Genomic DNA, 55,928 nt, shown 5'->3' with positions numbered 1-55,928 from the left:
CGCTGGAGGTCGTCGTCTCGCTGCTCAACGACATGGGCGTGGCCGTCTATGAACAGACACCCGATGCAGAAACCCTGCTGCTGAACAACACCGGCCCGACCGCCGCCACCGAAGAGGAAGCCGAGGAAGAAGCCGAAGCCGCCCTGTCCACGGTGGACAGCGAATTCGGCCGCACCACCGACCCCGTGCGCATGTACATGCGCGAAATGGGCACGGTGGAGCTGCTCACCCGCGAAGGCGAAATCGAGATTGCCAAGCGCATCGAGGGCGGCCTCAACGACATGATGGCCGCCATCAGCGAAAGCCCGGCCACCATCGCCGAGATCCTGGTCATGGCCAACGAGATCCAGGAAGGCAAGATCGTCATCTCCACCGTGGTGGACGGCTTTGCCGACGCCGATGAGGCCGATGACTATGTGGCCGAAGAAGACTTCGACGACTACGATGAAGCCGACGACGACGATGGCAAGGGCGGCTCCAAGGCGCTGACCCGCAAGCTCGAAGAACTCAAGCGCGAGGCCCTCACCCGCTTCGACAACATGCGCACGCTGTTCGAGAAGCTGCACAAGACCTACGACAAGGAAGGCTACGGCACGCCGGCCTACCTGAAGACGCAGCACGCCATCACCGAAACGCTGATGTCCATCCGCTTCACCGCCAAGGCGATCGAGAAGCTGTGCGGCACCATGCGCAGCCAGGTCGATGACGTGCGGAAGAAGGAACGCGAACTGCGCCGCATCATCGTGGACAAGTGCGGCATGCCGCAGGAGACCTTCATCAAGGAATTCCCGCCCAACCTGCTGAACCTCAAGTGGGTCGAGAAGCAGGCCGCCGCGGGCAAGCCCTGGAGTGTCGTGCTCGAGCGCAACATCCCGCCGGTGCAGGAGCTGCAGCAAGGCCTGATCAACATCCAGAGCAGCGTGGTCGTGCCGCTGGCCCACCTCAAGGACATCCACAAGCGGATGAACCAGGGAGAGTCCACCTCGCGCGACGCGAAGAAGGAAATGATCGAGGCCAACCTGCGCCTGGTGATCTCCATCGCGAAGAAGTACACCAACCGCGGCCTGCAGTTCCTGGACCTGATCCAGGAAGGCAACATCGGTCTGATGAAGGCGGTGGACAAGTTCGAATACCGCCGTGGCTACAAGTTCTCCACGTACGCCACCTGGTGGATCCGCCAGGCCATCACGCGCTCGATCGCCGATCAGGCGCGCACGATCCGCATCCCGGTGCACATGATCGAGACCATCAACAAGATGAACCGCATCAGCCGCCAGCATCTGCAGGAGTTCGGCTTCGAGCCCGATGCGTCCATCCTGGCCGAGAAGATGGAGATGCCCGAGGACAAGATCCGCAAGATCATGAAGATCGCGAAAGAGCCGATCTCGATGGAAACCCCCATCGGCGACGACGACGACTCGCACCTGGGCGACTTCATCGAGGACCAGGCCAACACCGCGCCGATCGAGGCCGCGATGCAGGCCGGCCTGCGCGAAGTGGTCAAGGAAATCCTCGACAGCCTCACGCCGCGCGAAGCCAAGGTGCTGCGCATGCGTTTCGGCATCGAGATGTCCACCGACCACACGCTGGAAGAAGTGGGCAAGCAGTTCGACGTGACGCGCGAACGCATCCGCCAGATCGAAAGCAAGGCGGTGCGCAAGCTCAAGCACCCGAGCCGCTCGGACAAGCTGCGCAGCTTCATCGACACGCTGTAAACCGCTGTCGGCCACAAAGAAAAAGGGAGCCTGAGGCTCCCTTTTTCATGGGCGCGGCGCGTCAGCCATCCGTGCGCCGTACCACCAGTTCCGGGAAGCCGGTGGCTGCGTCACGCTCGCGCGAGAAGCCCCATTCAGGCAACAGCGCCAGCAGCACCTCGGCCGTGGTGCGCACATGGCAGCCCGGCGCCACATGGCCGCCGAACACGGCGCCGGTGGCGGTGGACAGCGACATGTGCAAGTGCGAATGGCTACGTCCGCTGCCATCCACCCCGACCGTGCCCGACAGGCTCAGGATTTCGGTATCGCCCGCGAGCGTCTCGACCGCGTCCACACCCGCGAATCGGATGCGCGCGTCGATCAGACTGCCGATGCCAGCGATCACGAAAGCCGCGCTGCAGCCTTCGGCGCGCACGGCCGCTTCCAGGGCGGCACGGAGATCCTCACCAGGAGAGAGGCGGACGGGCAGCGTTTTCATCGCAATGTGCCTCCGGGCAGCGCCGCAACGACCGACAGCCCTGGTTTCGCGTTGCGCACCTGAAGCGCACCCCCATGCGCCTGCGCCACCAGCCGGCACAGGTACAGGCCCAGCCCCACCCCACCGGCACTGCGGGTGCGTGCGGTGTCGGGGCGGAAGAAGGGTTGCGCCATCTGCGGCAACTGATCGTCGGGTACACCGGGGCCATGGTCACGCACTTCGATCTCGATTCCCGGCCCGTCCGTCAGCGGTCGCACATACAGCGTGACAGGTACCGCTGCGCCCGCGCTGTGGCGCAACGCGTTGTCCAGCAGGTTGCGAAGGAGCAGGCGCACGCGGATGCGATCGAGCGGCAGCGTTGCGGGCACGCCCTTGTCCAGGTGCAAGGCGATGCCGCGCGCAGCGGACTGCGTCACGGCAAGCTCGTCGATCACTTCGCGCGCGAGCGCCGCCGGGTCGGTGGCCTCGCGGTGCAGCACCGTGTGGCGGCCGGCGAGGCGTTCGCTTTCCAGCAGGTCGCTGATGAGGCGCGCCATCTCGCCCAGGTCGCGCAGCAAGGCCTCGCGCTGCGGCGCGACCTCGGCGCCCTCGGGCAGCAATTCGGTGTTGAGGCGGGCCCGGGTGAGCGGGCTGCGCAGTTCGTGGCTGATGGCCAGCAGCAGCGCGCGCTGGGCCTCCAGCATCTGGTGGATGTCCTGCCCCATCGTGTTGATGGTGGCGGCGAGTTCGCCCAGCTCGTCGGGCCGTTCGGGGTGGCGGACCGGAATGGCCTGCTGGAACTCCCCGGCGCCGAAGCGCAACGCCCCTTGCCGGATGTCGTCGAGCGGTCGCAGCAGGCGTCGCACGTACAGAAAGGTCAGCAGCGTGAGGATGAGCAAGGCCGCCAGCGTGTAGCCCACCAGCTTGGGGCGCCGGTCGAACACGGCCTCGTTGACGCCGAACTCGATGCGATGACCATCCGCGGTCTTGCGCACCAGCAGTTCCAGCCATTCCGCGTCGCCGCCCCAGCCCGCATCGTCTGGATCGGCCATCTGCTCGCGCGTGCGGTCGCGCCGCCAGTGCGCGCGTTCCTGGTCAGGGTGCGAGCGCCACTGGATCTTCGGGCCCGCGATGTCGATGGTCACCGGGAGGCGCTGCACGAGGGCCCGTGCGCGTTCGATGTCGGGAGAGCCATCGGGCGCCACTTCGGCGGCGAGCCGGGTCACGTAGTCCAGCAGCAGCGGCCGAGCGGCCTCGCGCCAGCCCACCGAAAACGCGTTCTTCGCGCCGCTGATGAAGGTGAACGACATGGTCATGGCCAGCAGCAGGAAGACCATTACCAGGCGCAGCTTGAGCGAGCAGCGCAGCTTCTGGACAGCCCTGCGGTACCAGGGCAGCGGACGGCTCATGGCGCGATCCGGGGCAGCGCCAGCGAGTAGCCCGCGTTGCGCAGGGTCTTGATGCAGTCCAGCGGTTCGAGCTTCTTGCGCAGCCGGCTGATCACGATGTCGACCGCGCGGGTGTACAGGTCGGCCTCGTGCCCGCGCAGCTGGTTGAGGATGTCGTCGCGGCTGAACACGCGCCCCGCATCGCGGGCGAGCAGGTGCAGCAGGTCGAATTCGGTGCTGGTGAGATCCACGGTCTCGCCCCCGCGCAGCACGCTGCGGCGCGTGGGATCGATGGTGAGGCCATCGAACATCAGCGTGCCAGGCTCCGCCACTGGCGCGGCGCTGGCCGGTCCGTTGCCGCCGTTGCGGCGACGCAGCACCGTCTGGATGTGCGCGACGAGTTCGCGCGGTTCGAACGGCTTGGGCAGATAGGCATCGGCGCCCAGCTCGAGACCGACCACACGGTCCATGACGTCGCCACGCGCCGTGAGCATGACGATGGGAATGTCGCTCTCCTTGCGGATGGTGCGGCACAGCTCGAAGCCATCCATCTCCGGCAGCATCACATCGAGGATCGCCGCATCGAACGCTTCGGCACGCAGCCGCGCCAGACCCTCGCTGGGCCGCAGCGCGTGCGTGAGCGCCAGCTCGAAGCGCTGGAAATACGTGGTCAGCGGCGGGCCGAGCTGTTCGTCGTCGTCAATGAGCAGAACGCGGTGCATGCGGCATTGTCACATTGCGCGAAGCGCGCGGTGGCGAATGATCAGACGGCGCAGCCGCTGCTGTTCCCCGTGGGCCAGGTCGTCGAAACGGTCGGCCGCCGAGAGGATGGCCGGCAGCGCCGGCACCGCCTCGTTCGGCTGACGGCGCGACAGCGTGGCCCACAGGCCCAGCGCGTGTTCGCGGTCGAAGCGCGGGCCCCACACCAGGGCCAGCAGCTCGTCGTGCGGGTCGTCCACACCGGCCAGCAGCGCCGGTCCGTGGTCGCGCAGGCGCTGGGCGATCGGTTGCAGCACGGGTGACATGGTGTTCACCCGCTTCAGCCGCGCGAGAACCAGCCCTTGCGCTTCTGCATGCGCTCGCGCACCTCGGCCTGCTGCGTCGGGTTCAGGCTGTCGTAGAAATCGGCCAGGGCGTTGATCACCTCGGGGCTGCTCACCTGCACCACGCGGGTCTTCTCGTCCAGCAGGTTCAGGGCGCGGGCGCGATCGAACTTCTCGCCGGCCACCAGGGCACTCATCTCACCACGCGGGTCGGTGGTCTGCCCGATCAGGGCCGTGCGCTGGGCCTGCACCTTGTCGGCCAGCACGTTGAGTTTCTGCTGCTGCTCGGCGTTCAGGTCGAGCTTGCTGGTGATGCGGTCGACCACCTTGCCCCGCACCTCGGCGATCTTCTCGGGGCTCATGGGCGCGCGCTCGCGGTGACCGCAGGCCGCCAGGCTGCCGACGGCGATGGCCACGCCGGTGAAGGCCATGAGCGAACGTTGGATCCAGGGTTTCATGACGGTGTCCTTTCAAAGGGACTGTTGAACATGACCGTCATGGTGCCTGCGGGGGCCCGGCCCGTGGTCTCACCGCAGTTTCGGTTTTTTTCGGTTTGTATCGGTGCCCACCTCGCGCACACGGGCCAGATAGTCGTCGACGTGGGCCCCCAGGCGTTCGGCCACCATGCGCGCGATGTGCGGCAGTGGACGGCCCGCACTGATCGCCACCCCCACGGTCTGAGGCTGTGCGCTCTTGTCCTTGAGCGGCACGAAGCACAGGGTTCCCGCCAGGATCTCCGGGCCGGCATCCAGTTCGGACGTGAGGGCGACGTGGCTGCCGCTGCGCACCAGGCTTTTGACCAGCTGGAGCGAGTTCGTCACCAAGGGCGGGCGGGCATCTTCCAGCAGCCAGTTGTGGCGCTTTTCCAGATAGCGCCGGATGGCGAGCACCCGGCTCTGCGCGGCCAATGGCCAGGCGGCGACATCCTTGAACGTCACGTGGGTCTGCGCAGCCAGCGGATGCGAGCGCGCCACCACACAGCCCAGAGGCAACTCGGCGCTCGCCACGATGTGCAGCTCCCGGCTGGGCCGCAGGTTGAAGGCCACCGCGAGGTCGACTTCCCCCGCGCGCAGGCGCTGCACCGCATCGTCCGTGCTGACGATGTCCACCTCCAGCACGATGCCTGGATGTTCCTTCGCCACGGCCAGCACGAACTCAGGCAGGAACCCGTTGGTGTGGCTGTCCATCGCGGCCAGTCGCAGCTGGCCCTGGCTCACACCCTGCAGTTGCTGGATGTCGGAGAGCGTGCGGTTGAGATCGGCCTTCCAGCGCTGCGACAGGGCCAGCAACAGCTCGCCCGCCGCCGTGAGCCGCATGCCACGCGGCTGGCGCTCGAAGAGCGGCAACCCGAGGTCCTCCTCCAGCAAGAGGATGTGGCGGTCAATGGCGGAGGCCGAAATCGACACCTCCCGGGCCGCCGCCTGCACCGAACCCAACTGGGCAACCGCCGCCACATAGCGCAGGGCTTTGGGGTGGAGGAGTTGATTGAGCGAGCTCATGCGTTCTTAAAAATGGAATGCAATGTCGCCAATTATGCGATGGACAGCAATGCAAGCGAAACGCAAACTGCGCGCCATGGACACACCACGACCCGCACCGCTGGACTGGACCACCCTGGCGGCCCTCGATGAAACCGCCTTCTGTGCGCTGCTGGGGCCGGTCGTCGAGCACTCGCCCTGGGTGGCACGACGGGCATGGCATGAACGTCCCTTCCCGCATTGGCAAGCGCTGTACGACGCCATGTCGGGCGTGATTCATGGCGCCGAAGACACGCACCAACTGGCTTTGCTGCGCAGCCATCCGGAACTGGCCGGGCAGGAAGCCCGGGCCGGCACCATGACGCCCGATTCGCAGAGCGAGCAGGGTCGCCTGGGCCTGCTCAGGCTGGACGCGGCCACGGTGCTCCGCATCGAGACGTTGAACCGCCGTTATCGGGAGCGCTTTGGCTTTCCCTTCATCGCCGCGCTGCGCCTGCACGACTCCCTGGCCTCCGTGCTGCAGGCCGCGGAGGCGCGGCTGGCGAACGATGAGCAGACCGAACGCCGCCAGGCCCTGCAGCAGGTCTGTGAGGTCATGCGCGGCCGCCTGTTGCAAGCCGTCTCACCCGAACCCTCCACCCCGTCCCCCACCCTCGCAGGAACCGTCCCATGAAACCCACCCGTTGCCTACTTCTGGCCGCCAGCTCCCTGTCGATGCTGGCAGCACCTCTGGCCCATGCACAGGCATGGCCGCAGAAACCCATCCGCATCGTCGTGACCTTCTCACCCGGTGGGTCGTCGGACATCGTCGCGCGCCTCTTGCAGCCCGCCCTGCAGGAGAAACTAGGCCAGACGGTGATCGTGGACAACAAGCCCGGGGCGGGCAGCACCATCGGCGCGAACGAAGTGGCCCGCGCCGCGCCCGACGGCTACACCCTGCTGCTGTCCAACACCGCGCCGATGAGCATTTCTCCCTTCATGATGGAGAAGGCGCCGTACGACCCGGTGAAGAGCTTCTCGCACATCGCCTACATCGGCTCGGTGCCCAATGTCTTCGTGGTCCATCCTTCGGTCCCCGCGAGGACCATGCCCGACCTCGTGAAATGGATCAACGCGCAAGCCACGCCGGTGAACTACGGCTCCGGCGGCGTGGGCTCCATCGGCCACATCGTCGGAGAAATGTTCAAGCAGCAGTACAAGCTCAGGATGGAGCACGTGCCGTACAAAGGATCCTCTCCCATGCACAACGACCTGCTGGGCGGCACGCTGCAGTTCGCGGTGGACACGCTGACGCAGAACGTGCCCTACATGAAGGAAGGCAAGCTGGCCGGCATCGCCGTCACCTCGCGTGCCCGCGCACCCATGGCGCCATCGGTGCCGAGCGTCGTCGAGGTCGGGTACCCGCGCCTGGTGGCCGACAACTTCCTCGGCATTTCCGCTCCGGCAGGCACGCCGGCGGAGGTGGTGGACAAGGTGAACAAGGCCGTGGCGGAGGTGGTCGCCAGGCCGGACGTGGCACGCCGCCTGAGCGACATGGGCGTCGAGTCCGAAGCGATGAGCGCCGCCGAATTCACCCGGTTCGTCACCACCCAGGTCAACGAATGGGCACCGGCGGTCAAAGCCTCTGGCGCCAGGCTGAACTGACGCCATGAACGGCGGCATCTCCATCCATTGCGTCGACGTGGCCACCGGGCGCGTCGCCGTCGGCCTGCAAGTGCGCGTGCTGCGTCTGGGGCCCGACGGCCATCCCCTTCACCCTGCGCTGGCGGAAGGCCGCGTGGGGCCCAAGGGGGTGCTGGATCACCCTGTGCTGATGAGCGACGCCATCACCACCGGCGGTTATGAAGTGCAATTCGCGGTCGGCGACTTCTACCGCGACCGTGGAACCGGCGGGCCGGACCCCGCGTTTCTGGAGGTCGTGCCGTACCGCTTCCACATCTCGGACAGCGCACAGCACTACCACCTGCCGTTCAAGTTCACGGCGTGGGGGTTTTCGCTGTTTCGCGGGGGCGCCTGACGCACGGCCCGCGCCGCACGGACGTCAGTAGGTTTCGGTGTCGACCTCGCGGTTCGACTGTTCGTTGTAGCGGTTGCCGCTCACCGTGCGCGGGTTGATGACCTCGTCCAGCCGGGCCAGGATCGCCGGGTCGAGCTGCACGTCGACCGCACGGAGGTCGTCGCGCAGGTGATCCTCGCGGGCGGTGCCGGGAATGGGCAGGATGTCAGGCCCCTGGTGCAACAGCCAGGCCAGCGCAAGCTGGGCCGGGGTGCAACCCACCTCCTGGGCGATCGCGCGGTATGCCGGCAGCCACTTGAGGTTGGCCGCGAAGTGCTCGGGTGCGAAACGCGGCATCGCACGGCGGATGTCCTTGGGGTCGAAGGCGTTCACATCCAGATCGGCACTGCCCAGGAAACCACGGGCCAGCGGGCTGAAGGCAACGAAGGCGATGCCGAACTCGCGGCAGGCTTCGAGCACAGCGATCTCGGGGTTGCGCGTCCACAGCGAGTACTCGGTCTGCAGCGCGGTGATCGGGTGCACCGCCTGCGCCTTGCGCAGCGTGACGGCCGACACCTCGGACAACCCGAGCGTGCGCACCTTGCCCGCGCGCACCAGGTCGCTCATGGCGCCCACGCTGTCCTCGATGGGCACCTGCTTGTCCCAGCGGTGCAGGTAGTAAAGGTCGATCACATCGGTCTTGAGCCGGCGCAGGCTGTCCTCGCAGTTGCGGCGCAAGGTCTCGGGCCGGCCGTCGATGACGCGCTTGATGCCATCCTCGAACTGCACGCCGGCCATGCCGCCCTTGCTGGCCAGCGTGAACTTGCTGCGGTGCTTCGCCAGCACGTTGCCGATGTGGGTCTCGCTGGCGCCGAAACCGTACAGAGCAGCCGTGTCGAAGTGCGTCACGCCCTCATCGAGCGCGGTGAGCAGCAAGCGCTCGGCCTGCTCCCGGGGCACGGGAGCACCATAGGCATGGGCAATGTTCATGCAACCCAGCCCGATGGCTGAGACCTGGAAGGGACCAAGTTGACGTTGTGGCATCCGTGAAGCTCCCTGCGAGTGAGGTGGACCGATCCAGAGACACCGCGGAACCGGCTTTGCCGTGCCGCTGGTATCGCCCCCGGGAGGGGGGTCGCGCGAAGCGCGGCGGGAGTATGGCTTATGCCAGTTGCTGTTCCAGTTTGTGCAGCACTTCGTAGCAGGCGAACACACGGCCCACGCTGGAATTCGGTTCGCGGCCTTCGCGGATGGCGGCGAAGAACTCGCGGTCCTGCAGCTCGATGCCGTTCATGCTCACGTCCACCCTGGAGACGTCGATCTTCTCTTCCTTGCCGTTGAACAGGTCGTCGTAACGCGCAATGTAGGTCGCGGTATCGCCGATGTAGCGGAAGTAGGTGCCGAGCGGGCCGTCGTTGTTGAACGAGAGCGAAAGCGTGCAGATCGCGCCGTTGGCGGCCTTGAGCTGGATGCTCATGTCCATGGCGATGCCCAGCGTCGGGTGGATCGGACCCTGCACGGCATTGGCCTGCACGATGGGGCTGTTGGCCTGGTAGGCGAACAGGTCCACGGTGTGCGCGGCGTGGTGCCACAGCAGGTGGTCGGTCCAGCTGCGGGCCTGACCCAGCGCGTTGGTGTTGGTGCGGCGGAAGAAGTACGTCTGTACATCCATCTGCTGGATGTTGAATTCGCCAGCGGCGATCTTCTTGTGCACGTACTGGTGGCTGGGGTTGAAGCGGCGCGTGTGGCCGCACATGGCCACCAGGCCGGTCTGCTTCTGCAGGTCGACCACAGCCTTCGCACCCGCCAGGCTGTCGGCCAGGGGAATCTCCACCTGCACGTGCTTGCCGGCCTTCAGGCAGGCCAGGGTCTGCTCGGCGTGCATCTGCGTGGGCGTGCACAGGATGACCGCGTCCAGTTCCTTGATCGCCAGCGATTCGTTGAGGTCGGTGGTGACGTGACCGATGCCGTACCGGGTGGCCACTTCCTGCGTCTTGTCGAGCTCGCGGCCGATCAGCGAGATCACTTCCACGCCGTCGATGTTCTTGATGCCGTCCAGGTGCTTGATGCCGAAGGCGCCAGCGCCCGCGAGGGCGACTTTGATGGTTTTGCTCATGTCAGTTGTTCTCCAGAATCAGGTGGCCCACCGCCGTGTTCGATGCGGGCACATGGTAGAAGCGGTTCACGGCCTTCGGGCGGGGTCCGCCGGCCGCATCGGCCATCGCGCCACGCGCGATCAGCCACATCACCAGCTCGATGCCTTCGCTGCCCGCCTCGCGCACGTAGTCGATGTGCGGGATGTCCGCCGCGGCTTCGGGATCGCTGATGAGTTTATCGAGGAAGGCGTTGTCGAATTCCTTGTTGATCAGGCCGGCACGCGGACCCTGCAACTGGTGGCTCATGCCGCCCGTGCCCCAGATGTGCACGTTGATGTCCTCGTCGTAACTGGCCACGGCCTTCGCAATGGCCTTGCCAAGGTTGTAGCAGCGACGGCCGCTGGGCACCGGGTACTGCACCACGTTGACGGCAAACGGAATCACCGGGCAGGGCCAGGCCTGGGGCTGGCCGCACATCAGCGACAGCGGCACCGTGAGACCGTGATCCACGTCCATCTTGTTGACGATGGTGAGGTCGAAGTCCTGCTGGATCACCGACTGCGCGATGTGCGAGGCCAGCGCAGGGTGGCCCATCACCCTGGGCACGGGGCGCGGGCCCCAGCCCTCGTCGGCGGGCTGGTACTCGGCCGCAGTGCCGATGGCGAAGGTGGGAATGATGTCCAGGCTGAACGCGGTCGCGTGGTCGTTGTAGACCAGGAAGATCACGTCGGGCTTGTTGTCCTTCATCCACTGCTTGCCGAACTCGTAACCCTGGAACACGGGCTGCCAGTATGGCTCCTGCGTCTTGCCCAGATCGAGCGCGGCGCCGATGGCCGGCACGTGCGAGGTGTAGACGGATGCGGTGATGCGTGCCATGTCAGTTCCCTTTCTTGCCGGCCGAGCCTTGCGGCTGGCGGTGGGCCTGCGCATCGCCATCTTCGCCGACCACGCGGTTGCCCTTGGCCGAGCGGCCGCCGCCGACCATCATGTTGCGGTACTCGTCTTCGGTCATGCCGGTCATGGAGCCCGCCATCTGCTGGAAGCTCTTGCCGTCGGTGGCACCGATCTTGGCGAGGAAGTAGATGTTGCCGCCCAGGCGGATGCACCAGTTGAGGTCGCGCGCGAGCACGGCCTGCTTCTGCTCTTCCGTCATCGCCCATTCGTCGAGGTAGGCGCGCTCGTCCTTCTTGAAGCGCTCGCGGTTCTCGGCCTTCATGAGGCTCATGCAGAACTGGTTGAGCCAGTAGCCCTTGCGGCTCTGCTCGGCGTCGAAGATGGTCGTGCCGGGCACGTCCAGGTAAGGTTTGTCGAGTGCCATGGTTATGCCTCCCGCGGAGCCGCCTCAAGGGCGGCATGCGCCCCCTCGGGGGGCAGCGAATACACGAAATGATGAGCGTGGGGGTTCATGCCTGCTCTTCCGGCCAGTAAAGGCGCATGGGGTTGGTGACGAGCAGTTTCTTCTGCAGCGCGGGCGTGGTCGCGATCTGCGGGATGAAGTCCACCAGCAAGCCATCGTCGGGCATGTGGTCCTTCAGGTTGGGGTGCGGCCAGTCGGTGCCCCACAGCACGCGGTCGGGGAACTCCTCGACCACCTTGCGCGCGAACGGCACCACGTCCTGGTAGGCCGCCTGCTCGCCGTCCAGGGCCTTGGGGCCGGTCACGGACAAACGCTCGGGGCAGCTCACCTTGCTCCACACATTGGGGTGCTCGCGCATGAACTTGAGGAACAGCTCGAACTCGGGGCCGTCCACCGGCTTGCTCACATCGGGGCGGCCCATGTGGTCCACCACGACGGTGGTCGGCAGCGCGGTGAAGAAGTCCCACAGCTCGGGCAGGTCCACCGCCTCGAAGTAGATGACCACGTGCCAGCCCAGCTTCTGGATGCGCGCGGCGATCTCCATCAGCTCGTCCTTGGGCGTGAAGTCCACCAGGCGCTTGACGAAGTTGAAGCGCACACCGCGCACGCCCGCTGCGTGCAGCTGCTGCAGCTCCTCGTCGGTGACACTGCGCTTGACGGTGGCCACGCCCCGCGCCTTGCCGCCGCTGGAGAGGCAGGCGTCGACCATGGCGCGGTTGTCCGCGCCGTGGCAGGTGGCCTGCACCACCACGTTGCGCGAGAAGCCGAGGTGGTCGCGCAGTGCGTACAACTGCTGCTTGCTCGCATCGCACGGCGTGTACTTGCGCTCGGGCGCGTAAGGGAATTCGGCACCCGGTCCGAACACGTGGCAGTGCGCGTCCACGGCGCCGGCGGGCAACTGGAAGCGTGGCTTGCTGGGGCCGGTGTACCAGTCCAGCCAGCCCGCGGTCTTGGTGAAGTCTCCGGAAGTCGGTTTGCTCATGTCTTGCTTTCAGTCGATGTACTTGAGACCAGCGGCGGCCAGCGGCTCGCGCATCTTGTACATGTCCAGCCCCAGCACGCCGCTGGCGAGCTTGGCGCGTTTTTCGCCCTCGAAGCTCTCGCGCTTCTGCGCGGCTTCGAGCGTGGCGGCGGCTCGCGCGGCAGGCACGCAGACTACGCCGTCGTCGTCGGCCACGATCACGTCGCCCGGCGTCACCAGCATGCCGGCGCAGACGATGGGGATGTTCACCGAGCCCAGCGTGGCCTTGATCGTGCCCTTGCTGGAAATCGCCTTGCTCCACACGGGGAAGTTCATCTCCTGCAGTGTCTTCACGTCGCGCACACCGGCGTCGATGATGAGGGCGCGCGCACCGCGTGCCTGGAACGAGGTGGCGAGCAGGTCGCCGAAGTAGCCGTCGGTGCACTCGGCGGTGACGGCCGCCACCACGATGTCGCCCGGCTGGATCTGCTCGGCCGCGACGTGCATCATCCAGTTGTCACCCGGTTGCAGCAGCACGGTGACCGCCGTGCCACTCACCTGCTGGCCCGAGTAGATCGGGCGCATGTAAGGCTTGAGCAGGCCCACGCGGCCCATGGCCTCGTGCACGGTGGCCGAGCCCAGCGCGGCCAGACCGTCGGCGGCCGCGCGGTCGGCGCGGTTGATGTTGCGGTAGACAACGCCCAGTTCGTACATATATGCCTTTCAACCCCCAGGCCGCTTCGCGGCTTCCCCCTTCCGCTGCGCGAAGGGGACGCACCCAGCGGCCAGGCAAAGCCAGTTCCGCGGGTGCCCTGTGAGTTCTTCAGTGAGTTTTGTGGAGGTGGAGGGAGGTTACTTGTTCCGGGCCTTCAGGCGCGCATCAAGGCGCGGGAACACGCGGCGCACGTTGCCTTCGTAGATCTGGTGCTTGTCTTCCGCACTCAGGATCTTCGACGCCTCGATGTAGCGCTTGGTGTCGTCGTAGTAGTTGCCCGTGGTCGGGTCGATGCCCCGCACTGCGCCGATCATCTCGCTGGCGAACAGCACGTTCTTCACCGGGATCACGGTGTTGAGCAGGTCGATGCCAGGCTGGTGGTACACGCAGGTGTCGAAGAACACGTTGTTCATCACGTGCGTGTCCAGCAACGGCTTCTTCATCTCCTGCGCCAGGCCACGGAAACGACCCCAGTGGTAAGGCACCGCGCCACCGCCGTGCGGGATCAGGAATTTCAGCGTCGGGAAGTCCTTGAACAGGTCGCCCTGGATGAGCTGCATGAAAGCGGTGGTGTCGGCGTTGAGGTAGTGCGCGCCGGTGGTGTGGAAGCAGGCGTTGCAGCTCGTGCTCACGTGGATCATGGCCGGCAGGTCGTACTCGGCCATCTTTTCGTAGATGGGGTACCAGTGCCTGTCGGTCAGCGGCGGGCTGGTCCAGTGGCCGCCCGAGGGATCGGGGTTGAGGTTGATGCCGACCGCGCCGTATTCCTTGACGCACTTCTCCAGCTCGGGAATGCAGGTCTTCGGATCGACACCGGGCGACTGCGGCAACATGGCCACGGGCACGAAGTTGTCCGGGAACAGCGTGGACACGCGGTAGCAGAGCTCGTTGCAGATGGCCGCCCAGGTGCTCGACACGTTGAAGTCGCCGATGTGGTGGGCCATGAAGCTGGCGCGCGGACTGAACAGCGTGATGTCGCTGCCGCGCTCCTTCATCAGCCTGAGCTGGTTCGTCTCGATGGACTCGCGCAGCTCGTCGTCGCTGATCTTCAGGTCCGCGGCCCTGGGCATGGCGGCCGGGTCCTTGATGCCGGCGATCTGCTGGTTGCGCCAGGCCTCCAGCGCCTTGGGGGCAGTGGTGTAGTGGCCGTGGCAATCGATGATGAGACTCATGCGGTGCGCTCCTCGGTGGTTCGCGTGTGTTGGCGGGAAATCAGGCGGGCTCCATGCCCTGGCGGCGCTTGGCCGCCTCGGCATCGGGCGATGCCATGAATTCGATCAGGGCTCGCACGCGCGCACCCTGCGGTGAATCGCTGTCCAGCCCCACGGGCAGGCCGGCGGAAAAGTAGGTGGTGATCTCCACGCCGCGAGGCAGCCCTCCCACCAGGGTGATGCCGTCCACATGGATCAGCTCGCTGAGCTGCTGGAAACCCAGTTCCACCTCGCCCCGCGCCACCAGCGTGCCCACCGGCACCCCTGGCGGCGCCTGCACGGTGCGGCCACGCACCTCGTCGGCAATGCCCCAGCGCTCGAACAGCGCGGCCAATGCCACGCCGCTGGGGCCCGTGGAGTAACTGATGTTGCGCGCGGCGAGCACGGCGCGCTTGAGCGCGTCCTCGCTGCCCACGTCGGGCACGGCGGCCCCCGCACGCACCGCGATGGCGACTTCAGAGCGAACCAGGTCGACACGGCTGCCGGCCTTCAGGTGGCCGCCAGCGATCAGCCGGTCGATCGCATCCGAGGCGAGGATGACCACATCGAACGCCTCGCCGGCCGCAACGCGCCTGGCGGCATCCACGCCGCCGACCGCCTCGATGGCCACGGCGCAGCCCGTGCGTTGCGTGAACGCGGCACCCAGTTCGGCCAGCACCTGGCGGGTGGCCATGGACGAAATGCCTCGGAGGCTGGGGGTTGTCTCTGCTGTCATGGGTATGCGTGATGGACTTGGCATTGTGGACCGCCCCACTCCACAAGAAAAGTCACTGACTCCGCTATCAGCTAGAACAAAATCACATAACTATGATGGGGGCTGACCCCCTTTCTGACATGGACCTGAAACAACTCGAATATTTCGTTCGCGTGGCCGAGCTGGGCAGCTTCACGCGCGCCGCCATGGCGCTCAACGTGGCGCAACCTGCCCTCTCGCGCCAGGTGCGCCTGCTGGAAGTGGAACTGCGGCAGAACCTGCTGGTGCGCAACGGCCGGGGCGCCACGCCCACCGAGGCGGGCAAGCTGCTGCTGGCGCACGGGCGCGGCATCCTGCACCAGGTGGAGCGTGCGCGCGAAGAACTGGGCCGGGTGCGCGGTGCACTGGCCGGGCGCGTGGCCATCGGCCTGCCGCCCAGCCTGGCACGCGTGCTCACCGTGCCGCTCACGCGCGCCTTCCGCCAGCAACTGCCGCAGGCCAGCCTGTCGATCAGCGAAGGCCTGTCCATGTCCATGCAGGAATCGCTGGTGAACGGCCGGCTGGATATCGCCGTGCTCTACAACGCCCAGCCGTCGCCCGACCTGGAGATCCATCCCCTGCAGGACGAGGAGCTGGTGCTCGTGCAACCGCGCCCGCCCGGCCTGCCGGAAGACCCGCCACCCTCGCCCATTTCCCTGCACGAGGTGGCCGGGCTGCCGCTCGTGATCCCGAGCCGGCCGAATGCCATCCGCATGCATGTGGAAACCGAGATGGCCAACATCGGCTGCCGGCCCAACGTGGCACTGGAGATCGACGGCGTTTCGGCCATTCTCGATCTGGTGGCCGACGGCGCTGGCGCCGCCCTGCTCTCGCGCAACGCGGTATGGAGTTCGATCCGGCCTTCGTCCTACCGCATGCGCGCGATCAGCGACCCGCCCCTGCGCACCCGGCTTTGCCTGGCCGTGAGTTCGCAGCGCCCGGCCACCCTCACCCAGCAGACAGCGCTGGATTTGATCCGGCAGACCCTGGACGGCCTGCAGCGGCCCTGAGTCAGGCCAGCCAGCCCGCGGTGTGGCGCATCACCCAGAGGATGGCGCTCAGCGTGAAGAACGAGGCCACCGTGGCCGCCAGCAAGGCCGCCGCCGTGAAGCCTTCATGCCCATGGCGCTGCGCCAGCAGCGGGTAGATGCCCAGCATGGGCATGGCGGCCGAGAGCACGACAGCCGCGCGCAACTCACCGGTGAGTGCGGGCAGGCCGATCAGGGGCAGCAGCATCACGGCGGCCCACACCGCCGCCGGATGCAGCAGCAGCTTGCCAATGGCGATCTGCGCCACCTGCCGGCGCAGGCCGCGCACCTGCAGCCCCACCAGCGTGCCACCGATGATGAAGAGCGCCAGGCCACCGCTGGCCGCGCCGAACAGATTCACGGTGCGCGCGATGACCGAAGGCATCTGCCAGCCCAGCAATGACACCACGAAACCCAGCACGATGGCCACGATCATCGGATTGCGCACCAGCCGGTGGAACGTCTCGCCCAGGGCGTGCCTCCAGGACGCGCGCGCCCTGTCGGAAGCCCCCACATCGGCCAGCGTCATCAGCAACGGCAGCTTGATGAGGTTTTCCACGAGCAGGTTCATGGCCAGCGCCACACCCGCCAACGGCCCGATCGCCAGCAGCACCACCGGGTAACCGATGAAGGTGCTGTTGCCACAGGTCATGCCCATCGTCGTGTAGGCACTCTCGGTCAGGTCACGCCGCTGCAGGCGGCGCACACTCCACAGGCTGATGCACAGCCACAGCACCGAGCCCACGCCAAAGGCCAGCAGGTAGGCCGGTTGCAGCAAGTCAGCGATGGGGCGCGACGCGAGCGCGTTGAACAACAGCGCCGGCAGGGCGAACTGGATGACGAACCTGCCCATCACCCGCATGTCCCCCGGCGAGAACACCCGCCAGCGCACGGCCGCGAAACCCAGCGCAATGCAGAGGTAGATCGGCCCGGTGATGGCCAGGATGTCGAGCACGGGGGGAAAGAAAAGGAAAAGAAGATGAAGCGGCCGGAGCGCGGCACCCCGTCCAGGGCCCTCTCGGATCCGGCTTCGCCGGTCCCAGAGTGCGCCCCCTTCCCGCCGAAGACGAGAGAGGGGGGAGCCGCGCAGCGGCGCGGGGGGGTGCTTACTGTTTCGGAATCTTCGCCTTCTCGATCACGCCGCTCCAGCGGCGGATGTCGGAAGCCAACAAAGTGGCGGTCTGTTCGGGCGTGCTGGAACGCGCATCGATGTTCAGGCCGCGCAGCTTCTCGCGCACACCGGCATCGGCCACGGCGGCGGCGATCTCCTTGTGCAGACGCTCCACCACGGCGCGCGGCGTCTTCGACGGCACGGCCAGCGCGTTCCACGAGGACGCGATGTAGTCCTTGACGCCGGCCTCGACGGCGGTGGGCACTTCGGGCAGCACGATGGATCGTTTTTCGCCGGTGACGGCCAGGGCACGCAGGGCATTGCCCTGGATCTGCGTGAGCACCGGCGCGAGGATTTCCACGGCCACGTCGACCTGCTGGCCCCGGATGGCACCGATGAGCGCCGGCGAACCGTTGTACGGCACGATCTGCGCGTCGATGCCCGCCGTGCTCTTGAACAGCTCGGCGGCGAGGTGCTGCGTGCTGCCAATGTTGATGCTGCCGATGTTGATCTTGCCAGGGTTGGCCTTGGCGAAGGCCACCAGCTCGCCCAGGGTCTTGTACGGCGAGCTCGCGGGCACCACCACGGCGATGTCGAAATAGCCGAGCGTGGACACCGGGGTGAAATCCTTGACGGTGTCGAACGGCAGCTTCTGGAACAGGCTCGCGGTCACGGCCGTGCCGTTGGACATCAGGAACATGGTGTGTCCATCCGGATCGGAGCGCACCACCGACTCGGCCGCCACCACGCCACCGGCGCCAGGGCGGTTGTCGATCACCACGGGCTGGCCGAGCTGGCTGGCCAGCTTCTCGGCGACGATGCGGGCGGTGAGGTCGCCCACGCCACCGGGACCGAACGGCACCACGATGCGCAGCCCCTTGGACGGGAACGCGGATTGCGCGAAGGTCGGCAGCGCCAGCGCACCGGTGGCCAGGGCCAGCGAGGCGCCGATGACGGCACGGCGTCGGAAGGAGAACAGTTGCTTGGTCATGGCATCACCCCACAAATTGAACCAGCCACAAGGAAATGGCCGGGAAGAACAGCACCAGCAGCGAGCGCACCACGTCGCTGGCCAGGAAAGGCAGCACACCCCGGTAGCTCTCACCGATCGGCACACCTTTGGCCAGGCCGTTGACCACATACACGTTCAGCCCCACGGGCGGTGCCAGCAGGCCGAAGCCCACGGTCATCAGCACCATGATGCCGAACCAGATCGCCACGGATTCCGAGGACATGCCGCCCCAGTCCAGGCCCATCACCACCGGGAAGAAGATCGGGATGGTCAGCAGGATCATGGACAGTTCGTCCATCACCGCACCCAGCACCACGTAGAACAGCATGATGCCGCCCACCACCATCAGCGGAGGGACGTCCCAGCCCTGGATCACCGAGGCCAGTTGCGCCGGCACCTGCGTGAGGGCCAGCGCGGAGTTCATCAGGTCGGCACCGATGAAGATCATGAAGATCATGGCGCTGGCCGCTGCGGTGGAATAGAAGCACTGCTTGGTCTTGGCCCAGGTGAGTTCGCGCTTGAGCAGGGCCGCAACGAAGGTGGCGGCAGCGCCCACGGCCGCACCTTCGGTGGGCGTGAACAGGCCACCGTAGATGCCACCGAAGACGACCAGGAACACGATCGCGATGGGCAGCACACCTTTGAGCGCCTCCCAGGAAAGCTTCTGTTCGTTGGCGTCGTGCTCGGGCGCGTGGCCGGGCACAAGGCGCACATAGACCGCAATCGCAATCATGTAGCCCAGCATGGCAATCACGCCGGGAATCATCGCGGCGGCGAACAGCTTGGCGATGTTCTGCTCGGTCAGGATGGCGTAGATCACCAGCGGCACTGAAGGCGGAATCAGCACACCGAGCGTGCCGCCGGCGGCCAGCGTGCCGGTGGCCAGACGCCCGGAGTAGCCATGGCGCTTCATCTCAGGCAGCGCGACCGAGGTGATGGTGGCGGCGGTGGCGACCGACGAACCGCAGATGGCACCGAAGCCCGCGCTGGCCAACACGGCGGCCATGGCCAGACCGCCCTTGAAGCGGCCCATCACGATGGCAGCGAACTGGAACAGTGCCTTCGAGATGCCGCCCTGCGTGGCGAAGTTGCCCATCAGGATGAACAGCGGAATCACCGACAGGTCATAGCTGGCAAAGCGCGCGAACGCCATGCCGTTGAGGTTGTTGAAGAACGGTGGCAGACCGACCTGATAGATGTAGCCGAAGGTGCCGGCGGCGAACATCGCCACGGCGATCGGGGTGCGGATCGCCATCAGGAAAAGCATGACGCCGAAGATCGACGCCGCGAGACTCAAGGCACTCATTGACCCTGCTCCGAAAAATTGCCAAAGAACACCTGATACAGGGCAATGAAGCCGGTCAGCACGAAAGGAGGCACCATGAACGCGTAGGTGATCCACTCGGGAAAGCCCAACATCATGGTGGTGGTCTGGGACGCGTACGCGCTCATGCCACCGATGGCCGTGCGCCACGCCAGCGCAAACATCAGCAGGCCCAGCAACAGGGCGCCGAGGCGGTCCAGCATGGCGACGCCACCGCTGGACACCTTGGCGGTGAAGAAGTCGACGATGATGTTTTCCCGCTTGAGCTGGCACCACGGCATGAAGAGCGCGACGGCGGCACCGGCGGTCACGGCCGTGAGTTCGTAGTCACCCACCAGCGTGGTGCCGATGGTGTTGCGGCCGATCAGGCTGACGCAGGTGATGATCGTGATCACCGTGAGCAGGACCCCGGCCAGGATGGCGCAGAACCTGGCCAATAAAGACAGCACTTTCAAACTTGTCACCTTAAAAAAAGGACCAACCCGCTCGCGCCGGGCACGGCGAAAGCGAATCGGTCATTCGTTGCTGGACCACCCCGGGGGGTAGTCCAATGGGGTGCGGAATTATCGCTGGTACTTCGCGATCAACGCACGCGCTTCCGACAGGAGTTTGGCCCCGTCGATGTTCTTGCCTTTCATTTCATTGATCCAGTCGGTCTCGACCGTGGCCGCCGTGCGGCGCCAGCGCTGCGTTTCCGCCACGTCCAGCGCCACGATGTTGTTCTTCGCCTTCTCGGCGATCTCACGGCCGACCTTGTCGCCTTCGTCCATGGCGCGGCCGAACAGGGCCGCCGTCTCGATGCCCGAGTTCTTGTCGATCACGGCCTTGAGGTCGGGCGGCAGCTTGTCGTAGCTGGCGCGGTTCATGGAGAACGCGAAGGTCTGCGTGTACAGGCCCTGCTTGCCGGCGAAGGTGGTGTGGTTCTTCACCAGCTCGGTCACCTTCAGCGACGGCGTGACTTCCCAGGGAATCGTGGTGCCGTCGATGGTGCCCTTGGACAGCGCATCGGTCACCGCCGGCACGGGCATGCCCACCGGCGTGGCGCCCAGCTTGGTCAGCATGTTGTTGATGACGCGCGAACCGCCGCGCACCTTCATGCCGCGCAGGCTTTCCAATCCGGTCACCGGCGTCTTGGTGTGGAACAGGCCAGGGCCATGGGTGTGCACGGCGATCAGCTTCACCTCCCGGAATTCGTCGGCGGCGAACTTCTCCACGTATTCCTGGAAGGCACGGGACGATTCCTCGGCCGAGCCGCTCATGAAAGGCAGCTCGAAGACTTCGGACTTGTTGAAGCGGCCCGGCGTGTAGCCCAGCACCGTCCAGGTGAGGTCGACCACGCCGTCGCGGGCCTGGTCGTAAAGCTGCGGTGGCGCGCCGCCCAGCGCCATGGCATGGAACAGCTGCACCTTGATCTTGCCGCCGGATTCGGCCTCCACCTTCTGGGCCCAGGGCACCAGCGCACGCGCCGGAATGGTGGCCTGCTGCGGCAGCATCTGGTGCAGTCGCAGCGTGACGGTCTGCTGCGCCAGTGCGTTGCCAGCCAGCATGGCGGCGGCCATGGCACCCGCGCCCAGCAAGGCGGTTCGGCGTTGGATGAATCTCATGCTTGTCTCCAGTTCCTTTTGTGTGCCGGTCCGGGAGCGTGTGGGCGCACTCCGGACGCGGCAGGCTTGAAGCACGTAATGCCCACACTGTGCATGGCCGTCGACATCTCCGCCAGTCGAATAACCGACTTTCAGCTATGCCGTTTTTCTATGAAACCTCTGACGAACGGCGCCGCTCAGGGGCGGCGGATAAGTTTGAGAGCGGGCATGGACGCCGGTGCGTGCACCGTGGCGTGGCCGGCCAGCACCTCGCGCAGGTTGCGCTGGGCCAGGCGCGAGTGCTCGCGCATGATGGCCTCGGCTCGCGAACCCTCGCGCTGTTCAATCGCATCGAGCACCTGGCGGTGCTGGTCCTGCGCCACCACCAGCATGTCCCGCGCGCGCTGCGAATGCGCCTGCATCACCACGAAGCCCGAGGGCGAGGCGAACGGCAGGCTGAGCACCTTCTCCAGCTGGCGCGCGATGGTCGGGCTGTCGGCCATGTCCCAGATCAGTGTGTGGAAGCGGCTGTTGAGCGCCACGTAACTTGAAAAGCCCTCGTCGTCGAGCGCGGGCGAGGTCAGCACGCCATCGAGCGCATCCAGGCATTTGCGCGCCTCGACGAGCACCGGGGCGGGCGCTCCCCGCTCGGCCGCCAGCCGGGCGAGCAGCCCCTCCAGCGTGCCCCGCAGCTCGATCGCGTCGGCGATGTCGCGCTCGGAAAAGGTCTGGACCACATAGCCGCCATTCGGCAGGGCCTTGAGCAGGCCTTCCTGCTCCAGACGCATCAGCGCCGCGCGGATGGGCGTGCGCGACACCCCCAGGCGTTCCACGATGGCCAGCTCGGCGATGCGCGACCCCCCGGGCAGTTCACCCGAGAGGATGAGCTCGCGCAGCTGCAGCAGCGCCCGCACCTGGGCGCTTTCGGTGCCACCCATGGTTTCGGCGGCGGGGGACAGGGATTCCTGTGTCATGGGGCCGCAATGTATACAGAAACCACCACTTTTCAAGCGATTCGGCCTTGGATGGGGGTTTTCCATAGGTTTATGTATGCAATCAAGGCTGGCACAGTGCGCCTTCACCCTTTCACAGACCAACGACCAGAGGACGTTTTTCATGACCTTGCGCGCCCATCCCCCGTTCCGTGCCGACCACGTCGGCAGCTTTCTGCGCCCGGCCTATCTGCTGGAAGCCCGTGACCAGTTCTTCAACAAGAAGAGCATCAGCGCCGAGGAACTGCGCAAGGTGGAAGACCGCGCGATCACCGAGATCGTGAAGTTCCAGGCCGACGTGGGGCTGCAATCGATCACCGACGGCGAGTTCCGGCGCACGTATTTCCACATCGACTTCCTCGAGCAGCTGGGTGGCGTGAAGACCGACATTCCGGTGACCATCCGCAAGCCCGACGGCACGGAAGAGTTGGCGCCGCCGGTGATCCGCGTGATCGACAAGGTGCGCCACGCGAAGAACATCCAGCTGGCGGATTTCCAGTACCTCAAGGCGCAGGTGGAAGCGCTGGGCCAGAAAGCGCTCACGCCGAAGGTGACGATCCCCTCACCGACGATGCTGCACTTCCGGGGTGGCCGTGCGGGCATCAGCAAGGAGGCCTACCCCGAGCTGGACCCGGTGTTCTACGACGACGTGGCCAAGGCGTATGGCGACGAGCTGCAAAGCCTGGCGGACGCGGGCTGCAACTACGTGCAGATGGACGACACGAACATGGCCTACCTGTGCGACGAGCGCATGCGCGAGGCGGCGCGCCAGCGGGGCGACGACCCGAACGAGCTGCCGCACCGGTACGCGAACTTCATCAACAAGGTGGTGGCACACAAGCCCAAGGGCATGACGCTGGCGATGCACCTGTGCCGCGGCAATTTCAAGAGCACGCACGCGGCGGCGGGCAACTACGAGCCGGTGGCGGAGGCGTTGCTGTCGGAGATGAAGCTGGACGCGTTTTTCCTGGAGTACGACGACGACCGCTCGGGCGATTTCCGTCCGCTGCGTTACCTGAGCAAGGACAAGATCGTGGTACTGGGCCTGGTCACCACCAAGTTCGGGCAACTGGAAGGCAAGGACGATCTGAAGCGGCGGATTGACGAGGCTTCCAAGTACGCGTCTCTCGATCAGATGTGTCTGTCGCCGCAGTGCGGGTTCTCTTCGACCGTGCACGGGAACAACATCGCGGTTGAAGACCAGCGCCGGAAGCTGGCGCTGGTGGTTGAAACGGCGCGTGAGGTCTGGGGTTGAGTTTCTTGCGGTCGTTGCGTTTATTGCGCTGACCTCGCGGCGGGCCGATGGCGGTGCCCGCCTGCTCCGGCCCTTTATCGCGGATGCGTGTGCCTGGGCGCATCCGTTGCCTCATCAACACCTTGGTTGGCGTGCACCCTCTGTGGCAACCGCGAACGGGGGGCCTGCGCATGCGGGCACCGCCACCGACCCACTACACAAGTAGGCACACCCAGGGTTGCGCGCCCACATCGCTTCTGGGGCGGGTGGTCCGGGCAAGTCAGGCGCTGGCCTTATTCGCGGTTGCCACAGAGGCCGAGCACCAACCAAGGCGTTGACAAAACGGTATCCGCACGCCCGGGCAGACCCCCGCGACAAGCCGGCGCCTGGATTGACCGGACCACCCGACCTCCCACACCAGCAGGCACGAAAAAAGGGCCACCCGAAAACGAGCGACCCCGAGGCATTCAACCGAAAGTTGAATTACTTCGCCTGCTTGGCAATCAACGCACGGGCTTCCGAAACCAGCTTGGCACCATCGATGCCCTTGCCCTGCACTTCCTTCACCCAGTCGGCTTCCACAGCCGCAGCAGCCGCCTTCCAGCGCGCCGTCTCGGCCGCATCCAGCGTCACCACCTTGTTACCCAGCTTCTGCGCCGACGCCAGACCAATGCGGTCACCCTCGTCCATCGCACGGCCGAACAACGCTGCCGTCTCCACACCCGAATTCGCATCGATCACCTTCTTCAGATCCGCCGGCAGCTTGTCATAGCTGTTCTTGTTCATCGTCAGCGCGAACGTCTGCGTGAACAAACCCTGCGGGCCCGAGAACGTCGTATGGTTCTTCACGATCTCCGCGATCTTCAAAGAAGGCACCACCTCCCAGGGAATCGTCGTGCCCTGGATCACGCCCTTGGTGATCGCCTCCGTCACCGCCGGCACCGGCATGCCCACCGGCGTCGCACCCAGCTTCAGCAGCATGTTGCTGATCACGCGCGAACCACCGCGCACCTTCTTGCCCTTCAGATCCTCCAGCTTCGTCAGCGGATCCTTCGTGTGGAACAGGCCAGGGCCGTGCGTGTGCGCCGCCAGCAGCTTCACATCCTTGAACTCGTCGGCCGCGTGCTTCTCCACGAACTCGTGGAATGCGCGCGACGCCGGCTCGGCCGCACCGCTCATGAACGGCAGCTCGAACACCTCGGACTTGCTGAAGCGGCCCGGCGTGTACCCCAGCACCGTCCAGGTGATGTCCACCACGCCGTCGCGCGCCTGGTCGAACAGCTGCGGCGGAGAACCGCCCATGGACATCGCATGGAACAGCTGCACCTTGATGCGACCACCCGACTCCGCCTCCAGCTTCTTCGCCCACGGCACGATGGCCAGCGAAGGAATCGGTGCGGTCGGCGGCAGGAACTGGTGCAGGCGCAGCGTCACGGTCTGCTGGGCCATGGCGTTGCCGGCCAGCATGGCGGCGCCCAGGGCGGCGATCGCAGCAATGGCGCTGCGGCGTCGGAAGAAGGTCATGGAGGAGCTCCTGAGAGAGACAAGGGAAAAGGTCCGTGCGGCGCTCGCCAACCAAGGCGGGCCAGGGCATGACATGTGCCGCGTCAGGCACAAGAGGCACACTGTGCAGCCATCACGGCCCCGATGCCAGACCGTTTAGGTACAAACAGCTATTCCGGTTTGTTATGAAACCTGCTAAGCGCTTTCAACTCGCACGCCCCGCATGAACGCACCCATCCAGTTCCACTTCGACTTCATCTCGCCCTACGGCTACTTCGCCTCGCTGCGCATCGAAGACCTCGCAGCGCGCCACGGCCGCGCGGTGGACTGGCGCGCCATGCTGCTCGGTGTGTCGGTGCTGAAGGTGATGGGCCTTAAGCCGCTGATGGACACGCCGCTCAAGGGCGCCTACACCGGGCGCGACGTGTTGCGTCACGCACGCGAACATGGCCTGCTGATGAAGCGCCAGCCCACCGACCCGGTGATGAACCCCCTGCCCTGCGCGCGCGCCTTCGCCTGGGTGAAGCAGCACCAGCCCGAACATGCGGCTGCGCTGGCGCATGCGATCTACGGCGCGTACTGGGGTGAAGGGCAAGACCTTTCCACACCCGAATCGCTTCGCAAGCTCGCGTTGCCCGACGGGCTTTCGGCCGAAGCCGTTGCAGATGCCGCCGCCGGCGACGAGGCGGCCGCGCTGCTGCGCGCCATGGTTGAAGCGTCGATCAAAGCCGGCGTGTTCGGCTCACCCACGGTGGTGGTGGACGGCGAGCCTTTCTGGGGCGTGGACAAGCTCGATCAGGTCGAGCGGTGGCTGTCGCGCGGCGGCTGGTGACCGCTATTCGAAACGCAGCTCGGTCTGCACCGCCATCGCCGCGAGCCCTTGCATCAGCCGTTCGCGTAAGGCATCGTCGCGCGGGCCTGCCACGGTGATCACCGCGCACTGCCGCCCGCCCCTCTCCAGCGCCTGCACGCGCGCGCTCACGCCCGGCGCCCACTCTCGCACGCTCTCGGTGAGCTTGATCTCGATGGCACGCAGCCGCAGCTCGGGCTTGAACACCTTGCCGATGGCGGTCATCGGCAAGGTCTCCAGCAGCACCACGCGCTTGGGCACGGCGGGCCGCTCATAGACCTGGGGCGCCACAACGGCCAGCAGCTCAGCACCACCCACAGCCTGACCAGGCTTGAGCGTCACGAAAGCTACCGGCACCTCGCCAGCGTAGGCATCGGGTTCAGCCACCACAGCGCACAGCGCCACCGCCGGGTGCGCCAGGAAGGCATCTTCCACCAGGCCGGGGTCGATGTTGTGCGAGCCGCGGATGATCACGTCCTTCGCGCGGCCGGTGATGTGCACACGGCCGGCCTCATCGAGATGGCCCAGATCGCCCGTGACGATCCAGCCCTGCTCGAACATGCCGGCGTTGCGCGCCGCGTCGGTGTAGCCCGGGCTCACGTGCGGCCCGCGCAGCACGAGCACGCCGGTCTCGCCCGCAGCGCAGCGTTCGTCCAGCTTCGCCTCGCCATCGCGCCAGGGCACGGCGTGTACCTCGGTGTAGGGCAGGCGCAGGCCGGCCGAGCCCGGCGTGCGCGGCCCCAGCAGCGGTTCGATGCTCACCAGCCCGGCGCATTCCGTCATGCCCAGGATGTTGCGCACCGCAATGCCGGTGGCCACTTCGAAGCGCTGCGCGAGTTCAGACGGCAGCGGCGACCCGCCGGTGTAGGCCGCGCGCACGGTGGCGATGTCCGCGTCCACCGCCACGCCCATCAGACTGGCCAGCACCGTGGGCACGCAGGCCAGGTGCGTCACGCGCTCGCGCTCGCAGAACTTCCAGTAGCACCGCACGAAGCCGGTGTTGCGCATGCCGCTGAGCGTGGGCAGCACCTGGCGCGCACCCACCGCGAGCAGCGCCAGGCCATAGACGAAGGCACCGGCCACATGGAACAGCGGAAAGCCGTTGATCTCGACCGCGCTTTCATCGACATCGTAGAACGCATGCGCGAACCAGGCCGTGTGCGCCTCGTTGCCCTGCGTGTGCTGCGCGAGCTTGGGTGCACCGGTGGTGCCGCCAGTGTGGAACAGTGCGACCACACGGTCGGGGTGCAGGTCGGGTTCGAAGACGGGTGTGTCGGGCTGCGAAGCGAGCAGGTCCTGCAGCACCGGCACACCGGGCGCGGTCTCATCCCCCACACGGATCTGCATCAGCGGCAGCGCGTGGTGTTGCACCACCTGCTGCGCCACCGGCCACACCGCGAGCTCGCTGTTCGGCCCGAGCACCACCAGCAGCTTCGCGTTGGAGGCCTTGAGCAGCGCAGCGATGTGATCGGGTTGCAGCAGGTAGTTGATCGGGCAGACGCGGCCCGCGAGCTGCGCACCCCACAGCACCGTGTGCGCCTCGGGCGTGTTGGGCGCGAGCAGCGCCACCGCGTCGTCCGGCCCCACACCGAGCGAACGGAACAGGTTGGCCGCGCGGTGGATGTCGGCCAGCAACGCGCGGTAGGTGATGCGCCGCGGCTCGCGGGCCAGGTCCGCGTCCGGCAGGAAGGTGAAAGCCTCGCGATCGGGGAAACGCTCAGCGGCCGCGCGGATCAGCGCGTAGGGACTGCGGTGCGGTGCGGTCTGCTCACGCGGCGCCTGCTCCAGCCGCTCGATGTCGGCCAGCGACCGGAATGCCTTCAGCATGGTGCCTCCTCTGTGAAAGAGCGATTGCGCGCTCGGGGCCTGCCAGCGGATGCCACGGAACCGGCTTTGCCGGGCCGTTGGCGTCGCCCCCGGACGGGGGTCGCGCGTAGCGCGGCGGGGGCGATCATTCCAGACCGAGGAGTCGAACCGCGTTGCCTTTCAGGATGCCCGGCATTACCTCGGGCTTGAAACCGGCGATCTCGAAGTCCTTCATCCAGCGCTCGGGCGTGATCAGCGGGTAGTCGCTGCCGAACAGCACACGGTCCTTCAGCAGCGTGTTGGCGTACTGCACCAGCTGCTTCGGAAAGTACTTCGGGCTCCAGCCTGAAAGATCGATCCACACGTTGGGCTTGTGCGTGGCGACGCTGAGCGCCTCGTCCTGCCACGGGAAGCTGGGGTGCGCCATGACGATCTGCATGTCGGGGAAGTCGATCGCCACGTCGTCCAGGTGCATGGGGTTGCTGTACTCCAGCCGCAGGCCGCCGCCGCAGCGCATGCCGGAACCGATACCGCTGTGGCCCGTGTGGAAGATCGCGGGCAGCTTGTGTGCGTTGATCACCTCGTAGATCGGCCAGGCCATCTTGTCGTACGGGTGGTAGCCCTGCACCGTGGGGTGGAACTTGAAGCCCTTGACGCCCTCTTCCTTGATCAGGCGCTCCGCTTCGCGCGCACCCATCTTGCCTTTGTGCGGGTCGATGCTGGCGAAGGCGATCATCATGTCGCTGTTCTCGCGCGCGGCCTGCGCGATCTCCTCATTGGGAATGCGGCGGCGGCCGAGTTTGGACTCGCTGTCGACCGTGAACATCACCAGGCCGATCTTGCGTTCGCGGTAGTAGGCGATCGTCTCGGCGATGGTGGGGCGGCGGTTGCTGCCGAAGTACTTGTCGGCGGCGCGGTCGTATTCCTCGCCATAGTTGTCGAAGGGGTTGCGGCAACTCACCTCGGCGTGGGTGTGGATGTCGATCGCGAGGAGGTTCTTGTGGTCCATGTCTGTCTCTTGATGGAATGTGGAAACGGGTTCGACCTAGGGTAAACACGGGGGTCGATTTCGGGCTGGCAATCTTGTTTTGGTTATTGTTTATAACAATAATGCAGCCTCACTTCAAGCACGCAAACCCGGCGCTCCGGGGGACGAGACACCGAGACTTTCATGCCCATCCATTCCACCGACATCAGCCTGAGCCTGCAGGGCGCCTCGTCCGAGATCGCCGTGATCACGCTGAACCGGCCCGCCAAGCGCAACGCGCTGAACGACGGCCTCATCCTTGCCCTGCGCGACATTTTCCAGGGCATGCCGCAGAGCGTGCGCGCGGCCGTGATCCACGGCTCGGGCGACCATTTCTGCGCCGGCCTCGACCTCTCCGAACTGCAGGAACGCGACGCCGGCCAGGGCGTGCACCACTCGCGCATGTGGCACTCGGCGCTGGAGTGCGTGCAGCACGGCCCGGTGCCGGTGGTCGCGGCGCTGCACGGTGCGGTGGTCGGTGGCGGGCTCGAGCTGGCCAGCGCCTGCCACATCCGCGTGGCCGACAGCACGTCCTTCTTCGCGCTGCCCGAAGGTTCGCGTGGCATCTTCGTGGGCGGTGGCGGCTCGGTCCGCATCCCGCGCCTGATCGGCGCCGCGCGCATGGCCGACATGATGTTCACCGGCCGCGTCTACAAGGCCGAAGACGGCGAACGCATCGGTCTGGCGCAGTACCTGGTGCCCGAAGGCACCGCGCTGGACAAAGCGCTGGAGCTCGCCACGCGCATCGCCGGCAATGCGCCCCTCACCAACTACGCGCTGATGCACGCCCTGCCGCGCATCGCCGAACAACCGGCCGACCAGGGCTTCTTCACCGAAGCGCTGATGGCCGCCATCGTGCAGAACGCCCCTGAAGCCAAGGAGCGTGTGCGCGCCTTCCTGGAAGGGCGCGCGAACAAAGTCAGCAAGGATTGACCCCCCCGCGCCGCCTTCGGCGTCACCCCCCCAGGGGGCGATGCCAGCGGCCCGGCAAAGCCGGTTCCGCGGCATCCCTGGAGAAAGACACGCGGCTCGCAGGATTGATTGACAACGAATACCACCCGAGAGAGACATGAGCCAGAACCCCACCACGGCCGCGCGTTACCGGCCCCTGAAGTTCGGCGTCACCCGCGCCACGCTGCGCGACGGTGACACCGGCGTGCACTACCTGAGCGCGCAGCAGGAGTTGTCCGCCTTCCCCACGCGCATCACCGACCGGCTGGTGCACTGGGCGAAGACGCGTCCTGAACAGACGCTGTTCGCGCGCCGCACGAAGAATGCCGACGGCACCACCGGCGACTGGCGGCATGTCAGCTTCGCGCAGGCGCTGGAAGCGGCGCGCCGCATCGGCCAGGGCCTGTTGAACCGGGGTCTGTCGGCCGAACGCCCGGTGCTGATCCTGAGTGAGAACGACCTGGAACATGCGCTGCTCGCCCTGGGCTGCGTGTACGCCGGCATCGCCTACTGCCCCACGTCACCCGCCTATTCGCTGGTGAGCCAGGACTTCGACAAGCTGCACCACGTGGTGAAGACGCTCACGCCTGGCCTGGTGTTCGCGGCCGACGCGCACCGCTACAGCCGCGCCATGCTGGCCACGGTGGCACCCGACGTGGAATTGATGACGACCGAAGGCACCGTGCCCGGCCGTGCCACCACGTCGTTCGCCTCGCTGCTGGCCACCGAGCCCACGCCCGAGGTGGATGCCGCCATGGCAGCGACCGGCCCGGACACGATCACCAAGTTCCTCTTCACCTCGGGCTCGACCAAGATGCCCAAGGCCGTGATCAACACGCAGCGCATGTGGTGCGCCAACCAGCAGCAGATGGCCGAGTCCATGCCCGTCCTCGCGGAAGGCCCGCTGGTGCTCGTGGACTGGCTGCCCTGGAACCACACCTTCGGTGGCAACCACAATTTCGGCATGGTGATCTACCACGGTGGCACGCTGTACATCGACGACGGCAAGCCCACGCCCGCGCTGATGGCCGAGACGCTGCGCAACCTGCGCGAGATCGCACCCACGGTGTACTTCAACGTGCCCACGGGGTTCGAGGCCATCGCCAACGCGATGAAGACCGACGAAGCCTTGCGCAAGACCCTGCTCTCGCGTGTGCAGATGTTCTTCTACGCCGGCGCCGCGCTTGCCCAGCCCGTGTGGGACGCCCTGCATGCCGTGCAGGAACAGCAGATCGGCGAACGCATCGTGATGGGCACTGGCCTGGGCATGACCGAGTCCGGGCCCTTCGGCATCTTCGTCACGAGCCCGAACGTGAAAGCAGGTGACCTGGGCCTGCCCACGCCAGGACTGGTGCTCAAACTGGTTGACACCGACGGCAAGACGGAGGTGCGCTACAAGGGACCGAACATCACGCCCGGCTACTGGCGCATGCCGGCCGAAACCGCCGACTCGTTCGACGAGGAAGGTTTCTTCAAGACCGGCGACGCGGTGAAGTGGATCGACGAGACCGACGTGCACCAGGGCCTGAAGTTCGACGGCCGCATCGCGGAAGACTTCAAGCTCGCCACCGGCACCTTTGTGAGCGTGGGCCCGATGCGAGCGAAGATCATCGCGGCCGGTGCGCCCTACATCCAGGACGTGGTGCTCACCGGCCTGAACATGAAGGAAGTCGGCGCCATGGTGTTCCCCACCGGCGCGGTGCGTGCGCTCAGCGGCCTGCCGGCCGAGGCGTCGCTGCACGACGTGCTCAACAGCGAACCGGTGCTGGCGCATTTCCAGCGCGTGGTGAACGACCTGGCGAAAACGTCCACCGGCAGCGCCAGCCGCATCGCGCGCCTGTGCCTGCTGGCCGACGCGCCCACCATCGACCGGGGCGAGATCACCGACAAGGGATCGATCAACCAGCGCGCGGTGCTGGCGCACCGGGCCGAAACCGTGGCGCGCCTGCACGACGACACGCTGCACGCGATCATCAAACCCCAGTAAAGACGAGACGACATGGCTTCCCGAGGCTTCTTCAACGCGTTCGACGACGTCTGGCTGCTCGACGGCGTGCGCACCCCGATGGTGGACTACTGCGGCGCGCTGGGCCACATCTCGCCGACCGACCTGGGCATCAAGGCCGCGCGCGAGGCGCTGGCCCGCGCCGGTGTGCCGGGCGAGCACATCGGCTCGGTCGTCACCGGCAACATGGCGCCGGGTGATTTCGACCAGTTCTTCCTGCCCCGCCACATCGGCCTGTACGCCGGTGTGCCGGTGGAGGTGCCGGCGATCATGGCGCAGCGCATCTGCGGCACCGGCTTCGAGCTGTTCCGCCAGGCGGGCGAACACATCCAGGGCGGCGCCTGCGACGCCGCGCTGGTGGTGGGCACCGAGAGCATGACGCGCAACCCCATCGCCGCCTTCGACCACCGCACCGGCTTCAAGCTGGGCGCGCCAGTGGGCTTCAAGGACTACATGTGGGAGGCACTGAAGGACCCGGCGGCCGGCATCAACATGATCCAGACCGCCGAGAACCTGGCCAAGAAGTACAGCATCGCGCGCGAAGACGTGGACGCCTTTGCCTCCGCCTCGTTCGCGAAGGCGGTGGCCGCGCAGGAAAGCGGGTTTCTCGCCGGCGAGATCGTGCCGGTGGTCACCGAGAAATTCGAGCTCGCGGGTTACAAGACGCGCGGCATCAAGCTGCAGGGCAAGGTGACCGAAGTCGCCACCGACACCCACCCGCGCCTGTCGCCGGTGGACGTGCTCGCCAAGCTCAAGCCCGTGTTCGAAGGTGGCGTGCAGACCGGCGGCAACAGCTCCGCGCTGGTGGATGCGGCGGCGGCCTGCGTGGTCGCGTCTGGCGCGTACGCCAAGGCCAACGGCAAGAAGCCGCTGGCGCGCGTGGTCGCGGCCGCTGCCGTCGGCGTGCCACCCGAAATCATGGGCATCGGCCCGGCACCGGCGATCCGCCTGCTGCTGGAGCGCACCGGCCTGAAACTGTCGGATATCGCACGCTTCGAAGTGAACGAAGCGCAAGGCGCACAAACCCTGGCCGTGGCGCGTGAACTCGGCATGGACCTGGAGCGTCTGAACGTCAACGGCGGCGCCATCGCACTGGGCCACCCACTGGCGGCCACCGGCGTGCGCCTGACGCTCACGCTGGCGCGTGAACTGCAGCGCAGCGGCCAGCGCTACGGCATCTCCAGCGCCTGCGTGGGGGGTGGCCAGGGCATGGCCTTGCTGATCGAAAACCAGAACCCCTGAAACGGAGACAACAGACCATGAACATCCAAGGACAAGCAGCCCTCGTCACCGGTGGTGGCTCGGGCCTGGGCGAGGCCGCCGCGCGCGAACTCGCGCGGCTGGGCGCCAAGGTCGCCGTGCTCGACGTGAACCTGGACAACGCGAAACGCGTGGCGGCCGACATCGGCGGCATCGGCATCCGTTGCGACATCACCGACACCGAGAGCCTGCAGGCCGCGCTCGACCAGGCCGCTGCCGCGCACGGTCCGGCGCGCATCCTGATGAACATCGCTGGCATCGGCACCGCCAAGCGCGTGGTCGGCAAGGACGGCAGCGCCGCGCCGCTGGACGACTTCGCCCGCGTGATCAACGTGAACCTGATCGGCACCTACAACGCCAGCCGGCTGTTCGCCGCCGCCTGCGCCAAGCTCGATCCACTGGAAGATGGCGAGCGCGGTGTGATGATGTTCACCGCCAGCGTGGCCGCGTTCGACGGCCAGGTCGGCCAGCAGGCCTACAGCGCGTCCAAGGGCGGGCTCGTGGGCATGACGTTGCCGATGGCCCGAGATCTGGCGCAGCACGGCATCCGCGTCTGCACCGTGGCGCCCGGCCTGTTCGCCACGCCGCTGATGAAGCAGTTGCCCGAGCCCGTGCAGACTTCGCTGGCCGCGAGCATTCCTTTTCCCCCGCGCCTGGGCAAGCCGGAAGAGTTCGCCCAGCTCGCCGCGCACATCGTCACCAACACGCACCTCAATGGCGAAGTGATCCGCCTCGATGGCGCACTCCGCATGGCCCCGCGATAACCCCTATGACCAAGACCGTTGTTTACGAAGTGGAAGTGATGTTCGGTGACTGCGATCCCGCGGGCATCGTGTTCTTTCCGAATTTCTCGAAGTGGATGGACGCGTCCTCGCTGAACTTCTTCAAGCAGTGCGGTGTGCCGCCCTGGCGTGAGACGAAGAAGACGCGCGGCATCGTGGGAACCCCGCTGCTGGAGATCCACACGAAATTCATGCGCCCTGCCACCTACGGCGAACGCCTGCAGATCCACACCAGCGTGACCGAATGGCGCGAGAAGGTGTTCATCCACCGGCATGTGGTGAAGCGCGGCGACGACGTGCTGTGCGAAGGCACGGAAACGCGCGCCTTCGTGATCCACCCGCCCGAGGCCCCCGATCGCATCAAGGCGATTCCCGTGCCCGAAGACATCAAGGCCCTCTGTTCCTGAACCCGCGTTTTCCCCGCCCTTTCCCTTTTTCACCACCCCAGAAGGAGACTCGAATGAAAGCTGTCAAAACCCTCGTCGCCGTCGCCGTCACGGCCCTGGCCAGCACCGCGGCGCTGGCCGACATCAACGTCGGCGTGATCCTCTCGCTCACGGGCCCGGGCTCCGGCCTCGGCATTCCGATGCAGAACCAGTTCAAGCTGTTCCCGCAGACCATCGGCGGTGAGAAGGTCAACCTGATCATCCTGGACGACGCAAGCGATCCGGGCAAGGGCGCGGCCAACGCGCGCCGCCTGGTGACCGACGACAAGGTCGACGTCATCATCGGCTCCACCCTCACCCCGGTGGCCGCGGCCATCGCCCCGGTGGCGGCCGAAGCCAAGACCGTGCAGCTGGCCGCTTCACCGGTGGGCGTGCCACCCGGTGCCGACCAGTGGCTGTTCCGCCTGCCGCAGGGCAACGATGTGATGGGCTACGCCGTGGTCGAGCACATGAAGAAGCAGGGCATCAAGACCATCGGCTTCCTCGGCTACACCGACGCCTACGGCGAGCTGTGGCTCAAGGCCATGACGCCGCTGGCCGAGAAGGCCGGCATGAAGATCGTGGCCACCGAGCGCTTCGCGCGCGCCGACACCAGCGTGACGCCACAGGCGCTCAAGCTCACCGCCGCCAACCCGGATGCCATCCTGGTGGTGGCGACCGGTTCGGGTGCCGCCATGCCGCACAAGGCCATCATCGAACGCGGCTACAAGGGCAAGATCTACCAGACGCACGCCGCGGCCACGCCCGACCTGGTGCGCATCGGTGGCAAGGACGTGGAAGGCTCCTTCGTGGTCTCTGGTCCGGCCGTGATCGCCGAACAGCTGCCTGACAACCACCCGTCCAAGAAACTGGCCATGGACTTCGTCACCAACTACGAGAAGCTGGTCGGCGCGGGCATGCGCAACCAGTTCGCGGGCCACGCCTACGACGCCGCCATCGCATTGAACAAGGCCGTGCCGATCGCTTTGAAGACCGGCAAGCCCGGCACGCAAGAGTTCCGCACCGGTCTGCGCGACGCACTCGAAACCATGGGCCGCACCGTGTTCGCGCACGGCGTGATGAACTGGACCAAGGACGACCACTGGGGCTTCACCAACGAAACCGGTGTGATGCTGAAAGTGGTCGACGGCAAGTTCAAAGTCGAGTAACTCCCCCCTGCGCCGCTGACGCGGCATCCCCCCTCTGTGGCGCGCCTTCGGCGCTTCGAGGGGGGACGACACCTGGGGCCGGCGGAGCCGGACCCTCGGTGTCCCTGTTCGAGAGTGTCTCTTTCCTGCGCTGAGGCTTTTTATGGATTTCTCAATCGCCAGCATCCTGGCGTTGGATGGTCTGACCAACGGTGCGGTGTACGCGCTGCTGGGGCTGGCCATCGTCCTGGTGTTCACCGTCACCCGGATCATCTTCATTCCCCAGGGTGAGTTCGTCGCGTACGGCGCGCTCACGCTGGCCATTTTCCAGACCGGCAAGGTGCCCGGCACCGTCTGGCTGCTGTTGCTGCTGGCAGGTGTGGCCGCGCTCATGGAGCTGTCCGGTCGCTGGCAGCATCAGCGCAATGCGCTGGTCGCCTTCAAGGCAGCGGGCCGCACGCTGGCCCTGCCGGTGGTGGTCTCCCTCATCGCCATCTGGGCCGCGCCGCAGCAGTTTCCGCTGTGGGTGCAGGCGGTGCTCAGCGTGGCGATCGTCACGGTGTACGGTCCGCTGGTCTACCGCGTGGCCTACCAGTCGCTGGAAAGCTCCACGCCGCTGGTGCTGCTGATCGTGTCGGTCGGCGTGCACTTCGCCATGACCGGTCTGGGCCTGCTGTTTTTCGGTGCGGAAGGCTTCCGCAATCCCTCCTTCTGGGACACGCGCTTCAGCGTCGGCCCCGTCATGCTGTCGGGCCAGGCCATCATCACCTTCGCCGCCGTGGTGGCGCTCATCGTCATGCTCTGGCTGTACTTCGAGCGCTCGCTGCGCGGCAAGGCCTTGCGCGCCATCGCCGTGAACCGCACCGGCGCGCGCCTCATGGGCATCTCTTCGCAGGCCTCGGGCCAGCTCACCATGACCATGGCCGCCTTCATCGGCGCACTCTCGGGCCTGCTGATCGGCCCGACCACCACGGTGTTCTACGACTCCGGCTTCCTGATCGGCCTCAAGGGCTTCGTGGCCGCCGTGGCCGCCGGCCTGTCCAGCTACCCGGGCGCGCTGGCCGCGGCGCTGGGGGTCGGCGTGATCGAGGCCTTCGGCTCGTTCTGGGCCAGCGCCTTCAAGGAAGTGATCGTGTTCACCCTGATCCTCCCCGTCCTGCTGTTCCGCTCGCTGCGTAGCAAGCACTCCGACGAGGACCACTAGATGAAGCTCCCCCCGAAGCGCCTGCGGCGCCTCCCCCCACGGGGCAACACCTGCGGCCTGGCAAAGCCAGTTCCGCGGTGTTCTGGAATGGCGTTGTTTCACACGGGTAGATAACCGATATGCCAAAAACTCAAAACATAGGCCTGCTGATCCTGGCCGCCGCGATCCCGCTGCTGGTGATCGCACCCCTGCCCGATTTCTGGATCACCCAGCTCAACTACATCGGCATCTACAGCATGACGGTGCTGGGCCTGATCCTGCTCACCGGCGTGGGCGGCCTCACCTCCTTCGGCCAGGCCGCCTTCGTCGGCATCGGTGCCTACACCACGGCCTGGCTCACGCTCAACACCGGCATGTCGCCCTGGATCACGCTGTTCATCGGCATGGCGCTGACGGCGGGCAGTGCGCTCATCGTGGGCCTGATCACGCTGCGCATGTCCGGCCACTACCTGCCGCTGGCCACCATCGCCTGGGGCCTGTCGCTCTACTACACCATGGGCAACCTCGATGCCCTGGGCAAGTACGACGGCCTGCTCGGCATCAAGAGCCTGACCATCGCTGGGTACGACATCGGCCAGGGCCGCGCCTTCTTCGTGCTGACCTGGGTCATCCTGCTGGCCTTCGTTGCCGCGCTGCTGTACCTGCTCGATTCGCGCGCAGGCCGCGCCATGCGCTCGCTCAAGAGCGGCTCCCAGATGGCCGAGGCGATGGGCATCAACACCTTCCGCTACAAGGTGACGATGTTCGTGCTGGCCGCGCTGTTCGCGTCCGTCGCGGGCTGGTTGCTGGCGCACTTCCAGCGCACGGTGAACCCCTCGGCCTTCGGTCTGAAGATGGGCATCGAGTACCTGTTCATGGCGGTCATTGGTGGAGTCGGCTATGTGTGGGGCGCCATCGTCGGCGCCGGCCTGATCCGCGTGCTGGAAGACCAGCTGCAGGTGCTGCTGCCCAAGCTCATCGGCACCAGCGGCAGCTACGAGGTGATCGTCTTCGGCATCGCGCTCGTCGTGGTGCTCAAGTACCTGCCCGACGGCCTGTGGTCCATCGTCGGCAGAAACAGGAAACCCAGGCCGCGCACGGTGGACTGGCAGAACGCCCCCGCCCTGCCCGAGCGCACCAAGCCCGCCACCGGCGAGCTCGTGCTCGATGTGAAGAAGGCACGCATGCAGTTCGGCGGCCTGGTGGCGGTGAACGACATCAGTTTTCAGATCCATGCCGGCCAGATCGTCGGCCTGATCGGTCCCAACGGCGCCGGCAAGTCCACCACCTTCAACCTCATCACCGGCGTGCTGCCGGCCACTGCGGGCGAGGTGCAGTTCCAGGGTGGCAACGTCATTGGCAAACCCTCGCGCGCGATCGCGCAGCTGGGCATGGCACGCACCTTCCAGCACGTGAAGATGATCCCCGACATGACCGTGCTGGAGAACGTGGCACTGGGTGCCCACACGCGTGGCCACAAGGGTGTGCTGCCCGCCATGCTGCGCGCCAACCGCGCCGAGGAACGCCAGCTGTTCCGCGAGGCACAGCGCCAGCTGGAGCGCATCGGCATGGGCGAGTACCTGCACGAACAGGCCGGCAACCTGGCCATGGGCCCGCAGCGCCTGATGGAGATCGCGCGCGCCCTCTGCGCCGACCCGACGCTGCTGCTGCTCGACGAACCCGCCGCCGGTCTGCGCCACAAGGAGAAGCAGGCCCTGGCCGGCGTGCTGCGCCAGCTCAAGGCCGAAGGCATGAGCATCCTGCTGGTGGAACACGACATGGACCTGGTGATGCAGATCTGCGACCACCTCGTGGTGATGGAATTCGGCACCCTGCTCACGCAAGGCCCGCCGGAACAGGTGCAGCAGGACCCCAAGGTGCGCGCGGCTTACCTCGGCACGGAGCATTGACATGAGCACAACACCCATTCTTCAAGTCAAGGGCCTGCGCGCCGGCTACGGCCGCGCCGAGGTGCTGCACGGCATCGATCTGCAGGCCCAGCGCGGTGGCGTGATCACCGTCATCGGACCCAACGGTGCCGGCAAGTCCACGCTGCTCAACACCCTCATGGGCATCCTGCCCGGCCAGGGTGTGGTCGAGTTCCGCGGGCAGGACATCTCCACCCTCACGCTCGAAGAACGCGTGATGAACGGCATGGCCCTGGTGCCCGAGAAGCGCGAGCTCTTCGGCACCATGCCGGTGGAAGACAACCTGCTGCTCGGCGGTTTCCGCCAGATGCGCCTGGGCAACGCCAAGTGGCGCAGCCGGCTCGATGACGTCTACAGCATCTTCCCCCGCCTGCAGGAACGCCGCGAACAGCTCGCGGGCACGCTCTCCGGCGGCGAGCGCCAGATGCTGGCCGTGGGCCGCGCACTCATGTCGGCACCCGACCTGCTCATGCTCGACGAACCCAGCCTCGGCCTGGCACCGCTGATCGTGAAGGAAATCTTCGCCATCATCGACCGCCTGCGCCAGACCGGCGTGACCATCGTGCTGGTCGAGCAGAACGCGCGCGCCGCGCTGCAGGTGGCCGACCATGGCTACGTGCTCGAGATGGGTGAACTCAGTGCCCAGGGCCCCGCCAGCGAACTCGCCAGCGACCCGCGCGTGATCGAGACCTACCTCGGCACCGCGCGCAAGACGACCGCCGTTTCCGCATGAACGCCCACCAGCCCCGGGCCGCGGAGCACGCCTTCGTGCTGTTCGACGTGCTGCGCGCGCACGAGCGCCTGGCCGAATTGCCCGCGCTGGCCGAACACGCTGATACCGGCCTGCTCACACAGGTCATCGAGGAAGCCGGCAAGTTCGTCGGCGAGGTGATCGCCCCGCTCAACCGCGAGGGCGATGAGGTCGGCGCGCAATGGTGGGATGGCGCGGTCACCATGCCGCCGGGCTTCCGCGATGCCTACCAGGCCTTCTGGCAGGCCGGCTGGCCTTCGCTGGCGAGTGCGCCAGAAGACGGCGGCCAGGGCCTGCCCACCGTGGTGGAAGCGGTGCTGCACGAGATGCTCAACGCCGCCAACCACGGCTGGACCATGGCGCCCGGCCTGCTGCACGGCGCCTACGAATGCCTGCGGCACCACGCGAGCGACGACCTCAAGGCGCGCTATCTCGAGAAGCTCGCATCGGGCGAGTGGCTGGCCACCATGTGCCTCACCGAACCCCACGCCGGCAGCGACCTGGGCCTGGTGCGCACCCGCGCCACACCGTTGCCCGACGGCCGTTTTGCGCTGAGCGGCACCAAGATCTTCATCTCCGGCGGCGAACACGACCTGAGCGACAACATCGTGCACCTCGTGCTCGCGCGCCTGCCCGATGCACCGCCCGGCCCCAGGGGCCTGTCGCTCTTTCTCGTGCCCAAGTTCCACGAGGACGGCAGCCGCAGCGCCGTGCACTGCGAACGCATCGAGGAGAAGATGGGCCTGCACGGCAGCCCCACCTGCGTGATGCGCTTCGACGAGGCACAGGCCTCCATCGTCGGCGAACCCGGCAAGGGCCTCAACGCCATGTTCGTGATGATGAACGCGGCGCGCCTGCTCGTGGGCCTGCAAGGCGTCGGCCTGCTCGATGCCGCCTGGCAAAAGGCCAATGCCTACGCGCAGGAGCGCCGCCAGATGCGCGCCCCCGGCACCGCGAGCAAGGCGGGCGAGGCCGATCTGATCGTGCTGCACCCGGCGATGCAGCGCATCCTGAACACGCAGCGCGCCTGGATCGATGCCGGGCGCGTCATCGCCTACCGCACCGCGCTCGAACTCGACGTGCAGAAGCACCACCCCGATGCCACGCAGCGCGAGGCCGCCGCGCGCTGGTGCAGCCTGGTCACGCCGGTGCTCAAGTCCGCGTGGACCGAACAGGCCTTCGCCGGCGGCAGCGCCTGCCTGCAGGTGTTCGGCGGGCACGGCTACGTGCGCGAGTGGGGCATCGAACAACACGTGCGTGACGCGCGCGTGGCGATGATCTACGAGGGCACGAACGAGATCCAGGCGATCGACCTGCTGGTGCGCAAGACCCTGACGGACGGCGCCGCCGGACTGCTGGCCCTGCTGGCCGACCTCGCCACCGATCTCGGTACCCAGCCCGAAGCCCAGGGCACCCGCGATGCCCTGGCGCGCTTCGGTGACTTCATCCGCAACCGCGTGGTGCCGCTGGCTGGCACCACCCCCGACCGCCCCTTCTGGCTGGCCGACGACTTCCTGCGCGCCACCGCCCTGCTGCTCATGGCCTGGGCCTGGGAGCGCCTCGCGGCGACAGCCGGGCACGGCGCCGATGCGCGCGCGGCCTTCTGGCGCTGGGTCTGGCCCGAGTTCGAGATGCGCCTGACGATGATGGACGCCTCCCTCACCGGCTAAGCTCCGCGTCCACCACCATGCCAGCCCCGTCTTCCAACTCCACCGCCAACGCCTTGCGCCGGGTGTACCGCCCGCGCAAGCCGCCGTCCACCATGCCGGTCTCGCCCAGCAACGCGGCCGACAGCGCTCCCGAGATCGACACCAGCTACCTCGAGACCCTGCTCGGCTACAACGCGCGCCGCACCGCGCTCGCGGTGATCGCCGTGTTCCTGCGCCGCATGGAGCCGCATGGCATGCGCCCCGTGGACTTCTCGGTGCTCTCGGTGGTGGCGCACAACCCCGGTGTCACCTCCCGCCAGATCTGTTCCACGCTGGACATCCTGCCACCCAACCTCGTGGGCATGGTCAAGAGTCTTCAGAAACGCGGCCTGATCCTGCGCAAGCCGCACCCCACCGACCGCCGTGCGCAGGGACTGCACCTCTCGGCCGCCGGACAGCGGCTCTACCGCGAAGCCCAGGCGACGGCCACCTCGCTGGAGCTCGACGTGGCCGACCGCCTGTCGGCCGAGGAACTGCAGACCCTCATCGGTCTGCTGCGCAAGGTGTACCGGCGCGATGCGCCGGTGGCGAGCGAACCGCAATCCGGGTAAATCCGGAGCCTTGGCCTTTGCGCCACACTGCCATACCGCACAGCTAGCAAACTGGTAGCGAACGGTTTTCCTGCTTATAGTGCGAGAGCCGAGAGGGCCGCCCCAGGAGACCGAGCATGAGTGCCAAGGACAACGCCGCCGTGATCCAGCTCTTCGATCTGTTGGAATCGCGCTATGCGCTGCGCGTGATCTGGGCCCTGAGCGACGGCCATCCGCAGACCTTCCGGCTGCTGCAGGACAGTGTGGGCGGGGTCACGCCCAACACGCTCAACACGCGCATCAAGGAGTTGCGCGCCGCCCATCTGCTGGACCATTCCGGCAAGGGCTACAAACTCACGCCGCACGGTGCCGAGCTGGCACGCAGCCTCGGCGACCTGCGCACCTTCGCCAGCCGCTGGCACCAGCGCAATCTGCTCAACGCGCGCGACGGAGCCGCCACGCCGCGCAATGCGCTGCGCCCACCCGCCTGACACGCGCGGCCCCCACCGCGGCCTTCTGCGGGCCGCTGCCGAAAATACGATGCGACAAGATTGGGTGCAACCCATCAATGGCGTGCATGAAATACGAAATACGCACGCAATCGTACGAAGCCCACCCCGGCGTACCCCATGCCAACAGGGGTTTTGAGAGGGAAACACGGTTCACGACGCGCTGAGATCCGCGTGGCATGCATCGTGCTGAAAGGCACGCATTCATTCACCACCACGATCGCGTATGACCACGTTCACCATCGCCCCCGAGAGCATCGGAAAGCTCCGTGTCTCCGAGATTCCCTACGCCTTGCATTCGGCCCCCGAGAGCGAGGCCATGGAACAGGCCAGCATCTTCGAAGGCCCCACCTGGGTCTACGTCGGCATCGACCTGGAGATATCCACCCCTGGCACCTTCAAGACCACGTGGATCGGCAGCACGCCCGTCATCGTCCTGCGCGACGAGCATGGCGACATCCGCGTGCTCGTCAACCGCTGCGCGCACAAGGGATCCATCCTCTGCTTCTCGCAGGAGGGCCAGACCAAGTCGCTCAGCTGCCCGTACCACAACTGGGTGTATGACCTGCGCGGCAACCTCAAGCGCGTTGCGTTTGCCAAGGGCGTCAATGGCAAGGGCGGCGTGCCGGAAGACTTCGACTACGCGAAGAACGGACTGCGCAGCCTGAAGGTCGCCACCTTCTCGGGGCTGATCTTCGCGAGCTTCTCCGACAACCCGCCCGACATCCAGACCTACCTCGGCTCGCGCGTGCAGCACCACATCGCCCGCACGATCGGGCGGCCGATGAAGATCATCGGCACCTACCGGCAGCGGATGCGCAACAACTGGAAGCTGTACATGGAGAACACGCGCGACTCGTACCACGCGAGCCTGCTGCATGTGTTCTTTACCACCTTCCGCCTCAACCGGCTCGACATGGCCGGCGGAATGGCCATCAGCGAGAACCAGTGGAACAGCATCAGCTACACGGAATCGGTCGAGCAATTCAATGACGAGGCCTACAGCGGCAACCGCTCACTGCAATCGGACATCCGATTGGCCGACCCGACGCTGGTCAGGCAATTCAAGGAATTCGATGACCCGATCGTGAGCTCGATCACCTCGGTGTTTCCGAATCTGATCATGCAGCAGATCGGCAACTCACTCGCGGTGCGCCAACTCATTCCGCGCGGCGTGGACGAATGCGAACTGGTGTGGGTACTGCTGGGTGCACAGGACGACACGCCCGAACAATCCATGGCCCGCATCAAGCAGGCCAACCTGGTCGGACCGGCCGGCCTGGTGTCGCTGGAGGACGGGATCATCGGCAACTTCATCCAGCGAGGTATCCGCCACCCGGGTGAGCACAAGGCGGTCATCCGCATGGGGGGTGACGACGTGGCGAGCCTGGACTCGCGCGTGACGGAAACCGCGGTGCGCGGTTTCTGGAAGGCCTACAAGGACTGCATGGGAGCCGCAGCATGAACGCCTCGCTCACCACCGAACTGAACGCACTGGCCAAGCGGCCCACACGGCCCGCCGACCATGCCGCCATCGTCGAATTGCTGACCCTCTGCGCCGACGGCCTGGACGACCAGCGCTTCGACGAGTGGCCCGACCACTTCACCGACGACGCGAACTACCGCGTGACCACCGCCGAGAACCTGCAGAAGGGTTACCCCGTCGGCCTCATCGACTGCATCGGCAAACCCATGATGGTCGATCGGCTGTTCGGCCTGAAATCGGCCAACGTCTTCGAACCGCACGCCTACCGCCACATCCTCAGCCACCCGCTCGTTCGCCAGACGGGCGACGCCACCTGGCGCGTGAAGACCAGCTTTCTGCTGGCGCGAACGATGGCGGCCCGGGACGCGCGTCTCTTTCTCTGCGGTCACTACGACGACGTGGTGGTGCGCACGGACGAAGGCATGCGCTTCGCCTCCCGTCAGGTCGTGCTCGACGCCTCTCTCATTGACCTCCTCATCGTGATCCCCATATGAAAATCACCCACGCCTTTCTTCCGCGCATGCACCGCCGCTGCGCCATCGCCCTTCTGCTCACGGCCGGCTCGGCACTGGCGCAGGAACCCCCACGCCCTGGCAAGTACCCGGAGCGCGCCGTGCGCCTGGTCGTGCCCTTCCCCGCCGGCGGCACCAGCGACATCGTCGCCCGGCTGATCGCCGACAAGGCGAGCCTGACCACGGGCCAGCCCTGGATCGTGGACAACAAGCCCGGTGCGGGCGCGGCCATCGGCACCCTTCATGTGGTGAAGGCCCCCGCCGACGGGTACACCATCCTGCTGGGCGCGGCTGGCCCCATCGCCATGAGTCCACACATCAGCAAGGTGGGCTACGACGTGGAGAGAGACCTCGCCCCCGTGGTCAACATCGCCGCCGTGCCCAACCTGGTGGCCGTGCACCCGAGCGTGAAAGCGGCCAGCCTGTCCGAGCTGGTGGCGCTGACGCGCCAGAGCGCCACCCACTTCAACTACGCATCGGCTGGCAACGGCACCACCGCGCACTTTGCGGGTGAGTTGTTCAAGTCGCTCTCGGGCGCCGAAGCCACACACATTCCATACAAGGGCACGTCGGCAGCCATGGTGGATCTGGTGTCCGGCCAGGTGCAGTTCGCCATCGACAACCTGCCCGCCATGCTGCCCTTCGTGCAAAGCGGCCAGCTGCGCCCGCTGGCGGTCACCGGCACCGAGCGCTCAACCGCCGCGCCCGGTGTACCCACCTCAGCGGAGGCGGGCATGCCCAACCTGATTGTGAAAGGCTGGTTCGGCATCTTCGCGCCAAAGAGCACGCCGCCCCAGATCGTGAACTACCTGGCCCAGGAGATCACGCGCATCGTCAACACGCCGGAGATGCTGGCCGCGCTGCGCAAGAACGGTGCCGAGCCCGAAGTGCGCGGGCCCGAGGCGTTCGCCGCCTTCGTGCGCGAGGACAACGCGCGCTGGGCCGACGTGGCCCTCAAGGCCAAGCTGCGCACAGACTGATCAGGGCTGGCCAGCCAGGACAAGCATGCGGCGGGCCACGGCCTCCACATGCTCGCGCATGGCGGCGAAGGCCTGCGGGCCATCGCCCTGCTCCAGGGCCAGCAACACCTCGGGATGCCCGCCGCCCGTGCGGGCGGGCGAGAGCTGGCGACGGTAGTAGGTGTAGCGAAGCCGCGTAATCTGGATCATGAGTTGCTCCCGCATGGTCGTCAGCACGGGGTTGCCGGCGCCGTCCACCACGGTGCGGTGAAAGGCGTCGTTGAGCTGAAAGTACGTCCTGGGGCTCGACGACTGGTCGAGCCGTTCCATGTGGCCGTGGATCTGTCGCAGCGCGGTGAGGCAATCCGCGGGTTGGCGCAGGGCCACCTGCTCGGCGGCCCCGGCCTCCAGAAGGGCCAGGACGCGGAACGTGCCCTCCAGCTCTTTCGGGCAAGGCCGCGACACCACCGCCCCCACGTTGACCACGAGTTTGAGCAGGCCCTCGGCCTCCAGCACGCGGAAGGCGTCGCGCAACGGGGTACGCGAAATGCCGAACTGTTCGCACAACAGTGGCTCGGGCAGGCGGTCGCCTGGGCGCCAGTGTCCCTCGATGATGTCCTGGCGCAGCTTGGGCAGGATCTGGGTGCTGATCGGCGGGCGGGTGACGAAACTGATGCCGGACATGGTGACCTCGCAGCGGGAATTCGGGGGGCGACATTCCGGCATGCAAAGGCAGTGCCAGCATCGGGCGCTCAGAACGCCGCCACCACCCCGTCCGAACGCGGATCCGAGCCGCCCACCAGCCTTCCGCTGGTGTCGCGCAGCAGGCAACCCGCGTGGCCGAAGGTTTCGTCGAAGTCGCCCAGCACCTCCACCTCGTGACCGCGCCTGCGCAGTTCGTCGATCGTGGCCGCCGGAAAGCGGCTCTCCAGCTTGAGGCTGTCGGACGACTGCCCCCAGGTGCGGCCCAGCAGCCAGCGCGGGGCGGAGATGGCGGCCTGCGGGTCCATGCCATACACCACCGTGCGCGTGAACACCGCCGACTGGCTCTGCGGCTGGCCGTCGCCACCCATGTTGCCGTAGACCATCACGCGGCCATCGGCCAGCAGGGCAAGCGCGGGGTTCAGTGTGTGGAAGGGCTTCTTGCCCGGCGCCAGCGCGTTGATGTGCGCAGCGTCCAGCGAGAAGGAAGCGCCACGGTTCTGCCAGGTGATGCCGCTCTCGCCCAGCACGATGCCGCTGCCGAACTCGTGGTAGATGCTCTGGATCATCGAGACCGCGTTGCCCTGACCATCGATGACACCCAGCCACACCGTGTCGGCCGGGCCCTTGCCCTGGCCCCAGGGCGCGGCGCGCGTCGGGTCGATGCGCGCGGCCTGTGCATCCAGGGCAGCCGGATCGAGCAGCGCCTGCGCATCGATCGACATGAAAGCCGGGTCGGTGATGTGGCGGTCGCGCACCGCGAAGGCTTGCTTCACCGACTCCACGGCGAGGTGCACGTAGTCGGGCCCGAGGTGGTCCAGGCCCTGAATGCCGAGGCGGTCCAGCAGCCCGAGGATGGTGAGAGACACCACCCCCTGCGTGGGCGGCGGCATGTTGTAGAGGTGGCCGGCGCTGTGCCGCAGCACCAGCGGCTCGCGCAGCAATCCCTGATGGGCTTGCAGATCGGCCAGCGCGAGCGGGCTGCCGGCGGCCTGCAGGTCTCGGGCGATGCCGCGCGCGAGGTCACCACGGTAGAAGTCATCGAGCCCGGCGCGCGCGAGGTGTTCGAAGGTGTCGGCCAGGCGCGGCTGGCGGAACAGTTCGCCGGCCTGCTGCACCGCACCGCCGGGCAGATACACCTCGGCGAAGCCATGCACCGCTTCGAGTTCGACGCGCTTGCTGGCGGTGTTGCGCTGCTGGCTGGCGGTGGCCGGCGTGCCGTGGCGGGCGTAGTCGACCGCGTCGGCCAGCAGGCGCGACAAGGGCATGCGCCCACCCAGCCGCTCGCGGCTGAGTTGCAAGGCCTGGTCCCAGGCGCTCAGCGTACCCGCCACGGTCAGCGCCGCGTCGCCACCCCGGAAAGGAATGCTTGCACGGCCCGCGTAGCGTGTGGTGTCGGCCGCGGCGGCACCGGAGCCGTCGACACCCCGCACCGTGTGGCTGCCGCCGTCGGGCGTGGCGATGAGCCAGAAGCTGTCACCGCCGATGCTGTTCATATGCGGGTAGACCACTGCAATGGTGGCCGCCGCGGCGACCATGGCCTCGATCGCGTTGCCGCCTTCGCGCAGCACCGCCAGCGCGGATTGGGCGGCGGTGGCGTGCGGCGCCACCGCGATGCCGCGGCGTCCCTGGATGGCTTGGTTCATGTTGCTCAATCGCTCCAGCGAACAAGCAGCTTCTCGGCCCGCTCGACGAGGTAGTACAGCACGATGCTGATGACGGTGAGCGCCACCAGCGCGCTGAAGGCCAGTGGCGTGTTCGACTGCGCAGTGGCGGTGAGGATCAGGAAACCCAGGCCCTGTTCGGAGCCGACGAATTCGCCGATCACCGCGCCGATGACCGCAAACGTGATACCCACCTTGCAACCCACCATGATCTGCGGCATGGCCTGCGGCAGCCGCAGGCGCCAGAAGGTCTGCCAGCGGCTGGCGCGCAGCGAACGCATGAGGTCCATGCGCCCGCGCGAGGCGGACTCCAGGCCGGCCGTGGCGCTGACGATGATCGGGAAAAAGCAGACCAGGAAGACCACGATGATCTTGGGCAGCACACCGAACCCGGCCCACAGCGTGATGAGCGGCGCAATGGCGACCTTGGGCACGGACTGCAACACCAGCAACGCGGGGTAGATGGTGTGCTTGAGCAGCGGCGTGAAGGCGATCAGCATGGCCAGCGGCAGCGCCAGAGCCACCGCAGCCGCGAACCCGACCAGCGTCTCGTAGAGCGTGACCCAGGAATGCACCAGCAGGTCCTGCCGCCATTCGTTGGCCACCTGCACGATCGAGGCGGGCGAAGGCAGGATCCATTGCGGCAGCTGCAGGCTGCGCACCGCGAGTTCCCACACGGCGAGCATCGCGACGACGGACAGCGCGGTCAGGCCCGTGCGCACCACGGCCGGATGGAGCGTGCTCTTTTTCATGCGGCCTCCTTGCGGGGCGAGAAGATGAGTTTGCGGATGTGCTGCGTGAGCTGCGTGAAGCGCGGCAGCGCGGCCGTCTCCTCGTTGCGCGGCCGAGGCAGGTCGATGGGGATGATCTCGACGATGCGGCCCGGCCGCGGGGACATGACCACCACGGTGTCGGACAGCAGCACGGCCTCGTCGATGTCGTGCGTGATGAGCAAGGCGGTCTTGCGCGCCTTCTCCCACATGCGCAGCAGTTCCAGCGACAGCTCTTCGCGCGTGAGGGCGTCGAGCGCGCCGAAGGGCTCGTCGAGCAGCAGCACGCGCGGATCGGTGGAGAGCGCGCGGCAGAGCGCGGCGCGCATCTTCATGCCGCCCGACAGCTCGGCGGGCTTGCGCCGCGCGAAGTCTGCCAGGCCCGACATGCGCAGCAGCTCCTGCACCCGCTGGCGGCTGGCCTCGGCCGGCATGCCGTAGATCTCGGTCGGCAGCATCACGTTCTGCTCGATGGTGAGCCAGGGAAACAGCACGTGTTCCTGGAAACCGATGCTGACGTCGCGCGAGGGGCCGTCGAGTTCACGGCCCTCGCGCAGCACAACACCTTCGGTGGCGTCTTCCAGGCCGGCCAGGATCTTGAGCAGGGTGGACTTGCCGCAGCCGGACGCCCCCACGATGGACACAAAACTGCCCGGTGGGATGTCGAGGTCGATGCCGGTCAGGGCCAGTGTGGTTCCACTGGCGGTCTCGTAGGTCTTGGAGACCCGGCTCACGTGGAAGATGGGCGTCTGCGTCGTGGGCGGGGCCAGCAGACTCGGGTCGAGGTAGGGAAGGTTCATGACAGGAAGACAGGAGGGGCGATGCCGTTCGCTCAGGCGCGGGCCAGGCGCAGCAGTTCCTGCGTCAGGCGGCCGTGCGGCGCGGCGAGTTCGTCGAGGACGCTGAAGTGGTGCAGGCCGGCAAGCGGCATCGCATGGGTGGGCTGGCCGTGCGACAGCCGTTGGTGCACATAGCGCTCGGACTGCGAGCGCAAGGCCGGCAGCTCGCTGCCGCCCCAGGCCACGCTGAGAGGCCGATGCGCGCCGGGCAGGTTGTTCAGGGGCGAGCAGGCCTTGGCCGTGGCCTCGTCCAGGCGCAGGGCGGTGTTGAGGTAGGTGTGGCGCAACGGTTCCAGCTCGTAGACGCCACTGATCGCCAGAGTGGCCATCACGCCAGCCTCGTCCATCAGGCTGGTCGCCAGGTGTGCGCCGGCCGACCAGCCGGCCAGCATCAGGGGTGGTGCACCGAACGCGCCACGCAGGAAAGCCAGCGCGTCGCGGCACTCCTGCACGATGCCTGGCAGGCTGGCATCCGGCGCCAGGGTGTAGCCCACCATCGCCACGGCGAAGCCGGCGGCCAGCGGGCCTTCGGCGACGAAGGAAAAGTCTTCCTTGGCGCGTGTCTGCCAGTAACCACCGTGGAAGAACACCAGCAGCGGCAGGCTGTCGTCCGCACCGGGGAAGAAATCGATCGCCTGACGGGGCGCGCTGCCATAGGACCAGCCCAGGCGCGCTCCGCCGAGGCGGCGCACCGCCTCGCCGCGCGACACCCAGCCGCGCGTGATGGCGGCGCTGTCGGCCACCGCCGCGCCATTGTTGTAGGCGCTGTCGCGCAGGGCCTGCGCTTGCGCAAGCCCTGCCCCGGCGGCCATGTCGTGCAGGCTGGCGTTCATCAACGCGGCGTGAAACCGGGAACGAACATCTCTTCTGGCGTGACCTTGCGCTTGAGCGTGAAAGCACCGGCCACGGTGTCCACGGTGTTGCGCATGCCGGTCACGGAAATGCCGCCCATCGGGCCCTCCGGGTTCTGCGCCAGTTCGGCCACGGCCTTGGTTTCGGCTTCGGCCACGGCGGCATCGACCTGCTTCTGCGCCGCGTTGAGGATCTGGCCGGCGCCGGCCGGATCGCGGAAAGCTTCCTGCATGCCGCGCAGCGTGGCCGCGACGAAGGACTTCAGCACCTCAGGCTGCTGCTTGATCATGCTTTCGGAAGCGATCAGGCCATTGCCGTAGTAGGACAGGCCGACGTCCTTGTAAGCCAGGCGCACCAGCTTCTGCGGCGCCACGGCTTTCTGCAGCAGGGCCTCACCCACGGTGAACTGGCCGATGGCATCGGCACGGCCAGTGGCCAGCACCGCCGGCAGCGAAGCACCGTCGGCCACCATCCAGCTCACCTGCTCCTTGGCGATGCCGGCCTTCTGCGCGTAGGCACCGAACAGCAGGGGCACCGCGCTGGAGGCGGTGTCTGCCACCTTGCGCCCGACCAGGTCGCGCGCGCTGCGGATGCCGCTGCTTTCCAGCGCAAAGATGGCCTGGGGTGGCTGCTGGTAGACGATGGACAGCAGTTTGACGGGCACCTCGTCGTTGGCGCGGGCCAGCACAAGCGAGGCCGCGTCCGCGAAGCCTACCTGCGCTGAGCCAGCGGCCACCTTCTTGATGGCATCGGCGGACCCCTGGCCCCGCACGATGGTCACGTTCAGGCCGGCGTCACGATAGTAGCCCTTTTCTTGCGCCACGAAGAAGTAGGCGTGGCGGCCGTTCACGCCGAAGTCGGTGACCAGGGTGAGATCAGCGGCCTGTGCAGTGGCAGACCACAGTGTGGGTACAGCCAGTGCCAGCAGCGGCAGGCAGCGGCGCAGCGCGGGCAGAAGTGCCGGGCGGGTGGTGGGGGTGGATCGCTGGGACATGGAGTGGCTCCGTTGCAGTGGATGGATGCGCACACCGTTTGCACGAGGCATGCCATGCCTTTCTGCGGACACCCCAGACCCCCGGAGATCTTTGATTCACAAAGATTTTTCTCGGATTCGGCTTGAGACAGTCGCTTGGCGACGAAAAATACGACGTGCACTTTGTGCACAAAATCGATGCATTTATCGCACCAATTTATATATTTTTATCGTTATGCGATTTATTTGGCATTCATGAACGCAATGCGAACACTGGCATGGATCATGCGACGCATTCCGCATTTCAACGCACGACCGAAGCCATGTCCCTCCCCACCTACGCCACCCTCATTGAACGCGGCACCGTTGTCGATCCCGCCTCCGGCCTCAATGCGCTGGCCGACATTGCCATCGACCACGAAGGCCGCATCGCGGCCGTGGTGAAAGCCGAGAACGGCGGCCTCGCGCGGGCCACCGCCACACAACGCATCGACGCGTCAGGCCAGCTGGTCTGCCCGGGCCTGGTCGACCTGCATGTGCACATCTATGAATGGATCACCAACTTCGGGCTGTGGGCCGACGACGCGGGCGTGGGTTCGGGCGCCACCACCGTGGTCGACCAGGGCAGCACCGGCCCCTGGACCTTCGGCGGCTTCAAGGCCCACGTGATCGACAAGGCCGCCACCGACGTGCGCGCCTTCGTCTCCATCAACGTCGCCGGCGCCCTCATGGGTGGCATGAAGGGCGACGTGCTGCACAACCCCGACATGACGGATGTGGAGTCCGTGCTGAACCTGTTTCGCACCCACCCCGATGCGGTGCGCGGCATCAAGTGCCATGGCGAGTCGGGCGCGCTGTCGCACTGGGGCACGCGCGTGCTCGAGGAAGCCAGCCGCGCGGGCAAGGCTGCGGGCGTGCCGCTGTATGTGCACACCGGCCAGCTGTTCCCGGTGATCGAATCGCAGCGCCCCGAACCGCGCAGCGTGCTGGAGCAGGTGCTGCCGCTCCTGAAGGCTGGTGACACCCTGGCCCACATCTACAGCAGCATGCCCGACGGCATCATCGGCGAGGAGACCACCGTGCCCGCCGTCGTTCACCGCGCGCGCGACATGGGTGTGCATTTCGACATCGGCTACGGCGTGAACTTCAGCTACCGCATCGCACGCATGCTGATGGCCGAGGGCATCTACCCGCACTGCATCAGCAGCGACCTGCATGGCGACTTCAACAGCTACCACGACGACAGCAAGCTCGACTACAGCCTGCTCGGTGCGATGAGCCGGCTGTGGGCACTGGGCATGCCGCTGATGGAGGTGATCCGCGCGGCCACCGACCACCCCGCCGGCGTGATCGGCCTGCAGCACCAGATCGGTCGCATCGCCGTGGGCCGGCAGGCCGACATCACCATCCTGGAAAAGCGCCACGAAGACTGGACCTTCGCGGATGGCCGCTACGAGACGCTGAACGTGCAGGAACGCCTGCTGCCCGTGCTCACGCTGCGCCGGGGCGTGGGCCACGCCCCACGGCCCAACATGATGCCCGACCTCTACCAGCCGCTCGCCGTTGCCGCCACCGCCTGACGCCCCATGCAACTCGACACCATCACCTTCGAAGACTTCCAGGTCCGCACCTACAGCGCCGGCGACGGCGCGCCCCTGCTGCTGCTGCACGGCGTGGGCCCGGGCACCTCGATCACCGCGAACTTCTCCTCCGTCATCGACGAACTCGCGCGCCACTACCGCGTGGTCGGCATGGACCTCGTCGGCTTCGGCGGCTCGGCGCGCAAAAGCAACGACCCGCTGTTCGACTTCGAGCTGTGGGTGCGCCAGGCCCGCTTTCTGGCGGGCGAACTCAAGGCCTGCTCGCCCGGTGAACCGCTGCGCATCTGGGGCCAGTCCATGGGTGGTGCGCTGGCCTTGCGCCTGGCCGCCGACGACACCGACATCAGCCACGTGGTGGCCACGGGCACCGGGGGCGGCCACCACCGCGTGAACCCGCCACTCGAGAAGTTCTGGACTTTTCCGCAAAGCCTGGCCCAGCTTCGCGATGCCATGCAAAGCTCCATGCTCGACCCCGCGAGCATCACCGACGCCATGGTGCAGACACGCTGGGACACCTTGCAGCAAGGCGACATCGGCCCGTATTTCGGGCGAATGATGGCGGGCGACAAGCAGGCCCTGCTCGACAGCGTGCGCATCCCCGATGAGGTGCTGCGCCGCATTGCCGCCCGCGTGCTGCTCATCCACGGCCGCGACGACAAGCCCTGCCCCTACACCGATAATGCGCTGCCGTTGCTGGACCGCATCCCGCGTTGCGACGCGGTGCTGCTCGGACAATGCGGCCATACGCCGGCGCGCGAGCAGCCCGCCAAGACCCTCGAGCTCGTCTTCGCCCACCTGGCGCGGCCTTGACCGAAGTCCCACCTGTGAACCCGACCATCAGCAACAACCCCGCCCCGCCCGACATTGCCTTGCGCGGCAGCTACCTCCAGTCGCTCGAGAAGGGGCTGTCGGTGCTGGCGGCATTCCAAGCCACCAAGCCGCTGGTCAGCTCGGCGGAGCTGGCCGAGCGCACCGGGCTGGACCGCGCCAGCACCCGGCGCGTGCTGCTGACCCTGGTGCAGCTGGGCTACGTCCAGCAGGTCGGCCGCCTGTTCGGCCTGACGGCCAAGGTGCTGGACTTCGGCTACCAGTACCTTGCGGGCCTGCCCTTCTCGGCGGTCGCGCAACCGGTGGTGGAGGAGCTCTCCGACCAGATCAACGAGACGGTGTCAATCGGTGTGCTTGAGGGCCGGGATGTGGTCTTCATCCTGCGCGTGCCCGCCAAGCGCCTGCTCACCTTCGACCCAGGCATCGGCAGCCGCGTCCCCGCGCACCTGCACTCCATCGGCCACGTGCTGCTGGCGGCCCTGCCAGCGAAAACACTGGAGCAGTGGACGCAGGGAATGGGCTTCACGCAGGTGATGCCGGACTCCCTCATGTCCATCGACGAACTGATGGCAGGCCTGCAGGCCGCTCGCCACCAGGGCTGGGCGCTGACCCAGCGGCAGTACGAACCCGACTACGGCGGGATTTCGGTGCCCCTGCAGGACGGGGACGGCCATGTGGTCGCCGCGCTCAACGCCAGCTTCATCGTCGACCGCGACTCGGAGCTGCGCGCGGTCAATGACATCCTGCCCCGGCTGAAGATCGCGGCCAGGCGCATCGAGCAGTCCATGGGGCTGGACAAGCGCCATCCCGGGCGGGCCAACGGCCGCTGACCCCCGCGAGGCCGGCGGTGTTTACCACCCGAGGCGCCTGTCTTTAGGGAGCAGGCGGCGTTTCGCGCCGCCGGAACCGGCTGGGTGAGCGATAGAATCCGGGCCCAGCGCTGCCGGTGGCATCGATAACCCAGCCGCCCCGCGCCGGGCAGGCATGACGCGTGGGCCTGTGCGATGCCAGGCCGGTAAAGACCGCTCATTCCTCGGGCGGGCGATGTCTTGCAAAAAGCCCCCTTGAAATCCCCTGGCCCAGCCCCAGTTGCCCCATTTATGGGGCCGCTGCCCCTTCCCACCACCCCGAAACGCCTTCCGCCACGATGAGCCAGACGCCAACCAACCCACCGTCCGACCCGAACGCCACGCCCGTGAGCCCCGAAGAAGCGCTGGCCGCCGAAGCCGCCAGCCAGGCCGATGCCGAGGCGGCACTGGCCCAGGAAATCGCCACCCTGAAGGCGCAGAACGCCGACCTGGCCGACCAGTTCCTGCGCGCCAAGGCCGAGGCCGAGAACGCCCGCCGCCGCGCCGAGGAAGAGGTGAGCAAGGCGCGCAAGTTCGCCGTGGAAAGCTTCGCCGAGAGCCTGCTGGCCGTGGCCGACAGCCTGGAAGCCGGCCTGGCGATCCAGGAAGCCACGCGCGAGCAGCTGCGCGAAGGCACGGAAGCCACCCTGAAACAGCTCAAGAGCGCGCTGGAGCGCCACAAGGTGCTGGAGATCAACCCCACCGGTGCCGCGAAGTTCGACCCCCACCAGCACCAGGCCATCAGCATGGTGCCGGCCGACCAGGAGCCCAACACCGTGGTGGCCGTGCTGCAGAAGGGTTACCTGATCGCCGACCGCGTGCTGCGCCCGGCCCTGGTCACGGTCGCAGCCCCGAAATAACGGCATGGCGGGCTTGAAATACCCACCGGTTATCCACACCTTCCCCACATCGTTTTTCACATCTTCATTTTTCGCATCGGAGCAATAACATGGGACGAATCATCGGCATTGACCTGGGCACCACGAACTCGTGCGTGTCCATCATGGAAGGCAACAACACCAAGGTGATCGAGAACGCCGAGGGCGCCCGCACCACGCCTTCGATCGTGGCCTACCAGGAAGACGGCGAAGTGCTTGTCGGCGCTTCTGCCAAACGCCAGGCCGTGACCAACCCCAAGAACACGCTGTACGCGATCAAGCGCCTGATCGGCCGCAAGTTCACCGAGAAGGAAGTGCAGAAGGACATCGACCTGATGCCCTACACCATCGCCGCCGCCGACAACGGCGACGCCTGGGTGGAAGTGCGCGGCAAGCAGATCTCGCCCCAGCAGGTCAGCGCCGACATCCTGCGCAAGATGAAGAAGACCGCCGAGGACTACCTGGGCGAGCCGGTGACCGAAGCGGTGATCACCGTGCCGGCGTACTTCAACGACGCGCAGCGCCAGGCCACCAAGGACGCGGGCCGCATCGCAGGCCTGGACGTGAAGCGCATCATCAACGAGCCCACCGCCGCGGCCCTGGCTTTCGGCCTGGACAAGCAGGAAAAGGGCGACCGCAAGATCGCCGTGTATGACCTGGGTGGCGGCACGTTCGACGTGTCCATCATCGAGATCGCCGATGTCGACGGCGAGAAGCAGTTCGAAGTGCTCTCCACCAACGGTGACACCTTCCTGGGTGGTGAAGACTTCGACCAGCGCATCATCGACTACATCATTGGCGAGTTCAAGAAGGACCAGGGCGTCGACCTGAGCAAGGACGTGCTCGCGCTGCAGCGCCTGAAGGAAGCCGCCGAAAAGGCCAAGATCGAGCTCTCCAGCTCGGCCGCAACCGACCTGAACCTGCCCTACATCACCGCCGACGCCTCGGGCCCGAAGCACCTGAACATCAAGCTCACGCGCGCCAAGCTCGAAGCCCTGGTGGAAGAACTGATCGAGCGCACCATCGCGCCCTGCCGCACCGCCATCAAGGACGCAGGCATCAGCGCCTCCGACATCCACGACGTGATCCTGGTCGGCGGCATGACCCGCATGCCCAAGGTGCAGGAGAAGGTGAAGGAGTTCTTCGGCAAGGAGCCGCGCAAGGACGTGAACCCCGACGAAGCCGTGGCCGTGGGTGCCGCCATCCAGGGCCAGG

The 55,928-nt window shown here is 66.7% G+C and carries 56 protein-coding genes (2 of these 56 running past the window's edge); 27 read left to right on the top strand and 29 right to left on the bottom strand.

All coding sequences use genetic code 11. From position 1 onward, the window contains the following. Window positions 1-1,715 carry the 3' portion of an RNA polymerase sigma factor RpoD gene (gene rpoD, locus J2X09_RS09105; RefSeq protein WP_204733194.1) on the top strand. 619 nt of this gene lie to the left of the window's left edge, so only the last 1,715 of its 2,334 coding nucleotides appear in the window; its start codon lies beyond the left edge, outside the window; the stop codon is at window positions 1,713-1,715. A gap of 61 nt (window positions 1,716-1,776) precedes the next feature. Here the strand turns inward: rpoD and J2X09_RS09100 are convergent, their stop codons facing one another. The 6 genes from J2X09_RS09100 to J2X09_RS09075 all read right to left on the bottom strand — a co-directional run bounded on the left by J2X09_RS09100 (window position 1,777) and on the right by J2X09_RS09075 (window position 6,102). After that, window positions 1,777-2,193, bottom strand: a complete 417-nt coding sequence (locus tag J2X09_RS09100) for a PPC domain-containing DNA-binding protein (protein ID WP_204733195.1) — start codon at window positions 2,191-2,193, stop codon at window positions 1,777-1,779. Further along, the gene (locus J2X09_RS09095) at window positions 2,190-3,581 is read right to left on the bottom strand and encodes a sensor histidine kinase (protein WP_204733196.1); all 1,392 of its coding nucleotides are present in this window, start codon (window positions 3,579-3,581) and stop codon (window positions 2,190-2,192) included. Before J2X09_RS09095 ends, J2X09_RS09100 begins: the two co-directional genes overlap by 4 nt. Further along, window positions 3,578-4,282: a response regulator transcription factor gene (locus tag J2X09_RS09090; RefSeq protein WP_204733197.1), complete on the bottom strand. Its 705-nt coding sequence runs from the start codon at window positions 4,280-4,282 to the stop codon at window positions 3,578-3,580. Before J2X09_RS09090 ends, J2X09_RS09095 begins: the two co-directional genes overlap by 4 nt. Before the next feature lie 9 nt (window positions 4,283-4,291). Further along, a complete protein-coding gene (locus J2X09_RS09085) occupies window positions 4,292-4,585 on the bottom strand; it encodes a hypothetical protein (protein ID WP_204733198.1) in 294 nt (97 codons plus the stop codon). Between the two features lie 14 nt (window positions 4,586-4,599). Beyond that, the gene (locus J2X09_RS09080) at window positions 4,600-5,061 is read right to left on the bottom strand and encodes a Spy/CpxP family protein refolding chaperone (RefSeq protein ID WP_204733199.1); all 462 of its coding nucleotides are present in this window, start codon (window positions 5,059-5,061) and stop codon (window positions 4,600-4,602) included. Between the two features lie 69 nt (window positions 5,062-5,130). Next, window positions 5,131-6,102, bottom strand: a complete 972-nt coding sequence (locus tag J2X09_RS09075) for a LysR family transcriptional regulator (protein WP_204733200.1) — start codon at window positions 6,100-6,102, stop codon at window positions 5,131-5,133. A gap of 76 nt (window positions 6,103-6,178) precedes the next feature. Here J2X09_RS09075 and uraD point away from each other — a divergent pair, with 76 nt between their 5' ends. From uraD to J2X09_RS09060, 3 genes are read left to right on the top strand one after another with little or no spacing between them, the layout of a single operon-like run. Next, entirely contained in the window at window positions 6,179-6,754 is a 576-nt protein-coding gene (uraD, locus tag J2X09_RS09070; protein ID WP_310308037.1) for a 2-oxo-4-hydroxy-4-carboxy-5-ureidoimidazoline decarboxylase, read from the top strand. Further along, the gene (locus tag J2X09_RS09065; RefSeq protein WP_204733202.1) at window positions 6,751-7,725 is read left to right on the top strand and encodes a Bug family tripartite tricarboxylate transporter substrate binding protein; all 975 of its coding nucleotides are present in this window, start codon (window positions 6,751-6,753) and stop codon (window positions 7,723-7,725) included. Before uraD ends, J2X09_RS09065 begins: the two co-directional genes overlap by 4 nt. A gap of 4 nt (window positions 7,726-7,729) precedes the next feature. Beyond that, window positions 7,730-8,098: a hydroxyisourate hydrolase gene (locus J2X09_RS09060; protein WP_204733203.1), complete on the top strand. Its 369-nt coding sequence runs from the start codon at window positions 7,730-7,732 to the stop codon at window positions 8,096-8,098. A 24-nt stretch (window positions 8,099-8,122) separates the two neighbouring features. On the opposite strand, the gene J2X09_RS09055 is transcribed toward J2X09_RS09060, so the two are convergent. The 8 genes from J2X09_RS09055 to J2X09_RS09020 form a co-directional block, all read right to left on the bottom strand. Continuing rightward, window positions 8,123-9,121 (bottom strand): aldo/keto reductase, encoded by a 999-nt coding sequence (locus J2X09_RS09055; protein WP_204733204.1) that lies wholly within the window; start codon window positions 9,119-9,121, stop codon window positions 8,123-8,125. A gap of 118 nt (window positions 9,122-9,239) precedes the next feature. Further along, window positions 9,240-10,193, bottom strand: coding sequence for a Gfo/Idh/MocA family oxidoreductase (locus tag J2X09_RS09050; protein ID WP_204733205.1), 954 nt, complete (start codon window positions 10,191-10,193; stop codon window positions 9,240-9,242). A gap of 1 nt (window position 10,194) precedes the next feature. Continuing rightward, window positions 10,195-11,049 (bottom strand): class III extradiol dioxygenase subunit beta, encoded by an 855-nt coding sequence (locus J2X09_RS09045; protein WP_204733206.1) that lies wholly within the window; start codon window positions 11,047-11,049, stop codon window positions 10,195-10,197. A gap of 1 nt (window position 11,050) precedes the next feature. Beyond that, window positions 11,051-11,491, bottom strand: coding sequence for a protocatechuate 4,5-dioxygenase subunit alpha (gene ligA / locus J2X09_RS09040; protein WP_204733207.1), 441 nt, complete (start codon window positions 11,489-11,491; stop codon window positions 11,051-11,053). A gap of 85 nt (window positions 11,492-11,576) precedes the next feature. Further along, window positions 11,577-12,512 carry an amidohydrolase family protein gene (locus J2X09_RS09035; protein WP_310308032.1) on the bottom strand — a complete coding sequence of 312 codons (936 nt, stop codon included), beginning with the start codon at window positions 12,510-12,512 and terminating at the stop codon, window positions 11,577-11,579. A 9-nt stretch (window positions 12,513-12,521) separates the two neighbouring features. Further along, window positions 12,522-13,205, bottom strand: coding sequence for a 4-carboxy-4-hydroxy-2-oxoadipate aldolase/oxaloacetate decarboxylase (gene ligK, locus J2X09_RS09030; protein WP_204733208.1), 684 nt, complete (start codon window positions 13,203-13,205; stop codon window positions 12,522-12,524). Window positions 13,206-13,343: 138 nt separating this feature from the next. Continuing rightward, window positions 13,344-14,378: an amidohydrolase family protein gene (locus tag J2X09_RS09025; protein WP_204733209.1), complete on the bottom strand. Its 1,035-nt coding sequence runs from the start codon at window positions 14,376-14,378 to the stop codon at window positions 13,344-13,346. 40 nt (window positions 14,379-14,418) lie between these two features. Continuing rightward, a complete protein-coding gene (locus J2X09_RS09020; RefSeq protein ID WP_204733210.1) occupies window positions 14,419-15,090 on the bottom strand; it encodes a substrate-binding domain-containing protein in 672 nt (223 codons plus the stop codon). 161 nt (window positions 15,091-15,251) lie between these two features. Here J2X09_RS09020 and J2X09_RS09015 point away from each other — a divergent pair, with 161 nt between their 5' ends. Next, window positions 15,252-16,160 carry a LysR substrate-binding domain-containing protein gene (locus J2X09_RS09015; RefSeq protein ID WP_204733211.1) on the top strand — a complete coding sequence of 303 codons (909 nt, stop codon included), beginning with the start codon at window positions 15,252-15,254 and terminating at the stop codon, window positions 16,158-16,160. Between the two features lies 1 nt (window position 16,161). Here J2X09_RS09015 and J2X09_RS09010 read toward each other — a convergent pair whose 3' ends face one another. The 6 genes from J2X09_RS09010 to J2X09_RS08985 form a co-directional block, all read right to left on the bottom strand. Next, entirely contained in the window at window positions 16,162-17,133 is a 972-nt protein-coding gene (locus J2X09_RS09010) for an AEC family transporter (protein ID WP_204733212.1), read from the bottom strand. A gap of 151 nt (window positions 17,134-17,284) precedes the next feature. Then, complete coding sequence (locus tag J2X09_RS09005; protein ID WP_204733213.1) at window positions 17,285-18,280, bottom strand: Bug family tripartite tricarboxylate transporter substrate binding protein; 996 nt, start codon at window positions 18,278-18,280, stop codon at window positions 17,285-17,287. Window positions 18,281-18,284: 4 nt separating this feature from the next. Beyond that, the gene (locus tag J2X09_RS09000) at window positions 18,285-19,607 is read right to left on the bottom strand and encodes a TRAP transporter large permease (RefSeq protein WP_204733214.1); all 1,323 of its coding nucleotides are present in this window, start codon (window positions 19,605-19,607) and stop codon (window positions 18,285-18,287) included. Continuing rightward, window positions 19,604-20,074, bottom strand: coding sequence for a TRAP transporter small permease (locus J2X09_RS08995; protein ID WP_310308150.1), 471 nt, complete (start codon window positions 20,072-20,074; stop codon window positions 19,604-19,606). The genes J2X09_RS09000 and J2X09_RS08995 overlap by 4 nt, the downstream gene beginning before the upstream one ends. Window positions 20,075-20,188: 114 nt before the next feature. Continuing rightward, a complete protein-coding gene (locus J2X09_RS08990) occupies window positions 20,189-21,229 on the bottom strand; it encodes a TRAP transporter substrate-binding protein (RefSeq protein WP_204733216.1) in 1,041 nt (346 codons plus the stop codon). Between the two features lie 176 nt (window positions 21,230-21,405). Then, window positions 21,406-22,182, bottom strand: coding sequence for a GntR family transcriptional regulator (locus J2X09_RS08985; protein WP_204733217.1), 777 nt, complete (start codon window positions 22,180-22,182; stop codon window positions 21,406-21,408). 142 nt (window positions 22,183-22,324) lie between these two features. On the opposite strand from J2X09_RS08985, the gene J2X09_RS08980 reads away from it, so the two are divergent. Then, complete coding sequence (locus tag J2X09_RS08980) at window positions 22,325-23,455, top strand: 5-methyltetrahydropteroyltriglutamate--homocysteine S-methyltransferase (protein ID WP_204733218.1); 1,131 nt, start codon at window positions 22,325-22,327, stop codon at window positions 23,453-23,455. Window positions 23,456-23,917: 462 nt separating this feature from the next. Here the strand turns inward: J2X09_RS08980 and J2X09_RS08975 are convergent, their stop codons facing one another. Next, a complete protein-coding gene (locus J2X09_RS08975) occupies window positions 23,918-24,958 on the bottom strand; it encodes a TRAP transporter substrate-binding protein (protein ID WP_204733219.1) in 1,041 nt (346 codons plus the stop codon). Window positions 24,959-25,160: 202 nt separating this feature from the next. On the opposite strand from J2X09_RS08975, the gene J2X09_RS08970 reads away from it, so the two are divergent. Beyond that, window positions 25,161-25,769 carry a 2-hydroxychromene-2-carboxylate isomerase gene (locus tag J2X09_RS08970; RefSeq protein ID WP_204733220.1) on the top strand — a complete coding sequence of 203 codons (609 nt, stop codon included), beginning with the start codon at window positions 25,161-25,163 and terminating at the stop codon, window positions 25,767-25,769. Between the two features lie 3 nt (window positions 25,770-25,772). Here the strand turns inward: J2X09_RS08970 and J2X09_RS08965 are convergent, their stop codons facing one another. Next, window positions 25,773-27,614 (bottom strand): AMP-binding protein, encoded by a 1,842-nt coding sequence (locus tag J2X09_RS08965; protein WP_310308025.1) that lies wholly within the window; start codon window positions 27,612-27,614, stop codon window positions 25,773-25,775. A gap of 124 nt (window positions 27,615-27,738) precedes the next feature. Continuing rightward, window positions 27,739-28,602, bottom strand: a complete 864-nt coding sequence (locus J2X09_RS08960; RefSeq protein ID WP_204733221.1) for an amidohydrolase family protein — start codon at window positions 28,600-28,602, stop codon at window positions 27,739-27,741. Window positions 28,603-28,764: 162 nt separating this feature from the next. On the opposite strand from J2X09_RS08960, the gene J2X09_RS08955 reads away from it, so the two are divergent. The 15 genes from J2X09_RS08955 (at window position 28,765) to J2X09_RS08885 (ending at window position 44,779) form a co-directional block, all read left to right on the top strand. After that, a complete protein-coding gene (locus J2X09_RS08955) occupies window positions 28,765-29,553 on the top strand; it encodes a crotonase/enoyl-CoA hydratase family protein (protein ID WP_204733222.1) in 789 nt (262 codons plus the stop codon). Between the two features lie 136 nt (window positions 29,554-29,689). Next, window positions 29,690-31,558, top strand: coding sequence for a feruloyl-CoA synthase (locus tag J2X09_RS08950; RefSeq protein ID WP_204733223.1), 1,869 nt, complete (start codon window positions 29,690-29,692; stop codon window positions 31,556-31,558). A gap of 12 nt (window positions 31,559-31,570) precedes the next feature. Continuing rightward, window positions 31,571-32,818 carry a thiolase family protein gene (locus J2X09_RS08945; protein ID WP_204733224.1) on the top strand — a complete coding sequence of 416 codons (1,248 nt, stop codon included), beginning with the start codon at window positions 31,571-31,573 and terminating at the stop codon, window positions 32,816-32,818. Window positions 32,819-32,835: 17 nt separating this feature from the next. Further along, complete coding sequence (locus J2X09_RS08940) at window positions 32,836-33,600, top strand: SDR family NAD(P)-dependent oxidoreductase (protein WP_204733225.1); 765 nt, start codon at window positions 32,836-32,838, stop codon at window positions 33,598-33,600. Between the two features lie 5 nt (window positions 33,601-33,605). Continuing rightward, on the top strand, window positions 33,606-34,025 hold the full coding sequence (locus J2X09_RS08935) for an acyl-CoA thioesterase (protein WP_204733226.1): 420 nt from the start codon (window positions 33,606-33,608) through the stop codon (window positions 34,023-34,025). 53 nt (window positions 34,026-34,078) lie between these two features. Then, window positions 34,079-35,212 (top strand): ABC transporter substrate-binding protein, encoded by a 1,134-nt coding sequence (locus J2X09_RS08930; RefSeq protein ID WP_204733227.1) that lies wholly within the window; start codon window positions 34,079-34,081, stop codon window positions 35,210-35,212. A 142-nt stretch (window positions 35,213-35,354) separates the two neighbouring features. Continuing rightward, window positions 35,355-36,395, top strand: a complete 1,041-nt coding sequence (locus J2X09_RS08925; RefSeq protein ID WP_204733228.1) for a branched-chain amino acid ABC transporter permease — start codon at window positions 35,355-35,357, stop codon at window positions 36,393-36,395. A gap of 119 nt (window positions 36,396-36,514) precedes the next feature. Continuing rightward, on the top strand, window positions 36,515-38,284 hold the full coding sequence (locus J2X09_RS08920; RefSeq protein ID WP_204733229.1) for a branched-chain amino acid ABC transporter ATP-binding protein/permease: 1,770 nt from the start codon (window positions 36,515-36,517) through the stop codon (window positions 38,282-38,284). Window position 38,285: 1 nt separating this feature from the next. Further along, window positions 38,286-39,035 (top strand): ABC transporter ATP-binding protein, encoded by a 750-nt coding sequence (locus tag J2X09_RS08915; protein ID WP_204733230.1) that lies wholly within the window; start codon window positions 38,286-38,288, stop codon window positions 39,033-39,035. After that, entirely contained in the window at window positions 39,032-40,723 is a 1,692-nt protein-coding gene (locus tag J2X09_RS08910) for an acyl-CoA dehydrogenase family protein (RefSeq protein WP_204733231.1), read from the top strand. Before J2X09_RS08915 ends, J2X09_RS08910 begins: the two co-directional genes overlap by 4 nt. Window positions 40,724-40,815: 92 nt before the next feature. Continuing rightward, entirely contained in the window at window positions 40,816-41,313 is a 498-nt protein-coding gene (locus J2X09_RS08905) for a MarR family winged helix-turn-helix transcriptional regulator (RefSeq protein WP_374726494.1), read from the top strand. 116 nt (window positions 41,314-41,429) lie between these two features. Next, window positions 41,430-41,783 (top strand): winged helix-turn-helix transcriptional regulator, encoded by a 354-nt coding sequence (locus tag J2X09_RS08900; RefSeq protein ID WP_204733233.1) that lies wholly within the window; start codon window positions 41,430-41,432, stop codon window positions 41,781-41,783. Window positions 41,784-42,027: 244 nt separating this feature from the next. Continuing rightward, a complete protein-coding gene (locus tag J2X09_RS08895) occupies window positions 42,028-43,266 on the top strand; it encodes an aromatic ring-hydroxylating oxygenase subunit alpha (protein WP_204733234.1) in 1,239 nt (412 codons plus the stop codon). Then, a complete protein-coding gene (locus J2X09_RS08890) occupies window positions 43,263-43,781 on the top strand; it encodes an aromatic-ring-hydroxylating dioxygenase subunit beta (protein WP_204733235.1) in 519 nt (172 codons plus the stop codon). Before J2X09_RS08895 ends, J2X09_RS08890 begins: the two co-directional genes overlap by 4 nt. Further along, the gene (locus J2X09_RS08885) at window positions 43,778-44,779 is read left to right on the top strand and encodes a Bug family tripartite tricarboxylate transporter substrate binding protein (RefSeq protein ID WP_204733236.1); all 1,002 of its coding nucleotides are present in this window, start codon (window positions 43,778-43,780) and stop codon (window positions 44,777-44,779) included. Before J2X09_RS08890 ends, J2X09_RS08885 begins: the two co-directional genes overlap by 4 nt. On the opposite strand, the gene J2X09_RS08880 is transcribed toward J2X09_RS08885, so the two are convergent. The 6 genes from J2X09_RS08880 to J2X09_RS08855 form a co-directional block, all read right to left on the bottom strand. Then, window positions 44,780-45,442 carry a GntR family transcriptional regulator gene (locus J2X09_RS08880; protein WP_204733237.1) on the bottom strand — a complete coding sequence of 221 codons (663 nt, stop codon included), beginning with the start codon at window positions 45,440-45,442 and terminating at the stop codon, window positions 44,780-44,782. A 68-nt stretch (window positions 45,443-45,510) separates the two neighbouring features. Then, a complete protein-coding gene (locus J2X09_RS08875) occupies window positions 45,511-47,106 on the bottom strand; it encodes a gamma-glutamyltransferase family protein (RefSeq protein ID WP_204733238.1) in 1,596 nt (531 codons plus the stop codon). Between the two features lie 5 nt (window positions 47,107-47,111). After that, a complete protein-coding gene (locus J2X09_RS08870) occupies window positions 47,112-47,876 on the bottom strand; it encodes an ABC transporter permease (RefSeq protein WP_204733239.1) in 765 nt (254 codons plus the stop codon). Further along, window positions 47,873-48,694, bottom strand: coding sequence for an ABC transporter ATP-binding protein (locus tag J2X09_RS08865; protein ID WP_204733240.1), 822 nt, complete (start codon window positions 48,692-48,694; stop codon window positions 47,873-47,875). Before J2X09_RS08865 ends, J2X09_RS08870 begins: the two co-directional genes overlap by 4 nt. Before the next feature lie 32 nt (window positions 48,695-48,726). Next, complete coding sequence (locus tag J2X09_RS08860) at window positions 48,727-49,566, bottom strand: alpha/beta hydrolase (RefSeq protein ID WP_310308015.1); 840 nt, start codon at window positions 49,564-49,566, stop codon at window positions 48,727-48,729. Beyond that, window positions 49,566-50,579 carry an ABC transporter substrate-binding protein gene (locus J2X09_RS08855; protein ID WP_204733241.1) on the bottom strand — a complete coding sequence of 338 codons (1,014 nt, stop codon included), beginning with the start codon at window positions 50,577-50,579 and terminating at the stop codon, window positions 49,566-49,568. The genes J2X09_RS08860 and J2X09_RS08855 overlap by 1 nt, the downstream gene beginning before the upstream one ends. A gap of 302 nt (window positions 50,580-50,881) precedes the next feature. Between J2X09_RS08855 and J2X09_RS08850 the strand changes: the two genes are divergently transcribed. The 5 genes from J2X09_RS08850 to dnaK form a co-directional block, all read left to right on the top strand. Beyond that, entirely contained in the window at window positions 50,882-52,138 is a 1,257-nt protein-coding gene (locus J2X09_RS08850; protein ID WP_204733242.1) for an amidohydrolase family protein, read from the top strand. Window positions 52,139-52,144: 6 nt separating this feature from the next. Then, complete coding sequence (locus J2X09_RS08845) at window positions 52,145-52,969, top strand: alpha/beta fold hydrolase (RefSeq protein ID WP_204733243.1); 825 nt, start codon at window positions 52,145-52,147, stop codon at window positions 52,967-52,969. Between the two features lie 14 nt (window positions 52,970-52,983). Continuing rightward, the gene (locus J2X09_RS08840; protein WP_204733244.1) at window positions 52,984-53,817 is read left to right on the top strand and encodes an IclR family transcriptional regulator domain-containing protein; all 834 of its coding nucleotides are present in this window, start codon (window positions 52,984-52,986) and stop codon (window positions 53,815-53,817) included. A gap of 317 nt (window positions 53,818-54,134) precedes the next feature. Further along, a complete protein-coding gene (gene grpE / locus J2X09_RS08835; protein ID WP_204733245.1) occupies window positions 54,135-54,695 on the top strand; it encodes a nucleotide exchange factor GrpE in 561 nt (186 codons plus the stop codon). An 89-nt stretch (window positions 54,696-54,784) separates the two neighbouring features. Next, window positions 54,785-55,928: the 5' portion of a molecular chaperone DnaK gene (gene dnaK, locus J2X09_RS08830; RefSeq protein ID WP_204733246.1), read on the top strand. It continues 794 nt past the right edge of the window; only the first 1,144 of its 1,938 coding nucleotides appear in the window; it begins with the start codon at window positions 54,785-54,787; its stop codon lies off the right edge, out of view.

Origin of the sequence: Hydrogenophaga laconesensis (genome assembly GCF_031457235.1) — a bacterium.
GTDB lineage: Bacteria > Pseudomonadota > Gammaproteobacteria > Burkholderiales > Burkholderiaceae_C > Hydrogenophaga > Hydrogenophaga laconesensis.
The sequence above is the reverse complement of the archived record's forward strand: the minus strand, read 5'-3'. Positions and strand labels throughout refer to the sequence as shown.

Bases quoted from the DNA above. Each gene is read 5' to 3' on its own strand.
- J2X09_RS08915 (WP_204733230.1), top strand. From the start codon at position 38,286: ATGAGCACAACACCCATTCTTCAAGTCAAGGGCCTGCGCGCCGGCTAC.
- J2X09_RS09005 (WP_204733213.1), bottom strand. From the start codon at position 18,280: ATGACCAAGCAACTGTTCTCCTTCCGACGCCGTGCCGTCATCGGCGCC.
- J2X09_RS08885 (WP_204733236.1), top strand. From the start codon at position 43,778: ATGAAAATCACCCACGCCTTTCTTCCGCGCATGCACCGCCGCTGCGCC.
- J2X09_RS08965 (WP_310308025.1), bottom strand. From the start codon at position 27,614: ATGCTGAAGGCATTCCGGTCGCTGGCCGACATCGAGCGGCTGGAGCAG.
- J2X09_RS08990 (WP_204733216.1), bottom strand. From the start codon at position 21,229: ATGAGATTCATCCAACGCCGAACCGCCTTGCTGGGCGCGGGTGCCATG.
- uraD (WP_310308037.1), top strand. From the start codon at position 6,179: ATGGACACACCACGACCCGCACCGCTGGACTGGACCACCCTGGCGGCC.
- J2X09_RS08930 (WP_204733227.1), top strand. From the start codon at position 34,079: ATGAAAGCTGTCAAAACCCTCGTCGCCGTCGCCGTCACGGCCCTGGCC.
- J2X09_RS09065 (WP_204733202.1), top strand. From the start codon at position 6,751: ATGAAACCCACCCGTTGCCTACTTCTGGCCGCCAGCTCCCTGTCGATG.
- ligK (WP_204733208.1), bottom strand. From the start codon at position 13,205: ATGTACGAACTGGGCGTTGTCTACCGCAACATCAACCGCGCCGACCGC.
- J2X09_RS08955 (WP_204733222.1), top strand. From the start codon at position 28,765: ATGCCCATCCATTCCACCGACATCAGCCTGAGCCTGCAGGGCGCCTCG.
- ligA (WP_204733207.1), bottom strand. From the start codon at position 11,491: ATGGCACTCGACAAACCTTACCTGGACGTGCCCGGCACGACCATCTTC.
- J2X09_RS09035 (WP_310308032.1), bottom strand. From the start codon at position 12,512: ATGAGCAAACCGACTTCCGGAGACTTCACCAAGACCGCGGGCTGGCTG.
- J2X09_RS08925 (WP_204733228.1), top strand. From the start codon at position 35,355: ATGGATTTCTCAATCGCCAGCATCCTGGCGTTGGATGGTCTGACCAAC.
- J2X09_RS09000 (WP_204733214.1), bottom strand. From the start codon at position 19,607: ATGAGTGCCTTGAGTCTCGCGGCGTCGATCTTCGGCGTCATGCTTTTC.
- J2X09_RS08935 (WP_204733226.1), top strand. From the start codon at position 33,606: ATGACCAAGACCGTTGTTTACGAAGTGGAAGTGATGTTCGGTGACTGC.
- J2X09_RS08905 (WP_374726494.1), top strand. From the start codon at position 40,816: ATGCCGGTCTCGCCCAGCAACGCGGCCGACAGCGCTCCCGAGATCGAC.
- J2X09_RS08850 (WP_204733242.1), top strand. From the start codon at position 50,882: ATGTCCCTCCCCACCTACGCCACCCTCATTGAACGCGGCACCGTTGTC.
- J2X09_RS09085 (WP_204733198.1), bottom strand. From the start codon at position 4,585: ATGTCACCCGTGCTGCAACCGATCGCCCAGCGCCTGCGCGACCACGGA.
- J2X09_RS09080 (WP_204733199.1), bottom strand. From the start codon at position 5,061: ATGAAACCCTGGATCCAACGTTCGCTCATGGCCTTCACCGGCGTGGCC.
- J2X09_RS09100 (WP_204733195.1), bottom strand. From the start codon at position 2,193: ATGAAAACGCTGCCCGTCCGCCTCTCTCCTGGTGAGGATCTCCGTGCC.
- J2X09_RS09045 (WP_204733206.1), bottom strand. From the start codon at position 11,049: ATGGCACGCATCACCGCATCCGTCTACACCTCGCACGTGCCGGCCATC.
- J2X09_RS08895 (WP_204733234.1), top strand. From the start codon at position 42,028: ATGACCACGTTCACCATCGCCCCCGAGAGCATCGGAAAGCTCCGTGTC.
- J2X09_RS08985 (WP_204733217.1), bottom strand. From the start codon at position 22,182: ATGACACAGGAATCCCTGTCCCCCGCCGCCGAAACCATGGGTGGCACC.
- J2X09_RS09095 (WP_204733196.1), bottom strand. From the start codon at position 3,581: ATGAGCCGTCCGCTGCCCTGGTACCGCAGGGCTGTCCAGAAGCTGCGC.
- J2X09_RS08845 (WP_204733243.1), top strand. From the start codon at position 52,145: ATGCAACTCGACACCATCACCTTCGAAGACTTCCAGGTCCGCACCTAC.
- J2X09_RS08890 (WP_204733235.1), top strand. From the start codon at position 43,263: ATGAACGCCTCGCTCACCACCGAACTGAACGCACTGGCCAAGCGGCCC.
- J2X09_RS09075 (WP_204733200.1), bottom strand. From the start codon at position 6,102: ATGAGCTCGCTCAATCAACTCCTCCACCCCAAAGCCCTGCGCTATGTG.
- J2X09_RS08945 (WP_204733224.1), top strand. From the start codon at position 31,571: ATGGCTTCCCGAGGCTTCTTCAACGCGTTCGACGACGTCTGGCTGCTC.
- J2X09_RS08975 (WP_204733219.1), bottom strand. From the start codon at position 24,958: ATGACCTTCTTCCGACGCCGCAGCGCCATTGCTGCGATCGCCGCCCTG.
- J2X09_RS09055 (WP_204733204.1), bottom strand. From the start codon at position 9,121: ATGCCACAACGTCAACTTGGTCCCTTCCAGGTCTCAGCCATCGGGCTG.
- J2X09_RS08865 (WP_204733240.1), bottom strand. From the start codon at position 48,694: ATGAACCTTCCCTACCTCGACCCGAGTCTGCTGGCCCCGCCCACGACG.
- grpE (WP_204733245.1), top strand. From the start codon at position 54,135: ATGAGCCAGACGCCAACCAACCCACCGTCCGACCCGAACGCCACGCCC.
- J2X09_RS08970 (WP_204733220.1), top strand. From the start codon at position 25,161: ATGAACGCACCCATCCAGTTCCACTTCGACTTCATCTCGCCCTACGGC.
- J2X09_RS09020 (WP_204733210.1), bottom strand. From the start codon at position 15,090: ATGGCCACCCGCCAGGTGCTGGCCGAACTGGGTGCCGCGTTCACGCAA.
- J2X09_RS08940 (WP_204733225.1), top strand. From the start codon at position 32,836: ATGAACATCCAAGGACAAGCAGCCCTCGTCACCGGTGGTGGCTCGGGC.
- J2X09_RS08860 (WP_310308015.1), bottom strand. From the start codon at position 49,566: ATGAACGCCAGCCTGCACGACATGGCCGCCGGGGCAGGGCTTGCGCAA.
- J2X09_RS09090 (WP_204733197.1), bottom strand. From the start codon at position 4,282: ATGCACCGCGTTCTGCTCATTGACGACGACGAACAGCTCGGCCCGCCG.
- J2X09_RS09060 (WP_204733203.1), top strand. From the start codon at position 7,730: ATGAACGGCGGCATCTCCATCCATTGCGTCGACGTGGCCACCGGGCGC.
- J2X09_RS08855 (WP_204733241.1), bottom strand. From the start codon at position 50,579: ATGTCCCAGCGATCCACCCCCACCACCCGCCCGGCACTTCTGCCCGCG.
- J2X09_RS09025 (WP_204733209.1), bottom strand. From the start codon at position 14,378: ATGAGTCTCATCATCGATTGCCACGGCCACTACACCACTGCCCCCAAG.
- J2X09_RS08980 (WP_204733218.1), top strand. From the start codon at position 22,325: ATGACCTTGCGCGCCCATCCCCCGTTCCGTGCCGACCACGTCGGCAGC.
- J2X09_RS09050 (WP_204733205.1), bottom strand. From the start codon at position 10,193: ATGAGCAAAACCATCAAAGTCGCCCTCGCGGGCGCTGGCGCCTTCGGC.
- J2X09_RS08950 (WP_204733223.1), top strand. From the start codon at position 29,690: ATGAGCCAGAACCCCACCACGGCCGCGCGTTACCGGCCCCTGAAGTTC.
- J2X09_RS08870 (WP_204733239.1), bottom strand. From the start codon at position 47,876: ATGAAAAAGAGCACGCTCCATCCGGCCGTGGTGCGCACGGGCCTGACC.
- J2X09_RS08960 (WP_204733221.1), bottom strand. From the start codon at position 28,602: ATGGACCACAAGAACCTCCTCGCGATCGACATCCACACCCACGCCGAG.
- J2X09_RS08920 (WP_204733229.1), top strand. From the start codon at position 36,515: ATGCCAAAAACTCAAAACATAGGCCTGCTGATCCTGGCCGCCGCGATC.
- J2X09_RS08900 (WP_204733233.1), top strand. From the start codon at position 41,430: ATGAGTGCCAAGGACAACGCCGCCGTGATCCAGCTCTTCGATCTGTTG.
- J2X09_RS08880 (WP_204733237.1), bottom strand. From the start codon at position 45,442: ATGTCCGGCATCAGTTTCGTCACCCGCCCGCCGATCAGCACCCAGATC.
- J2X09_RS09015 (WP_204733211.1), top strand. From the start codon at position 15,252: ATGGACCTGAAACAACTCGAATATTTCGTTCGCGTGGCCGAGCTGGGC.
- J2X09_RS08910 (WP_204733231.1), top strand. From the start codon at position 39,032: ATGAACGCCCACCAGCCCCGGGCCGCGGAGCACGCCTTCGTGCTGTTC.
- J2X09_RS08875 (WP_204733238.1), bottom strand. From the start codon at position 47,106: ATGAACCAAGCCATCCAGGGACGCCGCGGCATCGCGGTGGCGCCGCAC.